This window comes from uncultured Thalassolituus sp. (genome assembly GCF_950066645.1).
In the GTDB taxonomy this organism is placed as follows: domain Bacteria; phylum Pseudomonadota; class Gammaproteobacteria; order Pseudomonadales; family Oceanobacteraceae; genus Thalassolituus.
In genome coordinates this window covers 171,093-228,763 of the sequence record NZ_CATMFB010000003.1, presented here as the reverse complement: position 1 = coordinate 228,763, position 57,671 = coordinate 171,093, and the positions used below count along the sequence as shown (strand labels likewise).

Genomic DNA, 57,671 nt, shown 5'->3' with positions numbered 1-57,671 from the left:
TTTCCTGCTGGGCATTCCTGACTTTGCTGATGATGTCGCCGGCGTCGTTGATCTTGCCCTGCACTTCCTGCTGCAGTTGCCCGAACTGATCAAACGGCCGCTCGATTTTTGTGATGGCGGTGCTCAATTGAGCCTGTGCATTATCCAACTGATCGTAGACGCTTTGTGGAACAGGATCGTTTGCAGGCAGCGCATAGATATCGTTGATCATGTCCTGCAGTGGCTGACGCAGCCGTTGTTCAAGCTGGTCGACGCCTTCTGTGGCAGGTGCGAACAGACGTTCATCCAGCAGATTGGTGATCTCGCCGGGTATCGAACGCAGGCGGGCGAGGCCTCCTGCCAGGGTATCAAACGGATCTTCGTTCGTTGGCAGGGCAGAGCCTACGGCCGCTCCGGTCTGTTCTAACGCTTCCAGCAGGGCTTGTTCGATCAGCTCATCAATGCCGCGTCCGGCAAACCGGTTTACCCGCTCAACCTGAGTGTTCACGATATTAAACGTGGGTTCGATCACCGGGTCGTCGATGATGCGCGCAGTGATCAGCAGGTCATCAACTTTCGCAAGCCCGTCACCTTTGCCCAGTTCGATCTGAAAGCGGACTTCACGCAGCTTTTCAAAATCGGCGCTGGCGCCAAAGCTCAGGCTGGTGCGCACGGGTTCGATAAAGTTAATGCCGGCATTTACCTCCATGACATACAGGTCTTTGCTTAAAGTCCGTCCGATAAAGGTCGCCTGTTCGCTGGTGTTTGTGTCGGCGTAATAGACGGGCAGGCTGAAGCCCATGCCGGTGTTGCCCCAGTCATAGCGGCCATCCAGATCAAACCTGGCTTCGCTGTTAATGTGGCTGAGCAGATCCATATTCAGTGCCTGCGGTTTTTCACTGAGCAGCAGGCTCATCTGGTTTTCGTTGACCAGGACGCTCGGCTCCGGGGAGGGCAGCCCGAAACTCAGTGTGTTGGCCAGGCGTCCTTCGGTGTCGAGTGCATTCCAGAACGGCAGGGCGACCCGGCCCTTCATACCTAAGGTGCCGTACCGTACGGTTTCTGTTCCGGTATTCACGTCCAGAACCGGGAGCAGGTTGGCGGCACTCATCTGTAGCGGAAAGCCTTCCGTTCCGTCGCGCTGATCGAGCCGGTACTGATCCAGCGCATGGGCGTGTGAGTCGATCAGAGTGCCATCCGGGTTCCAGCGGGTGCTCAGCATCACGGGTTTATCGAGTGCGAGGAAATGGCTTTCCATGCCCAGCTCCATGGCCTGGCTGGTGGCACTGCATGAGGCCAGCGGGCTGAAACTCATATCGAGCAACTCACTGTCAGCGCGCCAGCTGGCGAGCTGGCAGGTCTTACCACCGCATTGTTCTTCTGACAGAACCGAGCGGCCTAATGCACCGTCACAGGCGATGACCTGATTGGTGAAATTAATTTCCCAGCCATCGTTGCCACCGGCGTCACCGTTAAGAACCAGGCCTCCATCAACCCAGTTGTACTCGTCGACTTCGTTCATCCGTGTACGAATTGCAAAGCGGTCGAAGGTAAAGTCGTAGCCCTGCAGGGTTGCAGAGACCGGCAGGCTGTCCGGCTGGGCGTTGTATACCCCAGTGACCCCGTCGCTGCGTACCACCCACTTGGTGGCGGGGCTGCTGTCGAGAGACACACTGCCGGATGTGGTTGTCAGCGTCAGGTCGGTTCCCGTGAGAAGACTGCCAGAACCCGCTTCGGGTTGGCCCTCCGAAGCGTTGGCGTAAGTCTCAGGGCCGAATGTCAGTCCCGGAGGGAACTGGTTGCCACGGATAAAGTCATCCGAGCCCGGCGCCGCGATCGTGTTTGCTGTCCGGTGGGCCTGCAGCAGATCAGCCGCCGAGTCTATGCTGGCGGGTGCATTTCCGGGCAGGTTCAGACTGACGGAGGCTCCGGCGAGTGTGGCATCTGCCGATGACCAGGCGTTGCCCGCAATGTTGGCGCCCCAGCTTAAGGTGGCATCACTGGCCAGTGTACCGCCGGTGGCCATGATGCCATGCGCTGAAATCTGTGCCGCTGCGGCACTCAATTCATAACGGTTACTGCCGTTCGCGGTACAGCTGAGATCGGCACAGCCGGTACTTTGCTGGGCCAGTGTGTATTCAATATAAGCATCAGAGGGAGCCAGCTCGCCCTGGTTGACCTGGGCTGTGAATCCACCCCACTCAATCATTCCCAGCGGGTAGGCGGATACCGCGCCCCGGGCATTGAAGTTTGTGTTGGCGCTGATGCCATCGACGGTCAGTAACAGGCTGCCGGACTGGCCACTGAGATAGGGGCTGAGGTTAGAGAACCCTGCGTTGGCGCGGGGGTCGTTGCTGGCGAAGCCGGTTTGCGTGCGCAGCCGTGTGCCGCTGTATGCCAGTTCGAGTCCTCGCTCGGTCAGGCGGGCGTCGCTGATGGCGTACAGAAACGGCAGGTGCTCTGCGCCAACGTAGGTGGTGACTGTGATGCCGGGCACCAGGGTGTTGTAATCCCAGATAAACAGAGGCGAGGCGCTGCTGGCGAGCTGGTCGCCGGAGGGGGCGCCATCCAAGACCTCGAGCTGCATAAAATGCCACTCCGGCAGTTCTGAGACCCAGGTGCCGATATCGATATCTGCCTGGGCTACCGACGCCGGTGTTGCCGCATTGAGAGAAGTGATATCAATACAGGCACTGCCCGGAATACCGACGGTTGCGTCGGGGGCGGCATCGCTCAACAGGTAGCCGTAGGTATCGGATATGCCGAGACTCCCCTCCGGGCAGGACAGAGCACTGTCGATCACCGGGTTTTCGAAGTGCAGCGTACGATCACCGAATTCTGCCTGAGAAGGCAGAGGAATGAGCAGGGGGCTGGAAGAAGACACCTCCAGGGCAGAGTCAGTGGCTGATGCCGCAATGAATTCAACCGGATCACCAGCCGCGGCGGCACCCTGCAGCAGTTGCAGTGCTGCGGCGTCATTCAACGCGACGACCGGCAGTTCAGTGATGCCATCGCTCGGGGATATGGAGTTGGCGGGAAAGCGGTACTGGCCCAGAGTCACTGATGATGGCGAGTCGCCACCCCGGGCGAGCGAGAGATTGATCAGCTGATCGCTACAGCCACTGCTGCAGCTGTCCTGCAGGCCGACACCCAGACGCAGCAGGGGTAACTCGTCCGTGAGTAATACCTGCGGGTCGGTCGGGTTCTGACAATGGTCTGTCAGAGGTGCTGAAAAACTGCTGTCGGCGGCGAGTTCGTCACCCTGACCACTGCTGATCAGGCAAAGCCGGGTGGGAGCAACCGCGCTGCCCGCCAGAACAGGCGCACCGTCTTTGATGGTGATTGTTGCGCTGCTCTGACCGAGCGTGACGTCGTTGCCGCCAGCGTCTGTGGCGGTATTGATACTGACCGTGATGGTTTCATCCACTTCTGCCTGTGTATCGATGATTAACTCAAGAGGGATATCCAGCGTGCGGTCGCTACCCGCGAAGGTCAGGGTGGTGGCCGGCGTCAGATAATCTTCGCCAGGGATGGCACTTGCAGAGGCAATGTTCAGCGTCACATCCAGATCGCCGAGGTCTGTGCCGGTGCGGCTCAGAGTGACAGTGGCGACACCGTCTGATTCGTAGATGGTCGTCCCGCTCAGGCTGATGCTCGGTGTCTCTGGGTCGAACCAGTGACATAGTGGATCGCACACGAACACGGGCATCTCACCCAGGTTCAGCGGCGGTAAATCGCTCAGGACACCGGCATTAATAACCGCATCCAGCAGCCATTGCGGGTCCATGCCGGCAAAGAAGTCCATGGGTGGTTGGCCGCCATCCGGCACGGGGCCAAAGGTTTCTCTGAAGGTGTCAAAAGCGGCACCCAGCCCTCCAGCGGGAAGATCGCCCTGCTCAGAAAGCACGAAGGCAGAGAACAGCAGCAGTTGCACCGACGGGTCGCTCAGGCCGGCGCCTTCCCTGATAGCAGCGAAGCCCAGCTGCCCGGGGTCTGTTTCTGGTGGCAGGCCGAGGAGGCGCATCGTTTCCTGTTCCCCCTGTTTTATCAGGCCTGCATCTGGCGTGTCAGACTGAGTCATCGCCCATCGTGCAGCGAGATCGGTGAACAGGTTGATGTTCTGAGGCTGACCATCGGCGGGGGTGATGGCGCGCAGAGGTTGGTCGAGCGGTTGCAGTTCGCCACTGAATTCGTTGGTAAAGGTGCCCGACGCTTCAAGGAAGACAATCTCTCCTTCCTGCGCAGACACAGCATATTGATTGCCGTTCACCTCTGCTGGTAGCGGTGAGCGCTGACCGTTACCGTCCATTGTCCAGGCATTCATCTGCATCTGTTGAAATGGCCCTTTTTCAACAACACCGGAGATAACGACCTCCGTATTGCCGGGTGCCGGGGTGACGGGCGGGGTGACCGGGTCTTCCTGCCCGGAACTTCCTGAGTCACAGCCGCTGACGAGCGCTGCTGTCATCAGGATAAAAACGACATGGCGAGTGGTCTTGTCCATCAGAAACGTCCCTGAACTCATGGTGATTACCAGAGTGTGCAATTTTCCGCTGATTTCAGGGGGCTTAATAGAGTACATTAGGGCCGATACTTTCGTATGGCCCTGTCGCGAGACGACAGTGCTGCCAATAAGGCCTGTGATGGCCTTTAGGGAGAATGGATGCACTACCTGATCATTGATGACCACCTATTATTCGCAGGGGGACTGGCAGGGCTGCTGGAGCAGTCACTGGCCCCCTGCACGACCACACAGGTCCGCAGCGCGGAAGAAGCAGAACGCTTTCTGGCGCAGATGAGCGAGCAGCCGGACCTGATTCTGATGGACCTTAACCTGCCGGGCGTCAGCGGCCTCACCCTGATCCGGCGTCTGCAGCAGTTATCGGTCTGGAGCCCCGTGATGATGATTTCCGCATCCGAGTCACTGGCGGATGCCCGCCAGGCGCTTGATCACGGTGCGCTGGGGTTCCTGCCCAAGTCGTCCGACCCTGCCGTTCTGATTAAAGCGATCCGGCGGGTACTGGCGGGCAATATTTATCTGCCGGATGGATGGCAGGAGCTGATTAACAGCCAGAAACAGGAGCACCCGCAGGTGCGGCTGACTCCCCGACAGCACGAAATCCTTCATCTGCTGGCTCAGGGGCTCTCGAATAAAGTGATCGCCAGCGAACTGGATGTGTCAGAAAACACAATCAAAGGTCACCTGCGGGATGTGTTCCGGTTGTTCCGGGTAACGAACCGCACCGCCTGCCTGAACGAGGTCCGCCGTCTCGGACTGCTGACTGAATAGCGAGCGCTGACTCATGAATTCTGACGAGCTGGTACTGACCGACGGAGAAATTCTCGATTTCCGTCGTCAGCGCGCGACGCAGGACCTGTACGACCGGATCATTATCATCATCGTCGGGACCTTTATTCTGACCACAGTGCTGATTCTTAATCAGAGCCCACCTGCTGGCGCGGTATATGGCTATCTCTGGTATGCCGCTGCGCTGGCAATTCAGACCTTCGGTGCAGGACTGCTCTGGGCATACCGACGTTTCTATGCCCGCTTCAGTCTTAATTTCTGGCGTGGCATGTATCTGTCCGGCGTCAGTTCACTGGCCCTGCTCTGGGGCGTGGCAGGGATATTGTTTTTTAATGCCGGCGAGTTTTCCCAGCAGATGCTGCTGTTTACTCTGATCGTCGGCGTGACGATTTCGTCTGTCAGCACGAACGCTGTCTGGTTGCAGAGTCATACGCTTTTTCTGGTGATCACGACCTCTCCCATGATCTATATGTGTCTGAATCAGGCTGACCCTCAGTATCAGGGTATGGGGTATGCGTTTCTGGCCTATGTCCTCGTGTCGTACTTCGTTGCCCGTTCCGCGAGCAGCACCTTCAACGACATGATGGCACTGACCCTGAAAAACATCCGGCTTGCTGAAACGCTGGGCGAGCAATACCGGCTGACAGAGGCGGCGAGCCGTGCCAAGACCCAGTTTCTCGCCGCAGCCAGTCACGATCTGCGTCAGCCGGTTCATTCGCTTTCGCTGCTGGCGGAGAGTCTTAAGCAGGAAACAGGTACGCCCCGGGGGCAACAGCTGATTTCTAATATCACCTCCGCTGTGACGTCGATTGATGATCTGCTTGGCAAGCTTCTCGATATTTCGCGTCTGGATGCGGGGGATGTAAAAGCGGATATCAGTACGTTTGCCCTGGATTCTCTGATTGGCTCAATCGTGCGCGAAGCCACGCCGGTTGCGGAAGAAAAATCACTGACACTGGTCGCCATTCCCTGTGAGTGCATTGTCCGCAGTGATCCTGTTCTGCTGGGGAATATTCTGCGCAACCTGATCGCCAACGCGATCAAATACACAGAAAGTGGCACCATTACGGTGGGAACAGAACCCTCGCAGACGGAAGATGGAAAGTTCATTACGCGCCTGTATGTCCGTGACACAGGGATGGGGATTCCACAGGATCAGCAGGATCATATTTTTCAGGAATTTGTTCAGCTGAATAATCCGGAGCGGGACCGCCAGAAAGGGCTGGGCCTCGGGCTTTCCGTCTGCCGCCGCCTCAGTGATCTGCTTGGCCATTCTCTACGGCTGGTGTCTTCGCCGGGCCTTGGCTCTGAGTTCTCACTCGATATTGAACTGGTCAGTGAAAACATTGCTCCTGCCGTTGCAGAAAGCTATGCGTCGGGAAATCCGGTGGGAGATTTCACCGGTACTCCGGTACTGCTGGTGGAGGATGATGCCATGGTAAGACAGAGTACTTCAGAGTTGCTGGCTGGCTGGGGCTGTGATGTCCGCGCCTTCGCCGATGCCACTACCTGTATCCAGGCCGTTGGCGAATCGCCCGGTTGGGGCGATATTCTGATCACAGATTTCCGTTTGCCCGGTGAGATGGACGGACAGGAACTGACCGGGAAAGTGAGGCAGCTGACAGGCCGGCACCTGCCTGTGCTGATGGTCACCGGAGATACCGCGCCTGAGCGGATTAAAGCACTCTCATCGAGTGGTATGGCCGTGTTACATAAGCCGGTTAAACCGGCATTTCTGCGTAATGCTATGCGCCAGATTCTGACGCAATAATCACTCGGCTGCTTCAAGCTGTTCGGTGAGATCCATCCACTCCATTTCGATCTCATCGAGTTCGCTTTTTAGTTTTCCCTGCTGCTGAATTAATGTATTTAATTCGTCTTTCCGGCTGGCTTCGTACAGACCCGGGTCACCCATCTTTTCTTCAATGGTAGCCAGCTCAGTCTGAAGCTTTTCCATTTTTTTCTCGGCGGCCTGTTGCTGCTTACGCAGAGGCGCCAGGCGTTGACGCTTTTCCGCTTCCAGTCGTTTCTGCTCTTTCCGGTCCACCTGTGGCCTGGGTTCGGACGTCGGATTCTGTTCATCCGGAGAGGCTGCAGGTGCCATCGCTTCGCGGGTGTTCAGGTAGTCATGGTAGTCGTCGAGGTCGCCGTCGAAACTCTGGACGCGGCCGTGATCAACCAACCAGTATTCATCCACCGTAGATTTCAGCAGATGGCGGTCGTGACTGACGATCAGAATGGCGCCGTCGAAATTCTGCAGCGCCAGAGCGAGCGCTTCGCGCATCTCAATATCCAGGTGGTTAGTTGGCTCGTCGAGAATCAGCAGGTTTGGTTTCATCCAGGCGACACAGGCGAGAGCCAGACGCGCTTTTTCACCACCGGAAAATGGTTCGATAATTTCCAGTGCCTTGTCTCCATGAAAACCAAAACCGCCCAGAAAATTACGGATTTCCTGATCGCTGGCCTTGGGCTTCAGACGTTGAAGAATTAATGCACCGGAGGCTTTAACATCGAGTGACTCCAGTTGGTGTTGTGCGAAATAACCGATCCGGCAATGCTCTCCGGTACTGCGCTCGCCAGTTAATAACGGAATTTCTTCGCACAGTGTTTTCAGTAGTGTCGATTTACCGGCGCCATTCGGGCCCAGCAGGCCAATGCGGTGACCCGGTACGATGGATATTTTTACTTTTGGCAGAATGGTTTTGCCACTGTAGCCAAGGTCGGCCTGATCAATCGCGAGTAACGGCGACGACATTTTTTCATAACATGGAAACTGAAAACGGAAAGGCGAATCCACATGCGCCGGGGCAATCAGCTCCATGCGTTGCAGTTCTTTCAGGCGGCTCTGCGCCTGTTTCGCTTTACTGGCTTTAGCACGGAAACGCGCTACAAATTTCTCAATTTCAGCAACACGTTCCTGCTGCTTTTCATACACCGTCTGCTGTTGTGCGAGCTTTTCTGCACGGATGCGTTCGTAGGCACTGTAATTGCCCGGGTAGACAGTGAGATTCCGGTTATGCAGATGCACGATATGATCCGCGACCGAATCAATAAAATCCCGGTCGTGAGAGATAAACAGCAGTGTGCCGGGATACTTCTTCAGCCAGCCCTCAAGCCAGAGGGTGGCCTCAAGATCTAAGTGGTTGGTCGGTTCGTCGAGAAGCAGAAGGTCGGAGGGCATCATCAGCGCCTGCGCCAGATTCAGGCGGATACGCCACCCCCCCGAGAAATCTTTGACCGGGCGCTGCAGATCAGACTGTGAAAAGCCCAGCCCGTGCAGCAGTTGTTCAGCTTTCACCGGAACCTGATAACCCTGATGCTCGTCCATCGCATCCATCCAGCGGGTCAGCTCTGTATCATTTTGTGACGACGCCATGCCCTGCTCGATATCGCGATAGCGGCGGTCACCGTCAATCGCATAATCCAGCGCAGAGCGGCTGCTGGCCTCGACTTCCTGCTTCATATGAGCAATGCGCCACTTGGATGGCATGGCCAGATCACCGCCGTCCGGAGTGAGCTCACCATTCAATAAGGCAAACAGGCTCGATTTTCCGGCGCCATTTGGCCCGATAAGTGCCAATTTCTGGCCGTCGTGAATGCGCAGGTTTGCTTTCTCTAACAGAAAGTTGGTTCCACGCTGCAGGGAAACCTGAGTAAACTCAATCATAGATACACACAGAAAACGGGATGCCGGGGATGAAGCCAATGGTCGCGAAGTTTGCCATAGATGGAAGCCATGAACCATCGGATACACCGCTTTGGCATTATGCGCTGGACGTCTATGCCAGACCGGGTGTCGCTGACGAATTACTGCGCCTGCAGGATCATCATCACGCCGATGTTCTGTGGCTGCTTACAGCGCTCTGGCTCGCGGAACGCGGTGCGCCTCTTGAGATCGAGCAGCGATATCAGCCGGAATACGAGGCCTGGCGTAAGACCATGATTCTGCCCGTACGTGAGCAGCGCCGCCTGTGCGATAAAGATAAAACGCCCGGGCTGTATGAACTGCTGAAGCGCGCAGAGCTTGAGGCTGAGAAAGAAGGACTCAGGATTCTCTACGAAGTATTTGCCGATCAGGCATCGGGTGAAGCAGACACCCTCAGTTGCCTGATGCACTGTCTGCCAGATGAATGCCAGTGCAGCAGGCTACTCGATGTGGTGTATCCGCAGGATCGCGCTACTCAGTCACGATAAGTGTCTGATGAATCAGGCCCGTGTTTTATCACGGTGTCTGTTCTGAATCCGCGGTGACAGTACCACTACCGAAGGTCCGCCGGTAGAGCCAGGTCATACCAAGGAGCGCGATTCCCAGCCCAAGAAACGAGGCTGCGCGCCATAGTCCATCAAGCCCGGACATATCCGACAGGAATATTTTCACCGTTGCCAGTCCCATCAGGATGCTGCCATATCGATAAAGGCTGGCCTGCCCCCGCCATAGCGACACTGTAATTACGATGACGGCTGCCAGGATGGCTGCGGCAGAGTAGCTGTACCACTCACCGGTAGCAATGCCCTGGCCGAGATCGAGATAACCGTCCTGCCAGAAATGGCGTACGCTCAGCAGCACCAGAACCGCGCCCATTGCGACGCTCAGCCAGCGACTGAAATTACGCTCCTGATCTGTCGTTGTTCTGCTGAAAATCAGTGCGATCAACAATGGCCCTGCAAACACCAGAGTCAGCAGGTTGAAGAGAGGAGTTGTGCTGAAGTGGTCGCCACTCCACAGAGGGTTATTCCACAACAACTGGGTGCTGTAGCTGATTAATGCAAGCCCGATGAGGACATAGGCCATGGCGTTGTACCACCCGGCCAGACTGCTGCTGACTCGTGCGCGTACCCGGTATGTCAGGGCCAGTGCTCCCCAGAGCATACTGTTCAGGCCTGCTTCGGTCAGTCCGTATTCGTGCGTGAAGACCTGGCCGTCGTAGAGGTAATAACGCAGCTCGGCGCCAGCAAACAGCACAAACAGGTGCAGACCTGCTGCCTCCAGCCAGCGTCGCACTGGGTTGCTTTCAGGAGTCAGACGGGCGGCAATCAGAGCAGACAGGAAGGCGCCGCCGTAGGTCCAGAGTGACCAGTGGACGCTGTTATCGTATGTCAGCAACCAGGAGTTCAGGGTCAGGCGTAGCACTACAACCGCCAGTACTGCCTTAAGCAACAGACCCAGTGATGGCACGCTGTAGCGGCGCATAAGTAGTGTCAGACTAATCAGTTGTACGGACAGAGCTGCGGTCAGAGAGGCTTCTTCAAGCCAGATGGCGGCGGCCAGTGAGTAAGAAGCATGCAGGCCGAGAATCGCCCAGAGTGACAGGCGTTGGTATGAGGGACTGCGCAGCATCAGAAATGACAGAACCCCATAAACACCGGTCATGACCAGCGTCCAGCCGGCCCAGCTATTTTCGGTCTCAGGAGCGCCAAAGGTAAGCCAGCCACAGGCGAGCCATAAAAGAGGAGACAGAATTGCCAGAGAACTGTGCAGATACGAGTCGCGTTGCCGGGTCCATAGCCAGGCGCCGGCAAAGACAGCACAGACGGTCATAGCGACCTGGAACTGCGCCATTTCAGCTGTGGCGGCCAGGGCCTGGTTCTCGATATAGCGGTAAGCCTGAGTGGCGACTGCCAGAGCAAGACTGATCAGCCATGGCATTAATTTCAGCCCCTCGTAACGTCTTGCTGCGATTGCAGCGACGATCAGTACGCTGATCCAGCTCAGCCAATCAGGGGGCATACTGCCCTGTAGGACGACAGACGCGAAGGTTATTGAACTGAAGATCGCAGTCAACTGGAGCAGGTGGCGGCGGTAGCGTGTTTCAGCAGCGGTGGCTGTCACAGGTATCAGCGTATAGGCAAGCAATGTCAGGCTGATGTACCAGGGTAGAAAGGTATTAGTATCGGTCCGGGTCAGAGCAACCCACCACCAGAACAGCGCACCGGCACCAATGCCCTGCCATAGCCATGGCCGGTAGATATGACGCAACAACCACAGACTGCTGCTCGTGATAATCAGAATGTAGCCGAGCGCAAAATGGAATTTCCCCCCGGAGTCGCCGACCATGACTGGCACAAGATAGGCACCCAGCATGCCGATGATTGCCATCAGTGGACCATAACGCAGCGCCAGGACCATAGTACCCATAGCTATGATGGCTAACAGAACGAAAGTGAACCCTGCGGACAGCACCTCAAAGTAATAGAGCCCGGCGAGCATACTGGCAAACAGGGTGATACTGCCACCAGCGGCGAGACCTCCGAAAATCTGATAATTCTCTGGGTCTCGCCGGCGCAGATATTCAGCTCCGCCATGCAGAACAATCCCGCAGAGAGTTGCCAGCGCAAACTGAAGATTGGGTCCAAGCAGACCGGAAGAGATAGCGTATGACACGATAAAAATACCAGCCAGAGCGACACTGATCGCACCTGTCCAGAGCATCCAGTCTTCGCGCAGCTTTCCGATCATTGTGCTGAGCCAGCCAGGAGCAGCAGGCTCTGGGGTGGGGGCCGGTCTGTTGACGGACAGTTGTGGCTTTGCCCGTGGTGGAGTGAACGCCGTTTTCGCTGTTACGCTCCTGACCGGGCGTGATGCCTCTTTTGCTGCCTGCTGTGTGCTGGTACCTGCCTCTCGGGACTCTGCTTTTGGCGACTCTGTTTCTGGTGAGCTGGTATTTTGCTGGGGTCTGCTGATAGCAGCAAACTGGCTTTTGAGCGTCTCAATTTCAGCCTGCTGATGCTTTACGCGTACAACCAGCCAGATGCCGAGCACTGTCAGTGCAAAAATAAATACTTCCATACCGTAGCGGTCCATGCCGTGATGATGCTCTCAGCATAGTAGCCCGCGTAGTAGCGCTTGGCGATACCCGGCCTTCGCCGGGCATGCTTTCCTCAATCCCAGGTAACGGTTCCGTTAAGTGTCAGCACCGTTCCGCTGTCGGCATTCACTACCGTTGCGTTGGTCAGAGTGGCGGTGCCTGACGGAATATCCAGTGAAACGGCTTCCAGCCCTCCACAGTCTGCTGGCGGCTCAGACGGCGCAATGCAGGTATACTTAAATTCAGCTCCGTCTTTCAGGATGGTCATGGAGATAAATTCCAGGTCGGTGATCGCTGTACTCGCATCCGAAAATACCAGGATGAAACCGTTGATGGTTTCTTCCACCCCCTCGAATTCAATGCTCATTGAGTCAGTGACGCTCTTCCCTTCATCGACAATGATGATGTAGTCCGGTTGTCCTGTTGCGGAGTTGGCTAGCGAGGCCCCCACAGCTCCGGCATCCAGGCGCGTACCGTAGACCGAGGTGTCATCGCCGCTCAGGTCAAACCCACCTCCAGCATTGTTTGTGCCGCCGCCTACAAAGCTCTCTGCGTTTTCAGTGCCATCAACACTGTCTACAACATTGTTGGAATCATCATTGCCATCAGTGTTGCCATCACTGCTGCCACCCCCTCCGCCACCGCAGGCATACAGAGTTGCGATCAGGCCGGTTAAAAGAATGTAACCCGAAATATTCATAAGTCCCCTCCCGGAACCAGTTAATACGCCCGTGGGCGAAGGGCTATAACTATGCAGGGTACGAGGGAGCGATTAACGCTTTCTCTGACGTCTGTGGATGTTATGGTTTGCCAAAGAGGCCACAGCAAAGCTTTCAGCCTGAAGTGTCGCCGGAGGTCTAGAGGGCTAAGAAATTCTTCTTAGCCTGAAACAAGCGCCAGACTCTGTAGCATGGAGTCTTCGGGGAGGGTGATATCCGGCAGCGATAGCGTGAGTAATCGGGTAATTTCTTTTTCGTCTACGCCTAATGCCCGGAAGCAATGCGCAATCATCTGTTCGGAGTAGTGTGCATCGGTCTGTCGGTTTGAATAGGCGAACATGGTGGCCAGCATAATGCCGACTATGACTTCCAGCGCGGAGGGGATATCCGCCGCTTTGATGGATCTGTTTTCCAGTGCGCGGCCGATATGAACGGGCAGGTATTGGTAGATCAGGTGACCTGTCGCGTTGATGTTGAATCCGGCACGCCAGAAAAAACGCGCAAGGGTCGGACGTTCATGGGTTGTTTTCAGAAACAGCCGCAAGCCGGTGGCGAGTATCTCTGAAGGGTTGTCCATGCCTTCAACATGTTCCTCAATCAGGTGTACCAATTCATTAGAGAGCAATTCTCCGATGGCTGTCACCAGATCGCTGGGTGTTTTGAAATAGTTATAAAAGGTGCCACGAGAGACGCCAGCGGCAGAAATAAAATCGTCGATAACCGTGCCATCGATGCCTTTCTCTGCAAATACTCCCAGCGCGCTTTCCAGTAGCCGGCGGCGCATTTTTTCGCGGCGCTCCTGGCCTACCCGGGTGCGGTGGTTCACTGTCTGTTCGGTCATAACACCTCTGAATATTACCGCGCGGTACAGCGCTCACTGTAATCCCATAACTCCTGAGCTAACTGTCGGTTCCGGGCCAGTGTGGATGTCTGACTGCGCTTGCAGTCTTCGTAATACAGGCCAGATTCCTGGGCACAGTCCGCGCTGGTGGCACACCAGAGGCTTGTGGCTGCCCCTTGTTCAGGAGTCATCATGAAAGGTTTGATAATACCACGGAGTAACGCCGGTGCAGACCGCCAGACGTCTGACGCTACGATTCCCGGATGGAGCGCATAAACGTTGACGCCTGAGCCTTCAAGTTGATGGCTGAGCTCAGATACAAACAAGAGGTTAGCGAGTTTGGCGTGAGCATATTCCCGGATGCCGCCAGTACTGCTGGTGGGTTGTCTTACCTGCTCAAGGCTGAAGTCTTTTACATGCCGGTGTGCCTTACTGGAAACGACAACCACCCGCGCAGGGGCTGAGGCGCGCAGGGTGTCCATCAGCAACCTGGTAAACAGAAAGTGGCCGATGTGGCAGGTGCCGAAGGCCAGTTCGAATCCTGATCTGGTGATTCCTTTCTGACCCGCGAGGCCAGCATTGCAGATCAGCATGTGTAGCGGCAGGCCTCTGTTAATAAACTGCTGAGCTGCCAACCTGACTGATTCGAGGTCGCCCAGGTCGAGCGGGAGAACCTCTAGTCTGCCCTGGCCGCCGATGACCTCCTGAATCTCCTGTCTCGCTTTCTCGGCCTTGCCGTGTGAGCGACAAGCCATAAAAACATGGGCTCCGCGCAGTGCCAATGCGGTGCTTGTCTCTTTTCCTATGCCGGTATTAGCGCCAGTCACGATCGCAACGCGCCCTCGCAGATCCTGAATCATGAGTCTCTCCTGGTGATGCTGTTTCTGTATCAGGTGCTCCCTTTTGTCATTATTTGACTCTATCGTCAAGTTGACGATATCGTCATTTAGATAATATGATGATCTCCAGTCAGGCAAAAACACACAGGAGCGCGGTATGGCCAAGACGAAAAATCTCCATAGCTACGACGTTAAGGTCGGTCGCAGAACGATACATCTCACCGAGTTGGGAGAAGGCTACCCTGTCATCCTCCTGCACGGTGGCGGCCCCGGGGCCTCTGGCATGTCGAACTATTCGAAAAACGCTGAGGCTCTTGCTGAACACTTCCGCGTGTTAATCCCGGATATGCCTGGTTATGGCAAGTCAACGAAGGGCATCGACAGGGCAGACCCTTTTGGCGATCTGGCGGAAGGTATTCTGGGGTTGATGCACGCACTGAATATCCCAAAAGCGCATGTTGTTGGAAATTCCCTGGGCGGTGCCTGTGCTCTCCGTATGGCCTTAGAACAATCGCGAAAAGTGTCTGCGCTTGTTCTGATGGGTCCAGGGGGCATTGGTACAACACGGGGGCTGCCTACGAAAGGGCTTAACAAACTGTTGAATTATTACGGTGGCGAAGGTCCGACGACAGAGAAACTCTCGGATTTTATCCGTAATTATCTGGTGTTTGATGGCAGTCAGGTCAGCGACGCCGTGATTCAGGAGCGCTTCCGTTCAAGTATCGACCCGGAAGTGGTTGCTCAACCGCCCTTACGTCGTCCGAACAGTCTCGGCGGAGCGCTGCGCATGGACTTCACCCGTGACGCACGTCTGGCGGAATGCACAACGCCAACGCTTGTGATCTGGGGGGCTGACGACAAAGTGAACCGTCCTTCAGGTGGCCCGCGTCTGCAAAGAACAATGCGTAACTGCGATCTCTATGTGATGAGTAATACCGGCCACTGGGCGCAGTGGGAACGCGCTGAAGAGTTCAATGAGCTGGTGACTCTCTATCTTAAGCAACGCACTCCCTTAAATGCTGAACAGCGCATCAGTGCCTGAGGGGGAAAGATGGATTTATTTAATCACATTCAGATCGGTTATCTCGTCATCCAGTCACAGAAACTGGATGAGTGGCAACGCTTCTTCCATGACGGTATTGGTCTGCACGAAGCTGAGCGGACTGGTGAGCGTCTCGCTTACAGGTTTGATCGCCATGAACGCCGGATCATGGTCGAAAAAGGCAAGGCGGAAGATATCTCTGCACTGGGTATTCATGTGCAATCAGATGAAGCAATGAAGGAAGTCCTTCAGCGCCTGTCAGCGAAGGCGATTCCGGTCACGGCCACCTCTGGTAAGTCTGCAGTAATACGAGGTGTTCATTCGTATTACAGCTTCAAAGGCCCAAAGGGGCTGACGCTCGAACTGTACCGCTCACCAATACTTTCTGAAGAACCCCTGAATATGAAGGTCAGCGGGATTGTTACGGGTGACAGTGGCATGGGACACCTGGCGATTACATCACGCACACCAGAAATAATGCTGGGTTTCTGGCACGAAATATTTGACGCAAGAATCAGTGATTATATCGATGAGAAAATCGCGGGCGTCGAATTGGACATCACCTTTCTTCGTTTTAACGAGCGTCATCACTCTATTGCAGTCGCAAGCACCAAAGGCGTACGCCTTGACCCGATCCGGACCCAGGCTCAGCACGTGAACCTTGTTGCTGACACTATGGATGATCTGGTCGGTGCATTCCGCAGACTGAAACAGCTTGGTTTCGAAATGGCTCATGAAATTGGCCAGCACCCGAATGACAAAGAGCTTTCATTTTATGTCATTACACCATCTGGATTTGAATGGGAACTGGGCTTTGATGCGCTGAAGGTAAATGAAAATGACTGGGCAGTTGAGCGGTTTAAAGGCATCAGCCTCTGGGGGCATAAACCACAGAAATCTGGACTAGTGAATTTCCTGAAAGTCAATGCGATCAATTTTATCAACGGTATTAAATCGTTGGCAGGAAAAGAATACAGCCCGTTCTGAAGCGGTAGGAGAGATCAATATGAAAACTGAAAATATCCGGAAATACGATACCGAAGTCGTGATAGCTGGCCTGGGACCGACAGGGCTGACGCTCGCGCATATGTTAGGCATGCGCGGTCATAAAGTGACGGTTCTGGAGAAAGAACCAAGCTTCTATGGTAACGCACGTGCCGTGTATACCGATGATGAGTGCATGCGTATTTTTCAACATATCGGCTGCGCTGAAGAAATTGGTAAAGATATGCTTCCTGATGTGCCTGTGCAGTTCGTTCGTACCGACTGTACCGTCATGGCGCAGTATCTGCCGAAGAAGAAAACGTATGGCTGGCCCGTCGTAAACTTTTTCTACCAGCCATATCTTGAAACCACAATGACCGAAGAGCTGGCCCGTTATCCTACCGTGACAGTACTTCGTGGACGTGAGCTGGTTGAGTTTCAGCACGACAGCGAGGGGGTAACGGTAGTTCATCAGGCGACGCAGGAGTTTCGCTTTAATGATGGTGATGATCAGAAAGCTCAGGGCGACGGAAAGTTAGACCCTCAGACGGTTCGCGCTGCGTATCTGGTTGGGTGTGATGGTGGACGTAGCTTTGTGCGCGAATCACTCGGAATAAAAATGACGGGGAAAAGCTTTCCTGAGCCTTGGCTGGTTGTCGACCTTGAGCAGAAAGAAGGTGTCGATGAGCTTCGTCACACGCCCTACTTCAACTTCGTTGTCGATCCTGGCCAGCCGGTTGTCAGCTGTATCCAGCCCGATAAATTTCATCGCTTTGAATTTATGCTCAAGCCAGGCCAGACAAAAGAATATATGGAGCATCCGGATACCATCCGTCAGTTGATCTCGCGTTATGTTGACCCGGATAAATTCATCGTCAAACGAAAACTCGTATATACCTTCAATGCACTTATTGTTGAAAAGTGGCGTGAAGGTCGGGTGATTCTTGCAGGCGATGCCGCCCATATGACGCCCCAATTTATGGGGCAGGGTGCGAGCGCCGGATTCCGTGATGGCTTTAATCTTGGCTGGAAACTGAGCGCAGTGCTTAAAGGTACAGCAGGAGACTTTCTGCTGGACTCTTACGGTTCTGAACGTCACGACCACGCTAAATCCATGATCGATATCTCTGTTTTTCTGAAAGACGTTGTGTCGATGACCAACCCTGTTCTGACGGGAGTAAGGGATGCTTTTCTGAAAGTAGGTCTGGCTGTTAAGCCGGTACGCGAATATTTTCAGGAGGGCGAGTTCAAACCAAAGCCATCTTACTCGGAAAACTCTTATCTTGGGCTTCCCAGAAAGCGTCGTAAGAGCCCGGAAGGGAAAATGAGCCCACAACCCGAAGTACGGCTGATCGATGGTTCCAAGGTGCTTCTGGATGAAATTACCGGGCGTGACTTTGCTTTGATCGGCCTGGGTGCAGACCCTCGTACCACTCTTTCAGCATCGCACCAGGAATGGCTGGAAAGTCTCGGCACCCGTTTTGTATCTATGGTCGATTTCGGTCAGCGCCCACAGGGGTTGCACGTTTCTCACATGACAGTTGAAGGCTTGACGGAAGTTGAAGATATGACGGGGGATATGATCCGTTGGTTCGCCAGGTCAGGGTATTGCAAAGATGCGGTGGCCATTCTCCGGCCGGATAAATTCACTTTTGCGGTGGTTTCTGTAAAAGATCTGAATCAGGCCGTCAGTCAGCTGAAAAACCAGTTGGGGGATAGCGCCGTTTCGTACGCTGACATGTTGATTACCTCCACCCCTGATGCAGTTGCGGTTTAAGCAGGAAAATAACTATGAACGTAGAAATATCAGCCGCAGCGAAAGCACTGCGCGAGGCTCGTGAGTTCAGGAAGCCTATCAATAAAATATCCGAAGATTATGGCGTGGTTACGCTGAATGACGCTTACGCTGTCGCAGATATAAACACCCGCAACCGACTGTCACAGGGCGGCAGAATCTCGGGAAAGAAGGTCGGCCTGACGTCTGCATCCGTGCAGCAACAGCTGGGCGTAGCGCAACCAGACTTTGGTGTTCTCTTTCAGGATATGGAATATCTGGATGGTGAAGCAGTGCCGACCGATACGCTTCTGCAGCCGAAAATTGAAGCTGAGGTTGCCTTTGTTGTCGGCAAAGACCTGCAATCAGAAACGCCTTCTTATGCTGAGTTTCTGGCGTGTCTTGCATATGCGCTTCCGGCGCTTGAAATCGTCGATAGCGCCATCGCCGACTGGAAAATTTCGCTGGCGGACACAGTTGCAGATAACGCGTCCTGCGGTCTGTATGTACTGGGTAATCAACCTGTCGCTATCGGTGATCTTGATTTACATGAGATAGGGATGCAGCTCGATCTGAACGGATCTGTCGCGTCGGTTGGTACGGGAGCTGCCTGTCTTGGTCATCCATTACGCGCAGCGTATTGGCTGGCCTGCACTATGGCGGCTCGGGGTGAAGGTCTTAAAGCGGGAGAGGTTATTCTCTCCGGAGCACTTGGCCCCATGGTGAATATTCAATCCGGTGACATTATTCAGGCCCGCATGGGAGCACTGGGTTCTGTTTCCTGTCGTCTGGTGTGAGGTAATTCGATGAATAAAAAACTTAAAGCCGCCATTATTGGCAGCGGTAATATCGGTACGGATCTGATGATCAAAATATTACGCCACGGCAAAAATATTGAGATTGCAGCTATGGTCGGTATCGACCCGGAATCTGATGGTCTGGCACGTGCCCGTCGCATGGATGTTGCGACCACCCATGAGGGTGTTGAAGGCCTGGTTCGTATGCCGGTATTTAACGATATAGATATTGTGTTTGATGCAACTTCTGCCAGCGCGCATATCAATAACGATGCTTACCTGCGCCGTTATAAGCCGGGCATACGTTGTATTGATCTGACGCCGGCAGCCATTGGCCCATATTGTGTTCCCGTGGTTAACGGAGACGCGCATGTTGAGAAAGACAACGTCAATATGGTGACCTGCGGTGGGCAGGCGACCATCCCTGTTGTCGCTGCCGTGTCGAAAGTGGCGCATGTGCATTATGCCGAAATTGTAGCGTCGATCAGCAGTCGCTCAGCAGGCCCAGGCACGCGTGCAAATATCGACGAGTTTACCGAAACAACGTCGGAAGCAATCCGCGTGGTGGGAGGCGCAGACAAAGGGAAGGCGATTATTGTACTTAACCCCGCCGAGCCACCACTGATAATGCGCGATACCGTGTATGTGCTTTCGGCAGCTGCCGATCAGGAGTCTGTCCGGCAATCGGTTGAAGAAATGATTCAGTCGGTCAGAAGCTATGTTCCCGGATATCGTCTGAAGCAGGATATTCAGTTTGAAGTGATTCCCGAAGAAAGCCCGTTGACCATTCCTGGGCATGGTCGGTTTTCTGGTCTGAAAACTTCCGTGTTTCTCGAAGTTGAGGGAGCGGCTCACTATCTGCCTGCCTATGCAGGCAACCTCGACATCATGACCTCTGCGGCATTAGCGACAGCAGAGCGCATGGCCGAATCTATGCTCCAGCGCTGAGGGAAAAATGATGACGAATATCGCTGAGAAAAAACTTTATATTTCAGATGTAACCCTACGTGATGGCAGTCATGCGGTACGCCATCAGTATTCACTGGAGGATGTTCAGCGTATCGCTGTAGCACTCGATCACGCCCGGGTAGACAGTATCGAAGTCGCCCATGGTGATGGTCTGCAAGGCTCCAGTTTTAACTATGGCTTTGGCGCTTATACCGATCTTGAGTGGATCGAAGCGGTGGCCGATGTCGTTTCGCATGCACAGGTCGCGACTCTGCTGCTTCCGGGTATCGGAACCTGTCACGATCTGAAAAATGCTTATGATGCGGGGGCGCGGGTCGTACGGGTCGCAACCCATTGCACCGAGGCGGATATCTCCCGCCAGCACATTGATTATGCGCGGGCACTGGGTATGGATACGGTGGGCTTTCTGATGATGGGTCATATGACCACGCCTCAGAATCTGGCCACACAGGCAAAGCTGATGGAAGAATACGGCGCGACCTGTATTTACATCGTGGATTCTGGCGGCGCAATGAGCATGAAGGATATCCGGGATCGCTTCCGGGCGGTAAAAGATGTGTTGGATCCGGCAACACAAACGGGGATGCACGCACACCACAACCTTTCGCTCGGGGTGGCTAACTCAATTGTTGCGGTTGAGGAAGGTTGTGACCGTATTGACGCCTCTCTCGCTGGCATGGGGGCCGGTGCCGGTAACGCACCGCTCGAAGTCTTTATTGCGGCTGCTGAGCGTCTTGGCTGGAATCATGGTACCGATCTTTATACCTTGATGGATGCCGCTGACGACATTGTCAGGCCCTTACAGGACCGGCCTGTACGCGTTGACCGTGAAACTCTGGCGCTTGGATACGCCGGCGTGTATTCCAGCTTTCTGCGGCATTCGGAAGTCGCTGCGAAGAAGTACGGGTTGAAGACAGTCGATATTCTGGTGGAGCTGGGTAAGCGCGGTATGGTTGGCGGTCAGGAAGACATGATCGTCGACGTTGCTCTGGATCTGCTGGGTAGGCAGTAACTGTTCAGGTTCTCGCTGAGGTTGGCCCTCAGCGAGGACTGTTTGTCTCCTTCTCTGTGCTGCTCTGCAGTTGTCCGACGGTCTGCGTCAGCCATTTCATCAGTGGTAACCACTCTTCGATTTCTTTGTCATGCTGGCGGTCAAAATCTACGACGCCAAAGCCGTGCTCACCTGCACGTACGTAAAACTGGGTATCGCGCAGCGAGGCGATGAAAGGAATATGCAGTTCATCGAGAAAAGCCTGCAGTGCGCCGAAGCTGAGAGTGTTGCGCTTCACGCGGTTGGCAATAACTGCCACCGGTTTGGGCTTCTGACGAAACGCCTGGGTTTTCATCAGTTCCTGAATGAATTCAGTGACGGCGCGCATATCAATGGCGGATGGGATCACCGGAATCAGAACAATATCGGCCTGCGCCACCAGATCGGAGAGTTCATTGCCGTGCAACCCTGCGGGTGTATCAATGACGACTCTTTCGGTGGAGGGATGTATCCGCATCCGCCAGCTCAGTGTCGAACCGCCTCCGTGGCGTTCTTTCACGGCTGACAGTCCGTTGATGATTGGCAGACGGGCGCTGCGTTGTGCCAGCCAGTCAGAGGCCGAGCCCTGAGGGTCGTGATCGATCAGCACGGTCGTTTCGCCTGCGCGGGCGAACTGACAGGCAAGGTTGGTTGCCAGGGTCGTTTTGCCACAGCCGCCCTTGGCGTTAGCAACAAGAATACGCACCGGCGGTTTATAACTGACGGTACGTATTGAATTACTGTGCTGACCTGACATCATCTGGTTCATCGCGCCTGCGTACAATAAAAGGCTATGGTATAAGCATACGCGAAAATGGAAATTTTGGGATGACAGGGAGTACCTAATGAAGTTTGGTCTTATTTTGATGATGATTTCTGCCGTAGCAATTATGGCAGCAACTCCATATCTGATGGATAAGATGCGAGGAGGCTCTTCAGGGCTGAGCAGGTACATGCCGCCAGAGGATGTGCTGTCCAGTTCTTCTACCCGGCAGACCTTCTACAAATGGCAGGACGCCGCAGGGAACTGGCACTTTGGAGATGAGGTGCCCGATGGCGCACATGCTGTGCCTGTCAACGTCGACACCGCAGCAAATATCCTGGCACCTGTGGATGCCCCTAAGGCCGTGGCTGGTGAATCCGGGGGGATAACTTCTCTGAACTCTGAGTTACCGGCCATCCCGGTAGTCACACCGCAGCGTGCCGAAGAAGCTTTTCGTCAGGCCGAGCAGGTTAAGGCACTGATGGAGCAGCGGACTCAGTACCTCGAGTCTCAGAGGTAGGTCTCAGAAGCTCATGTAGTAAATCCGGCCGTTCGCGCCAGCCGCTACGGCGCCACTGTTGGAAAAGGCGACATCTTCAACGGACACTGTATTACCTATCCAGTTTTCGCCAGACGTCGCCTGCCATCGTTTGCTTTCGGAGCCATCGTTCAGGTTCCAGAGCTGTATCATGCCGCTGGTATTGCCCGTCAACAGATACTGCTCACCAGCATTAAAACGCGCCGCGCCGAAATGTCCGCGAGACCCTGGCAGTTCGTACAATAATTGCCCGCTGCGTGCGTCCCAGATCCGGCCGGGCTCGCTCATGGCGGAAGTGAATAACAGGCGGCCACTGGGTGATAGCTCGGCGGTACGGACCTGATTCGAGTGTTTGAAGGTCTGAATTCTGGTGCCGTCGTTCAGATTCCATACGGCGGCTGTCAGGTCGTCACTGGCGGTCGCCGCTACCAGCCCTTCCTGATTGATACTCACATCATAAACCACGCCTTCGTGCGCGAGGCGATGCCGTATGCCCCCGTTGCGGATATCAAACAGTGTGGCTGTGTAATCGTCCATGCCCAGCAGAGCAAGTTCGCCCCGGTTTGTCAGCGCTATGTCTTTGATATCGCCGGGGGCATTCCAGTACCAGATGGCGGCGCCGGTCGCGACGCTCCAGAGAACGATGGTTTTGCTGTCACTGGTGGCGACGAAGTCGTCCGCAGGCGAGAAGCTGGCGCTGGTCAGGTTGCTGACCGTTTCCGCTTTATGGTTCCAGTCAAAGTGTCGCTCTGGGGGGATCAGTGTCCAGTAACTGCCGCCGTGGAACAGGCTGCCGACAAACGCAGCGTTGCCTTCGTGGTTCAGGCGCAGGCTGTAGGTGCCCTGAACAGCAACATCATAAAACTCGGAGGGTTTTTCACCGCTGTCACAGCCCGCGAGAAGCAGGGAAGACAGGGCAACAGAAAGCAGGAAAGGGAAACGCATGACAACAGTTCCGTGTTAGTGAAACACGGCGCGCGGAACTCGCGCGCCTGCTGTCAGTTTAGACCAGAATCTGAGGTTCAGCTGGCCACTGCTTCGCGGTGTACGTTGTGCATTTTTTCAATGAGCTGATCTTCGATCTGGAAACGCTCTTCCATGACCTCACCCAGCGATGACAGATCTTCTGGCAGTTTCGCCAGCTGATCCAGCGTACAGTGCTTGTCGTAGGTATCGTTGAAATCAACGCATTTGCCGGTCAGTTCTTCCAGTCGCGGCATCAGTTCGTCGGCCAGCGAGATGCTGCCGTCATCAAACTCACGCGCTTCGGCCATCAGCTGTTCATAAATTTCGAAGTGTCCGGCCGAACAGTAATCGATCAGTGATTCACACATGGCCTGGATGCTCTGGCCGAGTGGTGTTTCGTCGGAAAGTGGACGAGATGCGCTCAGATTGCAGAAGCGGACAATCAGGGCCTGACGGTCATTCAGCCACTTATCGATCATCTGGTGTACACCGCCCCAGCGTTCCTGCGCGTCTTTGCATTGTTCTAACATGAAAAAATCCCCGGTAACTCTGTGGTTATAGCCACGTTCTGTGTCTCTTAATGACCCACAATATAGGCGCGTAAAAAAGTCAGAGGCAAGAAACTTTTTTCAGTTTTTTTTCTTGCAATGCCCGGTATCTGTGCATTAACGGGACCAGACCCGCACCACCGCCACCACACTGACGACCAGAAAACCAAGGAATACCACCAGCATCCACTGTGGCATTGTCAGCCCCAGGAACAGCCAGGAGACATCTGCACAACTTCCGTCGCCTTTGAGAATCGTGGTGATCAGTTCACTCGGGGGCAGGGTCTCAATCATGTATTCCAGTCCGGGTCCACAGACCGGGACTTCATCGGCCGGAAGGTTCTGGATGGTGACGTGATGGTTCGCAACCCAGGCCCCAAACACGGATGAAGCGCTGGTAAACAACAGGCCGAGCCGTAGCGGCCACTGGGTGTTTCTGCCGAGAAATGCCCAAAGGCATCCGATGCCGACCATCAGGGTCGCGATGCGCTGCACAATACACAGTGGGCAGGGCTCGAGATACAGCGCGTATTCAAAGTAATACGCTGCACCCAGCAGAGCGATACAGGTGAGAAATCCGGCGAAGTAACCTGCGCTGAGCGCACCGTCGGGTATACGTTTTAACAGCGACATGGTTTTCCCTATCAGTGAGTCATAACTGGCCTGAGTTTATCACGCTGCCCGGGCGCTTTCTGTGTCAGCTGCTACTCTGTTAAGCAATGTTTGGTAAAGGTAACGGACTCAGAAAGGAGGAATTATGTTCAGACGCTGGATGCTGGTCGTGGGGCTGGTTTTTTCGGGCCTGGTGTGGGCGGAAGACGGTGCGCCTGCGGGCCCGCAGGTGCAATACATCTACTTTGAACCTGCCTTTGTCGTGAACTACGGCAGCACGGGGCGCATGAAATATCTGCGCACTGACGTTGCCCTGAAGGTGTCGAGTGTTGAAGCGGCTGAGAAGGTCAGTTATCACAAGCCGTATCTGCGCAATAATCTGGTGATGCTGCTGAGTGCGCAGGAGCCGGAAATCATGAACTCCTCACAGGGGCGTGAGGAGTTGCGGGGCACCGCCCTTGAAGAGGTGAAAGCTCTGATGACCGAGCTTGAAGGGATGCCCTACATTGATGATGTCTATTTCAACAACTTTGTTGTTCAGAACTGATCAGCGTTTCAGATAATTCTGCAGGTACTCGTCAAACGACAGAGTGTCTGCTGCTTCCATGTCGGCCTGCTCCTGCAGGCTGTCTGACGCGGCTTTCTTCCATTGCTCCAGTACCGTCGGAGACAGGGGCTCAGAGAGCGTCTTGCGATGTTCCAGCGCCTGCTGGAGTGTCAGGGTAGCAAACTCAATACCGTCTTCTTCGATAATCCTCAGAATCTTCGCTGAAGGGGTCAGTGCGGAGTCGGCCAGCTTCAGGCGCTGTTGATTCAGCGTATCCAGGTGGAAACACTGCCCATGCGCTGTATCCATGGTACGCGCCAGCTCCGACATGGCATCCAACAGATCCATACCAAGACGCTGCAGGCTGACCTCACCACTGCTGGTCTGCAGGGTCAGTCCCGGGCGGCGCCCCTCGTATACTGTGCGGCTGAAATTGGTCTGGATTCTCTCGTATTCATCATCGGAGATTTCCGGGCTGTCTGTCAGTGCGCACCAGGTCAGAAATACGTCCAGGAACTGCATCTGAGGGACATCGATCCCGAGTGGCAGGAAGGGGTTTACGTCAGTGCTGCGGACTTCAATGTACTGAATGCCCGCACGGTCGAGGGCCTGCAGGGGCTTCTCGCCAGGCAAACCGACCCGCTTAGGACGGATATTGCTGTAGTACTCGTTCTCTATCTGCAGCATGTTGGTATTGAGCTGACGGTATTCGCCGTCGTCGCCACGTACGCCAATGGCTTCGTATTCTGCTACGGGAATGGTCAGGGCTTCGCTCAGCGTATTGATGTAGCTGTCCAGCGTGTTGTGACACACCTTCAGCCCGGATTGAGCGTTATTCTGGTAGCCAAGGTCACTCATGCGTAACGAGGTTGCGTAAGGCGCATACAGGGTGTGCTGATGGAGTGTATCCAGCTTATGATCGCGGCCAGCGAGGAACGTTTTACAGACGGCCGGTGATGCACCAAACAGGTACATCAGCAGCCAGCCATGGCGACGGAAGTTACGGATAAGGCGCAGGTAGCGCTCGGAGACAAAGTCTTTGTCGGCGGTTCGTCCCTCTTCTGCGGCCAGCAATTCCAGTAGCCCGTCAGGCAGAGAAAAGTTGTAATGAATTCCTGAGATTGCCTGCATCGTCCGGCCGTAGCGATGCCACAATCCATGGCGGTAGACGTGTTTCAGTTTACCCAGATTGGAATCACCGTAATCCGCAATGGGAATACTCATCTCGCCGTTCAGGATGCAGGGCATGGACGCCGGCCAGATCAGCTCACCATTCATCTGCTGATAAGCAAATCGATGGGCGATTTCGAGAAAGGCTGATGCCTCGTGCGCCGAGGTAAATACCGGCGTGATGAATTCCAGCAGAGCCTCGGAATAATCCGTAGTAATAGCAGGGTGTGTCAGCGCCGAACCCAGACCTTTAGGGTGAGGCGTCTGAGCGATATGCCCTTGTGGGTCGCAACGCAGACCTTCTTTTTCGAGGCCACGCTGAAGGCTGCGGAGCAGCGGCAGGTGACGGTCGTCGGACAGCAGTGTCAGCAGATGGTCGTAAGTCGCCAAGAGCACCTCGGAACAATTGGATGTGGCGGGATTATAGGGTGAAACCTCAGCCTCGCCTAATTCTAAAGGTCAGAATTCGAGGCTGAATCCGGCCTGCCAGCGCAAAACACTGTTGTAGGCCAGAGTGCCGGGCAGGTGTGGGTCAGAAGAGAAGTCCCGTTGGGCTTTTACATACCCTTCGCCAGGCAACCCTGATAACTCAAATGGGCGACGCACATAAAGATCCAGGCGCTTCATGTCAGTCGGATCGGCGTTGTCGTCCTTGCTGCCGTAGTCATAGCCGAGAATCAGGGTGGCAGTGGTATGGATGCGTCCGGGCCACTGTTGAATCCAGCTGGTTGTCGTAGTGACGGGCGCGTACAGCGCAAAGATCCGTTCTTCGGTGAGGCCTTCTTCCAGTTCATAGGTCAGCTCAGTGTACGCGCCGTTAAAGCGCAGTTGCGTGCCACGTCTGGGATACCAGCTGGCCTGCCCTTCGATGCCCGTATACCAGATTTCATTGTCGGTGTACGTCACTGGCGAGCGTGTCGACGGCCAGCGATAGATCACATCGTACTGATATTCACGGAAGGCGCGGAGGTCGGTATCGAAACTGCCGCTCTGGGTGCGGCCGTAGTAGCCCAGCTCGTAGGAGCGGATACGTTGCTGATCCAGATCGCCGGGGCCGATATAAGATTCGAAATAGGTGGTCCCGTTCAGCTCAGCCTCTGTTTCAATGTTCTTCAGCTGGAATGTCCAGTACGCATGTTCTTCAAAGAAATCCGGTGTTCGCGCCGATTCGTTAAATACAACGCGGATGGAGTTCAGTGGCGTCAGCAGATAATTCAGGGCACTGCGGAACGACAGAGCCTCTTCGTGTTGCCCTTCTTTCTCGTACATCAGACCAGCATGGGCAACCCAGGCGTCGGCTGGTTTCCAGTTTACGTGCGCGAAAGCACGGAATTTATGGTCGTCTATCCGGCCACCGTAAAAATGCTCAGAATCGGCGACTTCATAGCGATAACCCAATCCTGATACAAAAGTCAGATCGGGTGACAGGGCCCAGGTATCCTGAATTTCCATATCAACTCTGTCTTCGGTCAGATAGGCGCGGACATCACCCGACACAGGAATCATGGCGTCTGTTATATCGGCATACCGTGTCGCGAGCGCCTGGACCAGGGCTGTCTGTTGCTGATCCGTCAGATCGAGAGCGCTATAGGCGGCCAGAAGTTCTCCCTGAGCCAGCAACATGGCTGCCTCGGGGTTGATCAGAAACAGGGCTCGCAGATCATCATCCAGAGCCCCTGCACCTATTCCTTCAATACGCGTATCGTTGAGCCGTTCGTTATGAAGGTAACTCGCAGTGAGTCGTACCTGATGATGTTCAGTCGCTGTGTGTTCAAGTGTCAGACCAGCAAGTACTGAGCGGTCAGTAATATCGTTTTCAGTGACCGCCTGCTGGTAAAACGGCACCTGTTTCCTGGCATCGGCAACATACAGGCTGGTGCGCAGACTGGTCTGATGGCTGAGTTCGACATCGCCGCGCAGAGATAACGCATTGGCCCGGCGATTATCTGAACAGGGGCTGCAGGGCGGCACGTCGGAATAGAGGTCTTCTAGGTTGTCCGTGGCGCGATGGAGTGCTGAAACGGCCCAGTAATTTCCTTCATAGCCCCACCCTGCCTGAGCGAACCCATAGCGGTAGCGGTTGTTGCCTCCTTCGGTGACGATTCTGCCACCCTGGGAGTCCGCTGTGTGGCGGGTGATGATATTAATCACCGCCTGATAGGCGTTGGTGCCGTAGGTGGGTGCATTCGGCCCCCGCACTACTTCAATACGCTGGATCTGCTCAACGGCTACGGGTAACTGATACCAGTTCACCGAGTTGAGTGCCGAACCGAAAATCGTATGACCATCCAGCAGGATCTGCATACCCTTCGGGAAGTGCGCAGGGCCACCGTGATACTGAACACTGTCGTTGTTGTCGTAAATTTCCGGGGCCACCATCATGCCGGGGACGAATCGCATCAGCTCTGTAATGGTCGTGGCGCCTGTGGCTGCGATGAAATCTGCATCGAGTACAGTGACACTGGCTGGCACTTCTGCTGCGGGTTGGCGCAATCTCACGGCGGTCAGCACATGAGGTACATCCGCAGCCATCGGGTCGAGGAACAGCGTCTCGTCAACGGACTCTGCCCAAGCGCTGGCAGCGATGGAAAGCGTCAGGAAAATACAGCCTGGAAATTTCACTGGTGTCTCCGGATTTCAGGAGGCGCGATTATAAAGGGATTTCAGGGCTTCTTCTAACTTCTGGCCGGTTTGGATGTGCTGGCCTGAAAGAATAATAAGCATTCTCAGAACTGCAGTCTGATCCCTGCCTGATAGCGGGTATCTGAGTCGTAGCGGCTACCGCGTGGGGTGTAGGTATCATCCGAAAAATCGTGTTGAACCCGGATGTTCCATTGACCGGGAAGAGAGCCCAATGAGACCGGTTGATACAGGTGAAGATCGAGGCGCTGAACGTCTCGGGTGTCGTCCCCGCTGACGCCGCCGGCGTCGGAGATCAGGAACAGGCTGGCGGTGCTGTGCACGCTTGCTGGCCATTGTTGCAGCCACGCAAGTGTCTGGGTGAAAGGTGAATATAATTCGACCAGTTCATCGTCACTGACGCGCGGGTCTGATGGGGCAGCGCTGGCATTGATCAGCGCGCCGGAGAGCCGCAGTGTAGTGGCACTGGATGGAGACAGGCTAAGCTGCCATTCTGCTCCGGAGAAATTGATCCGGTTGCCACAGTATGCCTGCTCTGCCCAAACGGAGGGATAGAGGTAAACAACCTCGGTCAGCTCTTCGTAGAACAGACGTAAATCCCACTCAGCGAGCGTACGTTGTTGACCACTGCGTCCGTAGTAACCTATCTCGTATGACTCAATCCTTTGCGGCTCAAGGTCTCCGGGCCCCTGTAATGATGCGTAGAATTCGTCGCTGGCGTAAGGCGATTCGGTTTCGTAGGTCCGGAAGCGGTATGTCCAGTCGGCATTTTCTTCAAGAAAATCGGGTGTGCGTGCGGCCTGGCTGTAGACCAGGCGGAGTGACTCGAGGGGGCTGATCAGATAGTTCAGCGCTGCCCGGGCAGACAGGGTGTAGTCGTCACCGTCTTCTTTCTCGAGCATCAGACCTGAGTGCGCAACCCAGCGCTGATTTATGTGCCAGTTCAGGTTTCCGAACAGACGCAGCTTGTGGTCGTCGATCATGCCGTTGTAGTAATTCTCAGATTCGACTCTGTCGTATCGATATCCGAATCCGGCGATCATCGTCAGATCAGGTCGGAGAGCCAGCGTATCCTGAATTTCCAGATCAGCCCGGTATTCGGTCGATCCGGATGTCAGTTCACCACGGATGGGCACAATAAAATCAGCAGGATCGGCATAGCGGCTTACCAGTGTTCCGATCAGGCTGGCCTGCTGAGGGTCTGACATATCTGCCGCCGCAGGGACTTCGCCCCGGGCGAACTGTCGCGCGGCTTCCGGGTTGAGGCGATAGAGCGCGCCCAGATCCGGATCGAAATAGCCGGCATAAACGCTGTCGACACTCTGAGGCTGGTAACGCTCGTACATCAACGCATAGGCCGAGACTTTCAGCTCATGGTTACTGTTCAGCTGGCGGTAATAACGGGTGCCGGTCTCCATGTGCAGGTCTGACACCCGGTTTTCACTGAATTCGTATAGGGGGACGTCACGTTCTGCGGTCATGATGACAAACGCGGAGTCCATCTCATCGTTGGCGCCAAGATCATGATGGCCGCGTAAGGTTATAAATGCGGATTCCCGGGTGTCCGGACACCCGTCACTACACCCCAGGCGCGGATCGGTGCTGTCCTGCATATTATCGCTGTGGCGATAATTCGCGTTCAGCCGCCACTGATGTTTATCCGTGGTGAAAATCTTCTGTGCGTACACATAGCCTTCACTGTTATTACCCCCTTCAACGGTGAGGCTGTCACCGCCCGAGTCCGCCGGATGGTGGGTAATAATGTTAACGACCGCCTGGTAAGCATTGGTGCCATAACTGGTTGAGTTCGGCCCGCGTACCACTTCGATACGCTGAATTTCTTCGACGGCCACAGGTAACTTTTCCCAGCCGACGGCGGCAAGCCCTGAGCGGTAGACGGAGCGACCATCGATCAGTACCTGCATGCTCTTAGGGAAAATTGACGGGCCACCATGGTAGGCAACAGATTCGCTGTTGTCGTAGAGTTCGGGAGCGACCTGCATACCGGGCACGTAGCGCAGCAGATCAGAGATATTTTTAGCCCCGGTGGCGCGAATAAAATCGCTGTCGAGCACGGTAACACTGGCGGGTACTTCAGCCGTAGGCTGATGCAGCCTGACCGCGCTCAGAACATGAGGAACATCAGACAGCAGCGGGTCTGCCAGAGACAGATCATCCGGCAGATCAGAGACTGCCCATGTCTGGGCAGTCACACTGGCTACAGCGCTGAGCAGGCCTGCTCTCAGACCTGCGGATAGTTTTAACTTCAATCCTGTCCCTGCTTTTTCATTATTTTTTCGCTTTTGCGAACGCCGCCGCAAAGGCGCCTGCCATGGCCCCGCCAGCGGGTGGCTGTGAGGTCTGGTTGCGGACACGTGCCGGGCGCTGTTCTTTACGGGAACGGTTGGAATCACCCACCGGGATATCATCGCCGAGGCGCATAGATAAGCCAATGCGCTTACGCGACACGTCGACTTCCATCACTTTTACCTTCACGATATCGCCGGCTTTAACAACGTCGCGCGGATCTTTCACGAAGGTGTCTGACAGCGCTGAAATATGCACCAGTCCGTCCTGATGAACACCAATATCGACGAACGCCCCAAAGGCCGCAACGTTGGTAATAACCCCTTCGAGAATCATGCCTGGCTTGAGGTCTTTGATTTCTTCCACGCCTTCTTTGAATTCTGCGAAGCGGAACTCAGGGCGTGGATCGCGCCCGGGTTTTTCCAGTTCATTGAGAATATCGCGGACAGTAATTTCCCCTGCCTGGGCATCAGCGAACTGCGCAGCGTTGACCGATTTCAGAAAGGCACCATCGCCAATCAGGCTGCTCACATCGCGGGAAAACTGGTGCGCAATGCGCTCTACAACCGGGTAAGATTCAGGGTGAACTCCCGAGGCATCCAGCGGGTTTTTACCCTTCATTACCCGAAGAAAACCAGCGGCCTGCTCAAAGGTTTTATCGCCCAGTCGCGGCACCTTCAGCAGATCTTTCCGGGAGTTAAATGCTCCGTTCACATCGCGGAATGCGACGATGTTTCCGGCCAGCGTCGCGTTAAGGCCCGCAATCCGGCTGAGTAATGGCGCGGAAGCCGTATTCAGGTCGACCCCGACTGAGTTCACACAGTCTTCAACCACTGCATCAAGAGAGCGCGCCAGCTGACTCTGGTTTACGTCGTGCTGATACTGACCTACGCCGATGGATTTAGGTTCGATTTTTACCAGCTCGGCCAGTGGATCCTGCAGGCGGCGGGCGATCGATACCGCGCCCCGGATGGTGACATCAAGATCCGGAAACTCCTTCGCCGCCAGTTCAGATGCCGAATACACAGACGCTCCGGCCTCGTTGACCATAATTTTCTGCACCTTTTTCAGCGCAGGATTGGCTTTGATCATGTCGCCGACAAATTTATCGGTTTCACGTGACCCTGTGCCGTTACCAATCGAAATCAGTTCAACATTATGCTTCGCAATCAGGGCCGTCAGTACCGCCGCCGATTCGGCCAGACGGTTCTGTGGTGGCGTCGGATAAATGGTCGCGTGGTCGACGACCTTACCTGTGTTGTCGACCACAGCAACTTTCACACCGGTGCGCAGACCCGGATCGAGGCCGATCGTGACTTTACGTCCGGCCGGGGCTGCCAGCAGCAGATCCTTCAGGTTGGACGCAAAGACACGGATGGCGTCTTCTTCGGCCCGGTCCCTCAGCTGGCCCACCAGTTCGGTTTCAATACTGGTCAGCAGCTTGATACGCCACGTCCACTTGACGACTTCTGCCAGCCAGCGGTCTGCCGGGCGGCCGGTATTCTCGATGCCGAAGTGTTCGGCGATCATGGCTTCACACGGACTGCTGGTGGCTGTGTCTCCCGGCTCACCAGTGACCAGAGAGAAGCTCAGTATGCCTTCGTTCCGGCCGCGAAGAATCGCCAGAGCCCGGTGGCTCGGGACTTTATTCAGGGGCTCGTCGTGTTCAAAGTAATCGGCGAATTTTTCGCCTTCGCTCTCTTTGCCTGAAACAACGCGGACAGAGAGTGTCGCTTCCTGCTGCATGAAGCGCCGGACACGGGCGAGCAGATCAGCGTCTTCGGCAAAACGTTCCATCAGGATGTAACGGGCACCGTCGAGGGCAGCCTTAGTGTCGGCAACGCCCTGTTCTTCATTCAGGTACTCTGCTGCGAGGTCTTCAGGGGTGAGTCCGGGGTTACCGAACAAAGCATCGGCAAGGGGTTCGAGACCTGCTTCAATGGCGATCTGGCCCTTGGTACGGCGTTTGGGTTTGTAAGGCAGATAGAGATCTTCGAGACGGGTCTTTGTGTCTGCCGTGAGTAATTCGCGTTTGAGTTCGTCGGTCAGCTTGCCCTGTTCTTCAATGCTCTTAATGATGGTACTACGACGGTCTTCCATGTCGCGCAGGTAGCGCAGGCGCTCTTCCAGGGTACGCAGCTGACTGTCATCGAGAGCTCCGGTGACTTCCTTCCGGTAACGGGCAATAAAAGGGACGGTCGCACCGTCATCCAACAAAGTAATGGTCGCCTGAACCTGCTGGTCGCGGATATTCAGTTCGGTGGCAATTCGGGAAACAATAGAAACGCTCATATCACACTCGTGTACAGTAAACGCCACGAGTATAACGGAGTTACTGGCCTTTAACAGGTACCTCCTGAAGGTCATTCAGGCCAGTCGAAAGGAGTATTCTGCCGTCTTCTGTGACGACCATCGCTTCGCAGCCAGACAGCTCTTCAATCATCTGCATGCCCGCTTCAGGCCCAAGCACGAAGACGGCGGTGGCCAGTGCGTCCGCCAGGTAGGTCCGAGGGGCCAGTACCGTGACACTCATACTTCCCTCTGCTGGCATACCCGTGTGCGGGTTGATGATATGGTGATAACGACGCCCGTCCCTGATGAAGAAGCGCTCGTAGTCGCCAGACGTGGCGACGGCTGCATTCGCGACGGGCAGAAGGGCCAGCAGAGCAGAATCGTCCCGTGGATTCCGGACCCCGACGCGCCACAGTTTCTGGTTGCCCTGGCTGACCGCATAGAGATCTCCGCCTGCATTGACTGCGAATTCTTCAAAGCCGGACTGTCGGATGATCTGAACCGCCCGGTCGACGGCATAGCCTTTAGCAATACCTCCGAGGCCAATCTGAGTGCCTTCCTTAAGCAACTGAATCGAACGGTCGTTAGATTTCATTGCCACCTGACGATAATCAATGGTCGCGACCGCCTTAGCCAGAGCCTCGTCTGAGGGGATCGTCTGTGCCCGGAAATCCCAGAGTTTGCCCGCACTTTTAAAGGTTATATCGAATGCGCCATCAGAGGCTTCCGATATTTTCCGGGCTTCATCTAACAGTCGATAGGTTTCATTGCTTACGGTTTGTGGTGAGGTCGCTGCTGAGCGGTTGAGTCGCGATATTTCGCTGTCAGGCTGCCACTCGGACAGTAAGGCTTCAATTCTTCTTATTTCAGCGATCGCCTGCTGAACCGCCTGCTTCGCCCGCACGTCGTCGGTGGTGATGATGGTAAACGTGACATCGGTGGTCATCAGTACTTCGGAGTGTTGATAGCGGGCATTGTCGGGGCTGACATGCTGCAATCTCTCTGCCGTGTGGCCAGGCATCGCCAGCAGACACAGGGCGATGGACAGCCACCACTTCATTGACTGGCGTCTTGTAATGCCTGATGAAAGGCGGTGTTGGTGCGGCGCCCACGGAAGAGCGTTTCTCCATCGCTGGCCAGCACGATCAGTCCGGGGGTTCCGCGGATGCCGAAGCGGTCGGTCAGCGTCAGATCCGGATCGGCAATCGAGGGCCAGGTGATCCCGCGTTCAGTGACGGTGCGGTTACCATCTTCTGCGACCTTGTTAACGTTAACTCCCAGCCACCTGAGGCCCGGATAGCGCGCCTGAGCTTCTTTGAGGTGTGGGATTTCTTTCATGCAGTAGCCACACCAAGACGCCCAGAAGATAAGTACCGTAGGCTGGCCAGGGTGCTCAGGAGCAAACGCCAGCGACCCGCCATTCAGCAGAGTAAATTCTTCAGCCTGCGTATGGGGAGTCAACAGGATCAGGCACAGCAGAATCAGGCGTTTCATAGCGGAACGTACCACCCCAGTGTCAGCCAGTAGAAATTGAGATCGTCGCTGCGGCGGTAATAGTTTACGCCGATGTCGTAGCGGGTCAGTGATTGAGTAAACCAGCCTGCCTGCCAGGCTGACAGAAGCAGACCGGCACTGTGGCCATCGAAGTTGCCGAGGTCGGGATCACTGCTGCGGAAGCGTTCAGGGGCATCCAGCGCTGCCGTATAAAAATACGCTCCATCCTGGTGATAATAGCGGTAACTCGGCTCGAGTATCAGACGGCCATTGTCCAGATGATAGAAGTACCGGACTTCGGCGACAGCTGCTCTGATGTCCCAGTTGTCTTCGTAGTAACTCAGGCCCAGCTGAACTGAATTCTGTTGTAATGCCTGTTTGAGTCTGACGGATATCGTATCCCGTACACGGACGTCCGGCGTTGTCTCGAACACCCGTTCAGTTCCACTGACAACTGAGTTGAATGATGTTGCCAGCATGCCGTTCTGTTCTGAGTGAGACCAGGACATACTCATCACAGACAACGGTGTGAGGGTCTGAGTCCAGCTGAGCGTGCCGCTGTACGTGCGGCGGGGCTCATCCGGCTCCTTACTACCATCGAAGCGGATCATCCGGACCGTGTCGTCAAACACCTGAAACTGCGCTGCGATATAGGTCGATTCTTCAGCGAACGACTGCGAGAGGCTCAGGCCATAGCCTGTTGAACGGTAGGCATACTCCTGGCCATAGCTGGCGTGCAGGCCGAAGCCAAACTGGTCATAGGAACGGTATTTCCAGCCCAGTTCGAAATTAAAGCGTCCCGGGTTGTAGCCTGTTGCCTGCGAGACTGTTTCCGCTTTTTCACGGGCATCGTCATAGGAGGCCGCAGTGACCAGGTCACCGGTGAATCGCAGAGTCGCGGCCTGAGAGTCATTGAGCCGGTGTTGATACAGCCAGATACCCTCATAGATGGTCGCATCTTCTTCCAGATCTGGGTTGCCACCCTTTCCTCCGGCACCGTCTTCCTGCTGATATATCACCCCACGGAAAGCGAATATGCTGTCCAGTTCGTCGGCCGAGGGAATCTGGCCTTCTGCCAGCGCCATCGCGGAGATCAGCCAGAATATCAGCGCCCTGATCAGTAGCATCCGCAACCTCCGCCACCGCCGCCAGAAAACACTCCCGTGGCGCCTTCTCTGGCTGAATAGACATCGCTTTCCAGTTCACCCTGTAACGGTGAAGAATCAAACGTCATATCCGGCTGCGACAGACGCTCGCGCTCGTTAAAGCGCACTGGCGTACAGGCGGTAATGGTGATGACAGTCAAGATGACAAGCAGGCGCATAGTTGGTTACAAAAAGGCAAAACGGATAGCCCGAAGATACCACAGCCGATACGTATAATTCATTACAGATGCCCCCTTACTCCGGATCGTGGTAAGGGGGCACGTCATTAAAATTTCACGGCGGCGGTCACCCGGACTGTTCGTGGTTCCAGGACATGGTAGTGGATATCCTCAACTGGCTCGGTTTCGCCTGTCAGCTGCGATTCATATAGATAATCGATATCGTGATCATCGCTATCAAGTAGGTTAAGCACTTCCCCCCGGACCGACCAGTTTGCGTGGCTGTATCCTGCCTGCAGATTAACAACCGTCGAAGGGTCAGATTTGACCGAGCCATCTTCGATCAGTGGTCGTTCACCGAAGTAACGGAGGCGGACAGCGCCTGCCCAGCCATTCCCGAATTCTGCGCTGATACCTGTTTGCAGAACCTCTTCGATAGCGCCGGGAATACTGTCGCCAGAGTTGGTGAACTCGGCTTCTGTGTGTGCGTATTCGGCGTCAAAATTCCAGATGTCACTAATACGGTAGTAGGCCGTCAGTTCGACACCCCGGCGGCGGCTCGAATCGCTGGCTTCGGTATTGCCAGCATCGCCGACGAACAGCAGCTCACTATCGAGGTCGAGTTGCCAGAGCGAAATCGAGGTGTTCAGACGTTGATTGATAACGCCACGCAGACCAACTTCAAAACCCAGTGAGTCGACCAGCGGATCAACTTGAGTGGCGTCGCTACCATCTGCAGGGTCAACTCTGATTGTTGTGCCCCGGGCATCGTTTGAGTGAAAACCCTGACCGGCCGCGATGTAGGTTTCCCATTCGAGACTCAGTTGGTAAATAAGACTGGCCTTGAGGGAAGAATTTCCAGCTGAAGCGGTTCCGCCGTTAGCGCTCAGGTCGACGCCATTTTTGTTGATGTCGGTGCGGTTATCGACATCGAAGCTGTAGTAGTCGTAGCGAAGCCCCAGCACTGAGCGCAGACGGCTATTCCAGTACAGCGTGTTCTCTGCAAAGACGCCTGTGCTGAACTCGCCGACCTCATCACTGCGAACAACGCCGATACGATCACGAGCCTGAGACTGGTAGAGGCCGACTTCACTGATGTCGTCGTAGCGGAATTCAGTTCCAACCCGGTTAACTATGGTGCGGCCGGCGAGTTTACTTTGCCATTGATAAGCCACTTTACCGCCGTAGATATTGCGATGATCAACCTGCTCGAACTGATCGCCATTGACCGGATCATCGAGGAAGTAGGTGAAATTCGACCATAGGTTCATGTTGTAGCGTATCGCGTAAGCTGATGCTTCCCATGCTCCGTTGCTCCATTCAGTATTGATGCTGTAGCGGGAAGACTCACCGCCGACTGTATCATCAATCGAACCGAATTCATCGATCTGCCCAGAAGTGACGGCGCGCTCGGGAATCTGATCTGCGCTGTTCCAGCTGTTGTTATATCCCATCAGGCTGAGGCGCCATTCTCCGTCTGCCAGAGGCTGCGAGTAACTCAGCAGCAGGTTGGTCTTATCAAGGTCTTCTTCAATATCTGTCCATGGGCCGTCGTAGGTATTACGTTCAATCGCGTATAGCCAGTCGCCATTGCCCTTCTCTACACTGCTCATCAACAAAGCACGCTGATATGCGTTCTGGCCGAGCGTCAGCTCCGCTTCGTTATGATCAAGCTGACGGCTGGTGTGAAGCGAGGCGCTGCCTGCACCACTGAAGTCACCGGTTTCTGCGTAGTAGCTGCCTTTCTGGTAGCGCAGTGATTCGATGGTTTCTGGAATAATAAAGTTAAGATCTGTGTACCCCTGACCGTGGCCATGCGTCCTCATATTGACGGGCATACCGTCGACAGAGGTCGAGAAGTCGGTGCCGTGGTCGAGGTTAAACCCGCGCAGGAAATACTGATTGGCCTTACCCGTACCACTGTGCTGGGTGACGACCATGCCTGGTACGAGTTCAAGTACTTCGCCTGTGCGCAGCATTGGACGTATTTCAATAGCTTCCTGGGTAATGTAGCCTTCGGAGGCCGAGCTGGCTTCCCCTAACAGTGGGGCGCGACCGATCACGACCTGATCATCGAGCCTGATATCATCTGAACGAATGCTTTCAGACGTTGAATCTGATTGCGCTTTTACATCCAGACTGCTCTCTGCGGCGTATGTCAGAGTAGGTAAAGTGAGCAGTGTTAGTCCGACTGCTTTGTAGAACGTCATAGATGGTCTCCGGTGCTTGCTTTACTGCTTGCGGGCAGTAGTGCTGATATTGATCTCAGTCTACCGCTCACCACTTGGGCCGATGATATGTCGGTGTTAGCAGCGGAGCAGGGTCGTGAACACAGAACTAACAACATCACATTTGTCGTTGAAAGGAACAGAAGGTAGTCACTCAGTGATCAGAGGCTGGTTGCATCAACTAAGACGCTCGCGAACGCCGTCACTTGGTCAGCGAGAGTTAAAAACGCTGGATATTCTGTGGGCGAAGGGACAGTGCTCGGCTCAGGATGTGCTTGACGAACTGGCAGATGAGGTAAGTCTCAGTACAGTGCAAAGTACTCTGGAACGACTGCACCGGAAGGATTTTCTGTGCCGGATTAAACCGGGGCGGGCGTTTCTTTATCAGGCTCAGGTCACCCGGACGGAGCTAATCAGTAGCCTGATTCATGATATCAGTGATGACTTCAGTGAAGACGATGGGACCGCCCTGTTAGTTGGGTTTATCGATTTTCTTGCAAGCACTGACCCCGAGCTTCACCGCCGTTTGAGACATGTTTTAAACGAAGACAGCGATTCTCCACTGCCTGGTCGCCACGTTGAATAACCTGGGCGAAGTCTTTCTGGTGGCCATGCTAAGTCTGTGTGTTTGCTCAGTACTCAGTGCCCTTCTTTATCCCCTATGGTCCAGGTCGCTCTCGGTTATTTCTCCCGAGCTATCCTCTCAGTTGGTGTTTTTGTACGGCATCCTTCCTGCTTTTGGGATGGTATTTGTGGTTGCTTTAATGCTGAATCCAGATGCCATCGGGATACTTTTCTACGATCATTGTCACGGTACGTTATGTGGACCACACGTCCCTGACGTGGAAGAAACGCATTCGGGTCTCGCGCTGGTTACCTTCTCGGTGATTCTTCTCACATTTCTGGTGGGATTTATCTGGCTCCAGTTCCGACGTAACAGGTTAAAGGAGGCGATGCTCTCTCAACTCGCTACGCCGGTCGATTCCCGTATCTGGTCTCGGATAGCAGGTTCCTCGCCCACGGCCTTTACGGCGGGGCTGCTGACACCGCATATTTATGTCTCGGATGGCATGGTCGAAACGCTCAGTGAGACAGAGCTGTCTCAGGTGCTGGCCCATGAGCAGTCACATGTGTGGCACCGCGATCCTTTGCGACGATTTGTTCTGAAGTGGATGACCTTGCTTTGGCCGCGCCCTTTTCGACGTAAATTGTTGAGTCAGCATGGGTTACTCTGCGAATTACGAGCCGATCAAGGGGCGCTCCGGTTGAACGGCAATCGCCCCCAGGAGTTTGTCAGGACATTGGACAAACTGATTGCATTGCGGGGGTTGTCTGCTCAGTGCGATTACGTACAGGAACGTCGGGATCGCCTTGTTAATCCCCAATCACGAAATATGTTTTATGCAGTGTTGACGCTGTCTGGTTTGCTGACCATCGCGTGTGCGCAAATCGCGGCCATCACGTACATATCGCATCCCCTTCTGGACCTTATATCGCACTAGTTAGTGCGGTATCCCTCGTAAAACAAGTCGTTTCCCTTTGTCTCATAGATCTTGATGGAATTGTGATGTTTTCGTGAGGTTTTCACGGCTACCTCGGGCGCATAGTGGGATGGCTGAGTCAGACAGTTGGCTCTAACCACTACTCATCCGAACTCATAAGGGTTAGCCCATGAAAACACTCCATAAAACACTTGTCGCCGCACTGCTCTCTGGCACTGCCAGTATGTCGCAGGCCGCTGAATTTGATGTTGCGATTACCAACGTCACCGCCGGTGTCTTTTTTACACCGCTTCTGGTGTCGGCTCACAGCGATGCGCAATCCATGTTTATGGCCGGTGCCGCGGCCAGTGCCGAGCTTCAGGCCATGGCCGAAGGCGGTGATATCTCTGGTCTGGCCACAGCGCTCTCTGGTGCGGGTGCCGTCAATGCGGAGAACCCAGCTGGTGGCTTGCTGGCACCGGGGACAACGACGGAAGTCACCCTGAATACCGACAACGCCAGCAATAACATGTATCTCTCGATCGTTGCCATGATGCTGCCGACGAACGATGGTTTTGTCGCGCTCAACCAATGGAAAATTCCATCAGAACCCGGCGTTTATCAGGTGGCATTGAATGCGTACGACGCGGGTACCGAAGCTAACGATGAGGTGCTGGGCAGCGGTGCTCCCGGCGAAGCGGGTTTTCCTGCACCGCCACCAGTGGCTGCGACGACCGGGACAAACGGGACGGGCATCGACGCCAGTGTTGAAGGCTATGTGCACATTCACCGCGGTGTGACTGGAGACGCCGACGCCGAGGGCGGACACAGTGACATCGACCTCTCTCATCGCTGGCTCAACCCAGTGGCGAAGGTTGTAGTAACGGTGAAATAAGGAGAGTCCGATGACCATTCAACAGACATCTTTAATTCTTTGTGCCGCTGCGGTTCTCTCCGCTTGTGGTGGCAAAGACAGTGATCCAGAAATGGCAACCTTCGAGGTAGCGGTTACCAACTTGACGGCGGCCCAGCCGCTCTCGCCGATGACACTTGCGGTTGCCTCACCCGACTGGTCTCTGTTCGAGCTCGCCGAGCCCGCCAGTGTTGCGTTGGAGCAGATTGCAGAGAGCGGCGACAACAGTGCGTTGCTGGCTGAGCTAGAGGGCAACGCACAGGTGATGGAGAGCATCTCTGGCACGGGCATTGTGATGCCGGGTATGACAGCGACGTTTGAAATCTCAGTACCGGAGTCTGATCTGGATCAGGCGAGCCTGTCGGCGGTCACCATGTTGGTGAACACCAATGATGCTCTAACGGCCGTTCGAGGTGTGGCTCTGGATGCCATCGAGCTGGGAGGCTCAGTTCATCAATCCATGGCGGCATACGATGCTGGCACCGAATCCAACAATGAACTTGCCGCGACCATTCCTGGGCCCGCCGCGGGTGGCGAAGGGTTCAATGCCGAGCGCGATGACAGTGATCGGATTCTGGTTCATCCGGGTGTTGTTGGTGTCTTGGGTGGTCGAGCGGACTCCGTACTGGATGAAGAGCACCGCTTCGATAATCCGGTTGCAGGCATCGTCATTACCCGTATTGAGTGACGTTGATCGGTGATACGGATTAATCGAACAGGAGTGCGTAATAAAACGCGGCGATAGTGCGACAAATAAGTCACCGGAGCGGGAGTCGCTTCGGAGACTATTTGTAGGAGAAGACGATGAGCCACGCACTGAATTCGCCGCACACGCCACCCCTGAACCCACTTTCTGGGCGAGCGCCAGGATCTAAAACGGATTCCGCATTAACCAGCGCTGTACCGCGCGCTCGTATTCTGGTGATCGAAGACGACTCCGCGATTGCTGAGGTTATTTTCGGGCATTTAAATGCCGATTATGACTTGGTGATTGAGGCTGACGGCCTGAGAGGATTTCAGCGAGCCAATGATGAAGCGTGGTCGTTAATTGTTCTGGATGTGCGCTTACCCAATAAAGATGGGCTCGAGATCTGTCGGGATTTACGTGCCCACAGTAACGATACGCCGGTGCTTATGTTGACCAGTCGCTCTGGTGAACTGGACCGTGTGTTGGGGTTAGAGATGGGCGCTGATGACTACATGGTAAAGCCCTTCTCTATGCTGGAATTAGGCGCGCGTATCAAGGCGTTACTGCGCCGTGCAGCAAAGTCTGCGGCACCTGCCCCTGAGGTGAGTCGTTTGTCTGTTGCCAATATGCAGCTGGATCTGAGAACACACGAATGCTGGCGTGGCAGGCAAGCATTAACACTCACGTCGACAGAGTTCGACCTGTTGGCGCTGTTTATGTCCCATCCGGGCACAGTATTTACCCGGGCAGAATTACTCGAACGTGTATGGGGATATGGCCACAGTGGTTACGAACATACCGTGAATTCTCATATTAATCGTTTGCGGGCCAAGCTGGAGGATAACCCTTCAAGCCCGTCCATTATCGTCACAGTGTGGGGCGTAGGGTATAAATTTAATGGCGCCTGAGTATTCCGTGAGCACCGGGCCACTGACATCACTATCAGCGCGGATGGCTCTGATTTTTCTTGGATTAGTAGTAGGGCTGGGCGGCAGCCTGATCTGGCTGGCTCAGATAACGGCTCTGCAGGGTGAGCTGGCAGCGCTGCAAGGGATTAACCGATCGACCGCCATGTACATCGCGGAACAGGCCCCCGTGATTGATGAGCAGGGCGTCAATGAAGACCGCCTCAGTGAGCTCGCTGCGCGAGCCATGATCATTAACCCTGCTCTGGAAATTTACGTCCTCAACCCTGAGGGCGTGGTGCTTGCGCATCGGCTGCCTGCGGAATCGGTGGTACTGAGCGAAGTGGATACGGCCAGCATTGCGAGCTTTCTGGCGGGGGATGGCTTACCAATTATGGGGGATGACCCTCGTCGCCCGGATGAACTGACTGCCTTCTCGGTGGCCCCCGTCATGATTGAAGGGGTGCTGTACGGTTATGTCTACGTTGTTGTCGGTGGTGAGGTGTACCACCAGATGAAAGCAGCGGCCGAGAACACCTATTACCAGAACCTGTTTACGTCACTGGCGATGATTGCCGTGCTCAGTACCGTACTGGTGGGCGGATGGCTGACTCTCACCGTGACCCGTCCACTGCGGCAACTGCGTCAGGCGATGACTGAGTATCAGGTAGGTGATCGGAGTCTGTCGCCGGTGAGCGGGGATTCTCACAATGAAGTGACCCAGTTGCAGCACTGCTTTGCCACTCTGCAAGACACCATCGCCACGCAGCTTGAGTCTATTGAACAGCTCGACCGAACACGCCGTGAGCTGATCGCCAACGTCTCCCATGATTTACGAACCCCTCTGGCGGCTTTGCAAGGCGCGCTGGAATTGGCCGTGCTCAAATCGGACGAGCTGAGCAAGGCTGAGCAGCATCAAGTTCTGCAATCAGCGCATAAACAGAGTGTCAGGCTGGGGCGGCTTGTGAATGATTTATTCGAACTGGCGTCGCTGGAAACGGACGGGCAGGAGCTAGAGACAGAGTCTTTTTCTATTTGTGAGCTGTTACAAGATTGCCGTCAGGATCTGATGCAACTGGCAGAACGGCGCGGCGTCACATTGGCATTGACTATGCCGCCAGAAGGCGATGCCTGGGTGCGCGCAGATATTCGTTTAATGCAACGCGTACTTGATAATCTGGTCGCCAATGCGATCCGGCACACGCCTCGAGGCGGGCGCGTGATGCTGAGTGTTGAAGTGCTAGAGCATGGTAGCCGTATTGCGGTTGCCGATACCGGGGTGGGCATCGACAGCCATGAACTGCCGCATATCTTTGATCGTTTCTATCAATCCAAAGAGACAGAGCACTCAAGCCAGATTGGTACAGGACTCGGACTGGCGATCGTGAAGCGTATTCTGGCGATTCACGAGACGGATATTCAGGTGGTCAGCCGGGTGAATCAGGGAACGCGATTTGAGTTCGATTTGGCGCACGCTGGTTAATACAGGCATACCTCTATTCAGCAGGAACAAAAAAGGGCGCCGTAGCGCCCTTTTTATCGTGAAGAGGTTAGCTTACAGCTTAGGACCTGCGTTCACGATAGCGTCAGATACGTCGTACTTCTTGAAGTTTTCAACGAACTGAGCTGCCAGGTTTTTCGCACCACCTTCCTACTCAGAGGCGTTTGCCCATGCCTGAGTTGGGTTACTCAGATTAATTTCTGTTCATATGGGCCTTGGCATACTGCTCCTGCAGAGATAACGTCAATATTGGACGAATTCATTGGATGACCTCGATCCTATGCGATATGAAGAATTGTTAGATTGCCTGTATGACTCTGCCACTGATAGCGAAAAATGGCAGGAAATGCTCGAGTACCTTAATGCCTACTTGTCTTCGACTCATATATTTATCGCCGAACGAAATTCATTGTTCGAAAGCCCGATTACCTTTGTTGAAAAAGGCTTTGAAAATCAACACTTTGAACGATATCAAGAGCATTTCTATCAAGTGGATGTGTGGAGTCAGGGATTGCTCGAAAAGGCTCTCAACACGTTCCACCCGAGTCATACCGTGTATGATGACAAGCAGTTTCTACGCAGCGAAATATATAACGACTTTGCCAGGCCCGTAGATATCCGGCACTCGATGGGTTGCCTTATTCAAGATCCATCGACAGGGTTGCATACTGAAATCGGCATTATGCGTAATGACCACTTTGGTCAATATTCGACCACTACTGTCAGAGCTGCGAATAGAGTCGTACCTCATATTGTCAGAGCTCTCACTTTTGCTCGTGAAATCAGTTCTGTTCGATCGACAAATCTGAATCTGACTAATCTGATAGAGCACACTGAAACATCGCAGGCAATTATCAGTCGTCGCGGTGAGATACTGCATTCCAACGCTCACTGGGATGAAATGCTGTCAGCAGTATCGGTCATCCGTCAAAATGGAAGACATCTTCGTATAAGTGACCCAGCGTTGCGAGATACAATTTTTTGCCAGCTGAACCAGCCAGAAAGTCATTCTCAACCGTATCCTTCTGATTATTATCATCCTTATAACGGGTCGTTACTCAGGATCAATGTTAAGCCAACCCGTTATCAGTTTACATCAGCCATAGGACAGCACTCGGTACCGGCTTACCTACTCACTGTTCAATACCCAAGGTCTGAGGCTGAAGTCGATCAAGCCGCCTTGATCCGGATGTATTCACTGACACCGGCTGAAGCCTGTGTAGTGAAAGAACTGTGTCGTGGCCTGACAACACATCAGATTGCTGAAAAGCGTCAGACCAGCGTAGATACTGCCCGAAAGCAGATTAAATCCTGTTTAAGTAAAACCGGGACCAGCCATCAGGCGGCACTGGTCGCAAAAGTTCTGACAATTTTTCGACTATGAAAGGCCCCCTTACGTCGGGAGCCATTATTACCATCATCGAAGTTGCGCTTAGAGTTCGTTTGTCGCCGGGATTCTCATGCTGGAGAACGCGCCGAATGGATCAATAAGGTCTTCAAAATCTGTCTCTGCAAACACATCGCCTTCTACAAGGTTTCCGCTACCGTCTTTTGTCAGGTGGGTGATTCTGAGATTGTCGAGAGTCTGGTGTTCGGAACCATTACTCGCAAGCCACAAATCGGCAATGCCATCAATAGTTGGAGCATCGTCGCTGTATAGCAAGGATTCATAACTATTCGAATCAATGTTAAACACATAAAAGTTCATAGTTGAGTCGAAAATATCAATCCGTATCTGCTTCACTCCTTCTGCTAGTAAGGTTGATGTAGATTGGTCACTGTATCCTGAGCTGTAAATGGAGCCCTGCATACGCGAGCAACCCCAACTGAATCCCTTTACTTCACTTTCACTACTCCAGTAGTATGAAAAATATGAGTCAGTCGCGGTGATATCGGCATCCCTTAAACCAAGCCCATAGTCACCGCTGTGGCAATCGATAGTCAATTCAATGCGATAGTTTGCTCGTGCGAGTGGGCGGTCGTCAGCATCTAACGATTCAGTCAACTGTATTACTTTATATGCTCTGGAAGCGTAAAAAGAGCCAGGACTAAGATTCCAATATGCTCTGTAATTGTTTGAATCACTATACGGGTCGACTAAGGACCCCGCACTTTTGCGCAATTTTGCAGCGTGACTATTAAGCTCCGTAGAGTATGCAGCGTAAAATGCCGAACGAGGGGCAAAGGTCAGAGCGTGGTTACTGTTGGGGCTGGTGTTGGTCGACATTAAGCGCCCGCTAACATCCATCGCGGTGTTAATATCGAAGACTACATCATAGTTTTTCCCTGCCTGGTAGGCTTTATAGTCGTTGCTATCGACAGTGCCATCACTGTTGTTGTCTTCCAGGCCGTCGGTATCTGCTAGTAGATACAGCTTCTTATAGCCCCAGAATGGAATATACTCTACGTCGATCTGGCTTTCTTGTAACGAGAGGCTATCAATAACGGAAGCTTTGTCCATGAATTCAGAGAACTCGAAACCTATATGGCTGTGTTCCGTATCATTAAAATAAACTTCACTGATTTTAGGAGCCGATGCCGTCGAGGTTGGCTCGATTATAGGTAAGGGGGTAATTTTTCTCACCGTGTTGCTGGCGGCTGTAGAGGAATTGACGTCAGTTAAAGTCATGTATTCATCAGGAGTTAACCCTCGGGAGAGCTTTTGAATGTCGATTTCCCCAAGTATCGTGCCCACGGGAGAGGTAGTTCGGTCTGCGGAAAAAATCACCTTATTCGCGCCATAGGCAATGTTGGTGATGTTGTAACGATCTGCGTTCGTGTAGTCTTCCTCTTCGAATATGTTATAAATTAAACCATCAGACAGGCGTGTAATCTCAATAATTTCAGTTGTTCCCAAATTTCCGATACCGATTTCCATTTCTCTGACATGGTGTCCCTGAGAAATTATGCCTATGTCACATGAGTAATCTTCCGATGGAATTGAGACATGATCATCAAATGGAAGAACGCGAACATAGCCTTTATCTCTCAGGCAACCAAAAAGGAAGCCTTCGTCATCTAAATAGAACTCATTAAGAGAACGACCGTCCCAGGAAAGAGGGGTTCGGGCGAATCCGCCATCGTCCCGGGGTTCTACTAAATAACCATCGATAATGAGAGTCGAGCCGGTATCTGATTTGAAAGTGTATGAATCATCTACCTTAATAATATCTCCATCTTGAATGAGAAAAATGCCGTTATTACTTCCGCTCAGATTTGCAGCGATATCGCCATTTGCCATTGCAAGAAAGCTATCAACATCTATTGAATCAAGGCTGATAACTTGTTCTAAGCTATGTGTCGGAGTGATTTTTGTGAGCTCTTCTCTATAACTAACGTTGTTACTATCATAGTGTCTGGTTACCGAATACAAATTTCCTGCATCGTCGAATTGCAGGGGTTTTAGGCCTGAGCGTATTTCCTCATATGCGTCAAGTTCGCTTTCATAAGTATCTCTTGGCTTGAATTTCGCTGTTCTGAGTTGAATAGGGAAGCTTTGATACAAAAAGTTCAGTTCTGCATCGATTACTTCAGAACCTCCTACGCAGTCAATATCTCCATTGAGTCGGTCAATCGCTACAAGAGAACAACTGACGTAATCGTTCAGAATAGTAGCCTGAAGGCTTTCTAGTATGGGCTTGAGATTGTATTGGTGACGAGTTTCTGAATCGACCCATATGTCTAGTGTTTCTAGGCAGGTCTGATCTGTGGTTAATACTCCAGCACATGTACTATCGTCATTCCCATAACCAAATAACCAACTCCCATTGGGGTACATTGCTTCAAACTCAGATGGAGTTAGAGGAATTGTGCTGGTTAGTGTTGGGCCTATAAGTGGTGACCTTAAGTCGTAGCCATTGATGTATATTGAACTGGCAATAGATGAGTTATCGTATGAATCGGAGTTGATAGCGATATACAGTCTATTATTATCCGGGCTGAGAATTGTATAATCTACAAGTAGGGGTTCAATATTAGATACGGGAAAAACTGTGTTTCCGTCCTCATCAATCCCTAGCAAGTTACTGTTCCCGATAATCGATAAAGTACTTTTTGATTTAAGCGAAGCTGTCTGACTTCCCAGTGTGAAGGAGGAGTTGGTTACTTCTTTCTGATCAACCACCTGATCATATTCCATCAGCGTAACCACACCAGATAAATTAAATACTGGTGTGGATGAAGGGGCTAGAACAGCATTTTCTGCTAAGTCGGAAGGGGCGGGTTGGGTTCTTTCATCATCTTTTTCTTCTCCTCCTTTACCTCCGCAAGCAGTGATAGCTAGGCTGGACAGAATTAAAACCAGTGGTTTTAGTATTTTTGAATTTTTCATAATATACTCCCGATAACGAATCAGTCAGAAAGACCAGTAAAATGTCACTGAAGGCTGCATAATGGTTAGTGAATTTTCAGGAAGTGAGCGTTTTATAACACCGTTGCTTTTCTGATTTTTCTGTTCAATTTCTTTCTGATCTTCATATGCATTTTTTAATGAAAGGCCTAGCAGGAAATTCCTGGAAAGGTGATAACCGACCGAGCCCGTCAGCTCGAAGTGGTATCCATCGAATCCGCCATTTATCGTATCGGCGCCATAGCTCGTGTTCAGGGTCTGGCTATATATGGGAATTCCAGCAAGTAGTTGAATCTGCCAGTTCCAACCGCATTTTTCCTCGAGGTAAAACTCTCCAATCTCATAGCCTGCATAGGCAAATAGTTTAAATATGTCTTCTGAGACTGATCCTTCAGATATTGCTACCTGAAACTCATCCTGATTGGTAAGAACCCAGTCGAAGCGGCTGAAGCTCAGGTCTTGTAACGAGCCGCCGAACAGAAATGCATGAGATGTAGATACCTGTTTTGAAACAAGTATCCGAAGTTCGTTACGCTTCAGCGTAAATGAGTTTTGCTGAACTGTTGTGCCATTAATCTTCCACGTCTCTTTACTTGCTTCGTTGCCTATCGTGGCCTCGGTCTGGATGTAAAAGCCCCAACCCGAGTTGTGTGCAACGTACCCACCGCTTCGCTGAAAGAGCTGCGTAGTGGAAGCTGCTGTTTGGAGCCCCAGTCCAGTATCCAGTAGATTTTCGTCCTCTTCCCTATAATCAACCTGCTCCGAGCCGAAACCAATGTAGGAGTAACCTAGCCGCTGCCCTGTGCGCGTTTCTACCTCCGCTTTAGCATCCATAACTGAGAAACAAATTATCAGGCTCGCAAAAGTTCCACGGTAGTTTGCGACGCTGAACAACATTGGCTGATGCTCCCTGCTTATCATTGACAGGCATGAGTTTAATGCTGGCATGACGGTACAACATCCCCCATATGGGGTATGTATAGCGATGCTGAGAGATTGTCAGAGTAGTTAGGTTCGAATATGACAGACACAAAAAAGGGCGCCGAAGCGCCCTTTTTATCGCGAAGAGGTCAGCTTACAGCTTAGGACCTGCGTTCACGATGGCGTCAGATACGTCGTACTTCTTGAAGTTTTCGACGAACTGACCTGCCAGGTTTTTCGCAGCACCTTCCCAGTCAGAGGCGTTTGCCCATGCCTGAGTCGGGTTCAGCAGTTTGGTCTCAACGCCTGGCAGTTCTGTTGGAACTTCCAGACCGAAGATAGGCAGAGTTTCGGTCGCCACGTCACGCAGAGCGCCAGACTGGATGGCTGCAATAACGGCACGGGTCGTCGGGATGCTGAAACGCTCACCGCCGCCACCGTTAGGACCGCCGGTCCAACCCGTGTTCACCAGGTATACCTGAGAACCGAATTCAGTCACACGCTTCATCAGCAGTTCAGCGTAAACGCCAGCTGGACGTGGGAAGAAAGGTGCACCGAAGCAGGTAGAGAACGTAGACTTCAGGCCTTTAGAACCACCCATTTCGGTAGAGCCTACCAGAGCGGTGTAACCAGACAGGAAGTGATAAGCAGCCTGTTCTTTCGTCAGTACAGAAACAGGTGGCAGAACACCGGTCATGTCGCAGGTCAGGAAGATTACTGCTTTTGGCTCGCCAGCCATGTTTTCTTCAACACGCTTCTCAACGTGAGTCAGCGGGTAAGCACAGCGACCGTTTTCAGTCAGGCTGACGTCGGTGTAATCCGCAGTACGGGTGTTTTCGTCGATAACAACGTTCTCAACGATGGCGCCGAACTTGATCGCGTTCCAGATGATTGGCTCATTCTTCTGAGACAGATCGATGGTTTTCGCGTAGCAGCCGCCTTCGATGTTGAAGACAGTACCTTTGCCCCAGCCGTGCTCGTCGTCACCGATCAGGAAACGCTCTGGGTCAGCAGACAGTGTGGTCTTACCAGTACCAGACAGACCGAAGAACAGGCAGGTATCGCCGTCTTCGCCAACGTTAGCCGAGCAGTGCATTGGCAGAACGTCTTTTTCTGGCAGCAGGAAGTTCTGTACAGAGAACATCGCTTTCTTCATTTCGCCAGCGTAGCGCATGCCTGCCAGCAGAACTTTGCGCTGTGCAAAGTTGATGATCACACAACCATCAGAGTTGGTGCCGTCACGCTCAGGCACACACTCGAAGCCAGCAGCGTTCAGAATCTGCCATTCTTCTTTGTTGGATGGGTTGTAGTTATCCGGACGGATGAAGAGGTTGCGGCCAAACAGGTTCTGCCATGCAGTCTGAGTGGTCATTTTAACCGGCAGGTAGTGCTGAGGATCGGAACCGACGTGCACCATAGATACGAAACTGTCCTGGCCAGAAACGTATTCTTCCACCCGCTCCCACAGAGCATCGAACTTCTCTGCATCGAACGGGCGGTTGATGTTGCCCCAGTCGATCGCGTCTTTGCTGCTTGGCTCTTCAACAATGAAACGGTCCATCGGAGAGCGGCCGGTACGCTTGCCAGTCTTAACAACCAGTGCGCCGTTGTCCTGCAGTTCACCTTCGCCGCGGGCGATGGCTTGTTCTACCAGGAAAGGAGTGGATAAATCGGTGTAAACAGTCATATCGGTGCCCCGTAGGGTCCTCGTAAATTACGTACGGCTTGTGGCCATACCCTGTATCTCAATAACCGCCCTGAAGGGTGCCCGGGCGAGCCCAAAAATTAAGGCCGGCAATTATGCCAGAAAAACCGGCTGACGCTAAGCCCCGTTGGTCGCTTTTTGACCTGACGGGCTAAGCCTTTGTTGTTACTGGAGTTTCTCTTCGGGAAACAGCTCGTCGACCTGAGCCTGATCGAAACTGTACGCCTGCTGGCAGAACTCACAACTGATGGTTACTTTACTCTGTTCGTCGAGGATACTCTGCAGTTCGGCTTTACCCAGCTGGTGCAGTGCATTGCCAATCCGGTCTTTTGAGCAGGTGCAGAAGAAACTCAGCGCGCTTGCCGGATAAATCCGTACCTGCTCTTCGTGATACAGGCGGTGCAGCAGAACATCATTATTCAGGTGCAGCAGCTCTTCGTCTTTCATCGTGCTGGCAAGATGTCCAAGGCGGTCCCAGGCATCGGGATCGTCGCCTTCTGCCGATGGCATCTGCTGCAGCATGAATCCGGCGGCATTCTCGCCATCACAGGTCAGCCAGAAACGACTGCCCAACTGCTCTGACTGCTGGAAGTAATCTTCCAGTGCGCCGGCCACATTGCCACCGCTGATCAGGGTAATGCCCTGGTAGCGCTGTCCTACTTCCGGCTCGATGGTGATAATCATCTGCCCGTCAGTCACTTTCAGCTCGCTCTGCTCGGCCAGGTCGTCATAGCGTGCGATTGCTCGCAGTTGCCCTTTTTCGTTGGTTTCGGCCTGAAGCAGGGTGATGTTGCCCGTCAGGCGGATCTGCAGGGTCAGTCGGCCGGCGAATTTGAGACTGCCACTCAGCAGTGCCGTAGCAGCCATCAGTTCACCGACTGCCCGCGCCACTACAGGCGGGTAGTTGTGACGTTTAAGGACATCGCGGTAGCTGGTGTTGAGGTGGGTTAATTCACCCCGGATTGCGGTGTGATCAAAGCTGAACCGTTGCAGAGAGTCGGCGCTGTTGCTCATTAGTAGTCCTGGTGTTGTTCAAAGCGGCGCATGTCGCGACGCTCTTTTTTGTTGGGTTTGTGATCGGGGGCGGCCTGAGACGCACGGATGATCCGCCGGTGTTCAGCCTGATCCATGCGTGCTTTGATGCTTTCGGCGGTTTCGTCGTAGAGCAGGCGTGCCTCGGGGGCTCCCTTACGTTGTTCAGAGAGTGCCTTAATGACGATGATCTTTTCATCAAAGCCCTGTCGGATCGTCAGCTTCGCGCCCACATCGACGGTTTTGCTCACTTTGCAGCGCTGACCTTCGTAATGCACCTTGCCGCCTTCGATTGCGCCTTTGGCTAGAGCACGAGTCTTAAAAAATCGTGCGGCCCAGAGCCATTTGTCGAGTCGGATTTTCTGTGTCTGTTCGCTCATGCGCCCTGCCAATGCAGAATTCGTTTCAGAACTTAATTTCATCAAAGTGATGGATACCCGGAAAGCGACTGTCTGTGTTCGGTGCTTTCTGACTGTCCGGATGGTAAATCGTAAGCAGCCAGTGGATACCCCATTTCTCTGCCGATTCTAACACAGCCTGACTGTCGTCAATCAGTAGTGTGCGCGCCGGATTGAAGCTTTCTTCCCGGTGCAGGTGGTCCCAGAACGCCTGACTTTCTTTTGGTTCCTGATAATCGTGCGAGCTGATGACGCGGTCGACGAGTTGGTCGAGTCCGGTGCGTTCCATCTTCAGGTCCACGCTGTCACGGTGTGCATTGGTCACGATGACGGTGCGTTTTCCCATGTCTTTCAGGCGGGCCAGAAAATCCTTCGTGTGAGGGCGGAAGCCAATACGTTCCTGAACATCTTTTTTCAGTTCAGCGACAGGTAAGCCCGTCAGCTCAGTCCAGTAGTCCAGGCAGTACCAGTTGAGGGTGCCGCGCAGCCCGACAAAGCTTTTGTTCAGTTCTGCGAGGGCTTCTTCTTCACTCAGCCCATGATGCTCGGCGTACTTACCCGGCAGGTGCTCCAGCCAGAAAAAGTTATCGAAGTGGAGGTCCAGCAGGGTGCCGTCCATATCCAGCAACACGGTATCAATTTCTTGCCAATCAGGCAGGCTCATAAGGGTATACTCTTTGGTCACAGCGATTTACCACTATTAAAACAGGGCTGACATGGATAAAAAACCTCATAAAAAACCTGAGATTCTGCAGCGCCACATTGTTGCTGAAAGTCGCCTGTTCCGGGTTGAGTCGATTGATCTGCGCTTCAGTAATGGCGTAGAGCGGACCTACGAGCGTCTGGTGCCTGGTGGCAGTGGTGCTGTGATGATGGTTGCCCTGCTCGACGATGAAACCGTTGCTCTGATCCGGGAATACGGTGGTGGTGTTGAAGACTACACGCTGACGCTTCCCAAGGGGGCAATCGATCTCGGTGAATCCATGCGCGATGCCTGCAACCGGGAATTACAGGAAGAAATTGGTTTTGCTGCGCGGGAGTTTGTCTATCTCAAGAAAATGAGCCTGTCACCCAGCTACATGCGGGGCGGCATCGACGTGGTGTTGGTGAGGGATCTGTATCCATCGAAGCTCGAAGGTGATGAGCCAGAGCCGCTGGAACTCGTCCCGTGGAAGCTGGCTGACTTACCTGCGCTGTATGCGTCTGACGAGTGTAACGAAGGCCGCGCGATCGCGGCCCTTGCACTGGCAACGGAGTATCTGGCCGGACGGTTTGAAGGACAGGCGTTAGACTGAGCGGCGGCGGAATAGCAGGGCGCTGGCTAATAGTGCCCAAACCATGCTGCCGCCGGATGAATCATCTTCGTCGTCAGCGGCGTTGTTCGTCGGGTTGTCAGGGTTCTCAGGCGATGGACTGGGTGTGTCGGGTGTGACGTCTGTCGTCAGGTCGTAGGTGACGCTCTCGAGAAAGAAATGGACATCGCTGTCGTCAATATTGAGTACGTCGCTTGAGAGCGTCAGCCGATCAATTGAGTTGAAACCCGATAACACAACCTCCAGTCCGCTCATCGTAACATCCTGCCAGAGCGGCCCCGCGCTCTGGCTTGAAATCAGTTCGCCATCGCGGAACCCCGCAATCATGATGGTTTCCATGTCCATGCCAAACAGGTCGGTCAGGCCGACGCGTTGCACACTGAAGACAGCGCCGCTGTCAGGGGTGATCATCAGGACAGTGGCTGGACGGGTTGGATCGTATCCGGGTTGGAGTGCAAATGGCTCTCGCACACCTTTCAGGCTGGCTCCGACTGGGACTTCGATCCTCAGATCGCCAGCGACCACATTGTTGCCGAGATCTTCGTGATGCAACCAGGTGGCTGAAGTAAAATCTTCGGTCACAGCAACAGCGTTGCTTGCGAACAGAGCCAGAGAGACAACCAGTACAGATTTCATAGGTGCGCCCTCAACTACGGGAAGGGAAGATGCCGCTGGTGATCACACAGGCCCGGATGACCGCCGATGGTTGTGATACAGACACGGGATAATTACCGCCAGACGTCCCTGTCGAACCGGAGAGCGTAATACTGGATGAATCCATGGCCTTCATATTGTCGGTATCAGCAGGTGCTGGACTGTAAACCGCCGCACGTTGACCATTGGCCAGTACGGCATTTTCCGGAGCCGGAGTGTTGCTGCTCAGTTCATCAGTGGAAGCGTTGGCTTTGAGAGTGGCGGATGCTGAGCCAATGGTGTGGGAGTGAACCGGCATCTGGTTAGTTGTCAGTGTCACGCTCTCTGCACCGTATTCCTGTCCCTCTCTCCTTTGCGTCAGCCCTGGCCCATTGCCCGTATGAATGGCTGCTCTGCCGCGTAAGTCGGGGAGCGCGAAAGTAGTCCGGCCATCGCCGCCATACAGTGTCCCGTAGAGAGAAAACAAAGCGGTATTGCTCGAAATCGCCAATAGCTGACCATCGGCAGGAGAGCTACCGCGAGGGCAGAAGTTGAATCCTACCCAGATAATTTCACCGAGATAGTACTCGGCATGGCTGGTGGCTGGCAGTGCTACGCCTGAGAGTATGGCGCCAGAAAGAATGAGAGAGGAGAAAAAGTGTTTCATGACGGCTCCTTTTCGAAGGGGATCCGATCCCTTTGGACGGTCTCCGGAGTTTCTTTTGTCGCGTAAGAGCAGTCAATGGCAGAGACCTTGTTATTGCAGATACTGTCCCGAATGCTTACTTCCACATAAAACCATTGGTCTTTTAACGTCACCTGGCATCCTTGTAGGTCATTGTTTACGGCCGTGGAACCGTGTGTCTGATACGCTCGCTGCAACTATATGAACCGCTTTGTGCTAGTGTGCCATTCCTGTTTCTTATTTCCGGTTAGTTATGAGTGTAGAAGGAGCGGCATTGACCCGAGGGTCTGTCGGACGCCACCTGTTTCAACAGACGATGCCTATGGTGGTCGGCATTCTTGCGATCATGTCGGTCGGGCTGGTCGATGCCTACTTTATCGGTCAGCTGGGTGATGACCCGCTCACGGCCGTCAGCTTTATTTTTCCTGTCATCATTGCGCTGTCTTCGCTGGGGGTTGGTGTTATTGCTGCGATTGCTTCGGTTGTCGCCCGTGCGTTAGGTGCCGGGGCGACCGAGCGGGCGCGAAGCCTGGTGGCGCTGGGTGTGGTCGCTGCGACTGTGTTTGGTGTGGTCATTACACTTCTGTTGCTGTTGTTCCGGCGCCCGTTGTTCGAGCTGATGAATGCGTCGCCGGATCTGTTGCCGCTGATTGATTCTTACATGCTGCCGTTTGCGTTCGGGTTTCCTATGTTGCTGATCAACATGGCGGGGAATGGCGCACTGCGGGCACAGGGGATGGCAGGCAAAGCCTCGGTACTCCTGATTGTGATGGCGCTGGCGAACCTTATCCTTGACCCGCTGTTGATTACTGGTGCCGGGCTGTTTGAAGGTTTCGGTATGCAGGGTGCCGCATATGCAACCATTCTGGGCTGGACTCTGGCCGCGATGCTGGCCCTGATTTTTACGTCACGAAGTCGTGTCGGATTATCGCTGACGGCACTGAAGAATGCGCATCCGAAGCACGATCTTGGGGCACTTGTGCGGGTTGGTGCTCCGGCGGCGATATCAAATTCAGTGAATCCGGTGGGCCTGTCTGTTCTGACCGCTATGGTGGCCCAGTACGGTGATGCCGCCGTTGCAGCATTCGGAGCGGGCGGGCGACTTCAGAGCCTGGCGACGGTTCCTCTGCTGGCGTTATCCAGCTCCATTGGCGGTATTGTCGGGCAGAACTGGGGAGCCGGGTATGGCGATAGGGCACGGCGGGCGCTCTGGTTGTCGCTCGCTTTCTGTCTGGTATACGGACTGGTAGCAGGCACACTGATGGTCTGCTGGCGGGAATCGCTGGCCGGAATTTTTACAGACGACAGAATCATTATCGATTCAATGTCGACCTACCTCATTATCTCCGTCTGGGGGTATGCAGGCTTTGGTGCACTGATTGTCGTAAACGGTGCCCTGAATGCGACCGACCGGGCAAACTATGCCTTGCTGCAGTCCGTTGCCCGGGTGGTACTCTTTATGGTGCCGGTTGCCTGGGGGCTGGGTTATCTGCTGGAAGAGCGTTCCGTTTTTGCTGCAGAGCTTGCGGCGAATCTGCTGGGCGGTATCGTTGCCGTCATTGTCGGTCGAACACTGTTAGATGATCGCTGGTTAAATCGCTGAACCTGTTAGCACGGACAACTGTAAAAGGAGTTTTTTTATGATGACACTTATTTATTCCACCACCTCTCCCTTTGCGCGTAAGGTACTGATTACCGCGATGGAGCTGGGATTGCGTGATCAGATTACGCTGGAAATAGCGCACCCTCTGCGCAACGCAGAACAGGTGAGTGACGCTAACCCTCTGGGTAAGGTCCCTTGTTTACTGACCGATGCAGGGCAGATGGTGGTTAACAGTCCGGTCATCTGTCAGTTTCTGCAGCGTATGGCTCCTGCCGGACCTGAATTGCACGACCCGTCGTATATGGATATTGATACCGTTGAACGGGTACAGGCGCTGGCGGATGGTCTGATGGATGCGGCGGTCGCGCTGGTGATGGAGAGTCTGCGCCCTGAAGAGCAGCGCTCGGACCTCTGGCAGGAGCGTTGGTACGGTGCACTGAACCGTACCCTGGCGTTTATTGAGCGCTATGAAGTTTCCCGCCTGCGCACTGCGTTTGGCAGTATGGCTGAAATATCACTGGCCTGTGCGCTTGATTATCTGGATTTCCGTCACCCGGATTATGACTGGCGGGAGTCAGCGCCAGAGCTGGAACTCTGGTTATCAGAAATCTCCCGTGCGGAATCTTTCGCGGCGACCGTACCCGTCGGTTGACGTCCTGCCGCAGAGCGGTGGCTCAGCGGCTTTTCCACATATTGGCGACGGCCTTGTCACTGCCAAGGCAGCCAACGATCAGGCAGACAGAACCAATCACGCCAAATACCACTGCAGGGAAGGCGCCCCCGGGCTGTGCTGCAGCAATGGCAATAAACACCCCTGCACCCGCGAGAACGAGAAAAAGCGTGCCGACCACAATCAGGATGGTGCGATGAGACGGCTTGTAAGCATATTCATCTTTGCTGTTTTCAAAGATATTGAGAATCGGTGAGAAGATTTTGCGCAGAGCGTTTTTCATATCCATCCTATACCAGCCAGGGCAGCGCCAGGGCGTGTAGTGTCGCAGTAAGTGTCATAGCCATGGCCGAGTATG

50 protein-coding genes (2 of these 50 cut by a window edge) are annotated in these 57,671 nt (G+C 54.0%); 21 read left to right on the top strand and 29 right to left on the bottom strand.

Annotation, left to right across the window (positions count from 1 at the left end; genetic code table 11):
• A protein-coding gene (locus Q1L85_RS04480; protein WP_300432410.1) for a Calx-beta domain-containing protein crosses the window boundary here: on the bottom strand, positions 1-4,483 show its 5' portion. 1,928 nt of this gene lie to the left of the window's left edge; only the first 4,483 of its 6,411 coding nucleotides appear in the window; the start codon lies at positions 4,481-4,483; the stop codon falls past the left edge of the window.
• A 159-nt stretch (positions 4,484-4,642) separates the two neighbouring features.
• Between Q1L85_RS04480 and Q1L85_RS04475 the strand changes: the two genes are divergently transcribed.
• A complete protein-coding gene (locus Q1L85_RS04475) occupies positions 4,643-5,269 on the top strand; it encodes a response regulator transcription factor (RefSeq protein WP_300425690.1) in 627 nt (208 codons plus the stop codon).
• A gap of 13 nt (positions 5,270-5,282) precedes the next feature.
• The gene (locus tag Q1L85_RS04470) at positions 5,283-7,058 is read left to right on the top strand and encodes a hybrid sensor histidine kinase/response regulator (protein ID WP_300432407.1); all 1,776 of its coding nucleotides are present in this window, start codon (positions 5,283-5,285) and stop codon (positions 7,056-7,058) included.
• On the opposite strand, the gene Q1L85_RS04465 is transcribed toward Q1L85_RS04470, so the two are convergent.
• A complete protein-coding gene (locus Q1L85_RS04465) occupies positions 7,059-8,954 on the bottom strand; it encodes an ATP-binding cassette domain-containing protein (RefSeq protein ID WP_300428457.1) in 1,896 nt (631 codons plus the stop codon). It lies immediately after the preceding gene.
• Positions 8,955-8,983: 29 nt separating this feature from the next.
• Here Q1L85_RS04465 and Q1L85_RS04460 point away from each other — a divergent pair, with 29 nt between their 5' ends.
• Positions 8,984-9,481 (top strand): TIGR02444 family protein, encoded by a 498-nt coding sequence (locus Q1L85_RS04460; RefSeq protein WP_300428455.1) that lies wholly within the window; start codon positions 8,984-8,986, stop codon positions 9,479-9,481.
• A gap of 28 nt (positions 9,482-9,509) precedes the next feature.
• On the opposite strand, the gene Q1L85_RS04455 is transcribed toward Q1L85_RS04460, so the two are convergent.
• The 4 genes from Q1L85_RS04455 to Q1L85_RS04440 all read right to left on the bottom strand — a co-directional run bounded on the left by Q1L85_RS04455 (position 9,510) and on the right by Q1L85_RS04440 (position 14,513).
• Positions 9,510-12,089: a DUF2339 domain-containing protein gene (locus Q1L85_RS04455; protein ID WP_300432405.1), complete on the bottom strand. Its 2,580-nt coding sequence runs from the start codon at positions 12,087-12,089 to the stop codon at positions 9,510-9,512.
• Between the two features lie 77 nt (positions 12,090-12,166).
• Positions 12,167-12,793, bottom strand: a complete 627-nt coding sequence (locus Q1L85_RS04450; protein WP_300427613.1) for a hypothetical protein — start codon at positions 12,791-12,793, stop codon at positions 12,167-12,169.
• A gap of 179 nt (positions 12,794-12,972) precedes the next feature.
• Positions 12,973-13,653, bottom strand: a complete 681-nt coding sequence (locus tag Q1L85_RS04445; protein ID WP_300427612.1) for a TetR/AcrR family transcriptional regulator — start codon at positions 13,651-13,653, stop codon at positions 12,973-12,975.
• Between the two features lie 14 nt (positions 13,654-13,667).
• Positions 13,668-14,513, bottom strand: a complete 846-nt coding sequence (locus tag Q1L85_RS04440) for an SDR family oxidoreductase (RefSeq protein WP_300427611.1) — start codon at positions 14,511-14,513, stop codon at positions 13,668-13,670.
• A gap of 136 nt (positions 14,514-14,649) precedes the next feature.
• Here Q1L85_RS04440 and Q1L85_RS04435 point away from each other — a divergent pair, with 136 nt between their 5' ends.
• From Q1L85_RS04435 to dmpG, 6 genes are read left to right on the top strand one after another with little or no spacing between them, the layout of a single operon-like run.
• Positions 14,650-15,534 carry an alpha/beta fold hydrolase gene (locus tag Q1L85_RS04435; protein ID WP_300427610.1) on the top strand — a complete coding sequence of 295 codons (885 nt, stop codon included), beginning with the start codon at positions 14,650-14,652 and terminating at the stop codon, positions 15,532-15,534.
• 9 nt (positions 15,535-15,543) lie between these two features.
• The gene (locus Q1L85_RS04430) at positions 15,544-16,521 is read left to right on the top strand and encodes a VOC family protein (protein ID WP_300427608.1); all 978 of its coding nucleotides are present in this window, start codon (positions 15,544-15,546) and stop codon (positions 16,519-16,521) included.
• Positions 16,522-16,540: 19 nt separating this feature from the next.
• The gene (locus Q1L85_RS04425) at positions 16,541-18,295 is read left to right on the top strand and encodes a bifunctional 3-(3-hydroxy-phenyl)propionate/3-hydroxycinnamic acid hydroxylase (protein WP_300427607.1); all 1,755 of its coding nucleotides are present in this window, start codon (positions 16,541-16,543) and stop codon (positions 18,293-18,295) included.
• 14 nt (positions 18,296-18,309) lie between these two features.
• Entirely contained in the window at positions 18,310-19,089 is a 780-nt protein-coding gene (locus tag Q1L85_RS04420; protein WP_300427604.1) for a 2-keto-4-pentenoate hydratase, read from the top strand.
• 9 nt (positions 19,090-19,098) lie between these two features.
• Positions 19,099-20,037, top strand: coding sequence for an acetaldehyde dehydrogenase (acetylating) (locus tag Q1L85_RS04415; RefSeq protein ID WP_300427602.1), 939 nt, complete (start codon positions 19,099-19,101; stop codon positions 20,035-20,037).
• A gap of 19 nt (positions 20,038-20,056) precedes the next feature.
• Positions 20,057-21,070, top strand: coding sequence for a 4-hydroxy-2-oxovalerate aldolase (gene dmpG / locus Q1L85_RS04410; RefSeq protein ID WP_373914516.1), 1,014 nt, complete (start codon positions 20,057-20,059; stop codon positions 21,068-21,070).
• Positions 21,071-21,098: 28 nt separating this feature from the next.
• Here the strand turns inward: dmpG and Q1L85_RS04405 are convergent, their stop codons facing one another.
• Positions 21,099-21,857: a ParA family protein gene (locus Q1L85_RS04405; protein WP_300427599.1), complete on the bottom strand. Its 759-nt coding sequence runs from the start codon at positions 21,855-21,857 to the stop codon at positions 21,099-21,101.
• 76 nt (positions 21,858-21,933) lie between these two features.
• On the opposite strand from Q1L85_RS04405, the gene Q1L85_RS04400 reads away from it, so the two are divergent.
• Positions 21,934-22,371, top strand: coding sequence for a DUF4124 domain-containing protein (locus Q1L85_RS04400; protein ID WP_300427598.1), 438 nt, complete (start codon positions 21,934-21,936; stop codon positions 22,369-22,371).
• A 3-nt stretch (positions 22,372-22,374) separates the two neighbouring features.
• Here the strand turns inward: Q1L85_RS04400 and Q1L85_RS04395 are convergent, their stop codons facing one another.
• The 3 genes from Q1L85_RS04395 to Q1L85_RS04385 form a co-directional block, all read right to left on the bottom strand.
• A complete protein-coding gene (locus Q1L85_RS04395) occupies positions 22,375-23,334 on the bottom strand; it encodes a hypothetical protein (protein WP_300427597.1) in 960 nt (319 codons plus the stop codon).
• A 77-nt stretch (positions 23,335-23,411) separates the two neighbouring features.
• Positions 23,412-23,885: a sigma D regulator gene (rsd, locus tag Q1L85_RS04390; RefSeq protein WP_300427596.1), complete on the bottom strand. Its 474-nt coding sequence runs from the start codon at positions 23,883-23,885 to the stop codon at positions 23,412-23,414.
• 135 nt (positions 23,886-24,020) lie between these two features.
• Positions 24,021-24,536, bottom strand: a complete 516-nt coding sequence (locus Q1L85_RS04385) for a disulfide bond formation protein B (RefSeq protein ID WP_300427595.1) — start codon at positions 24,534-24,536, stop codon at positions 24,021-24,023.
• A 124-nt stretch (positions 24,537-24,660) separates the two neighbouring features.
• Between Q1L85_RS04385 and Q1L85_RS04380 the strand changes: the two genes are divergently transcribed.
• Positions 24,661-25,062 (top strand): flagellar basal body-associated FliL family protein, encoded by a 402-nt coding sequence (locus Q1L85_RS04380; protein WP_300427593.1) that lies wholly within the window; start codon positions 24,661-24,663, stop codon positions 25,060-25,062.
• Here Q1L85_RS04380 and gshA read toward each other — a convergent pair whose 3' ends face one another.
• From gshA to Q1L85_RS04335, 9 genes are all read right to left on the bottom strand, one after another.
• The gene (gshA, locus tag Q1L85_RS04375) at positions 25,063-26,628 is read right to left on the bottom strand and encodes a glutamate--cysteine ligase (protein ID WP_300427592.1); all 1,566 of its coding nucleotides are present in this window, start codon (positions 26,626-26,628) and stop codon (positions 25,063-25,065) included.
• Between the two features lie 63 nt (positions 26,629-26,691).
• Positions 26,692-28,854 carry a TonB-dependent siderophore receptor gene (locus tag Q1L85_RS04370; protein ID WP_300432397.1) on the bottom strand — a complete coding sequence of 721 codons (2,163 nt, stop codon included), beginning with the start codon at positions 28,852-28,854 and terminating at the stop codon, positions 26,692-26,694.
• Positions 28,855-28,958: 104 nt separating this feature from the next.
• Positions 28,959-31,142, bottom strand: coding sequence for a TonB-dependent siderophore receptor (locus Q1L85_RS04365; RefSeq protein WP_300427654.1), 2,184 nt, complete (start codon positions 31,140-31,142; stop codon positions 28,959-28,961).
• A 19-nt stretch (positions 31,143-31,161) separates the two neighbouring features.
• Positions 31,162-33,471, bottom strand: a complete 2,310-nt coding sequence (locus tag Q1L85_RS04360) for a Tex family protein (RefSeq protein WP_300427653.1) — start codon at positions 33,469-33,471, stop codon at positions 31,162-31,164.
• Positions 33,472-33,511: 40 nt separating this feature from the next.
• Positions 33,512-34,531: an FAD:protein FMN transferase gene (locus tag Q1L85_RS04355; RefSeq protein ID WP_300427652.1), complete on the bottom strand. Its 1,020-nt coding sequence runs from the start codon at positions 34,529-34,531 to the stop codon at positions 33,512-33,514.
• Complete coding sequence (locus tag Q1L85_RS04350; RefSeq protein WP_300427650.1) at positions 34,528-34,965, bottom strand: TlpA disulfide reductase family protein; 438 nt, start codon at positions 34,963-34,965, stop codon at positions 34,528-34,530. The genes Q1L85_RS04355 and Q1L85_RS04350 overlap by 4 nt, the downstream gene beginning before the upstream one ends.
• Positions 34,962-36,092 carry a DUF3570 domain-containing protein gene (locus Q1L85_RS04345; protein ID WP_300427648.1) on the bottom strand — a complete coding sequence of 377 codons (1,131 nt, stop codon included), beginning with the start codon at positions 36,090-36,092 and terminating at the stop codon, positions 34,962-34,964. The genes Q1L85_RS04350 and Q1L85_RS04345 overlap by 4 nt, the downstream gene beginning before the upstream one ends.
• Positions 36,083-36,271, bottom strand: coding sequence for a DUF4266 domain-containing protein (locus Q1L85_RS04340; protein ID WP_300427647.1), 189 nt, complete (start codon positions 36,269-36,271; stop codon positions 36,083-36,085). Before Q1L85_RS04340 ends, Q1L85_RS04345 begins: the two co-directional genes overlap by 10 nt.
• A gap of 125 nt (positions 36,272-36,396) precedes the next feature.
• Entirely contained in the window at positions 36,397-38,499 is a 2,103-nt protein-coding gene (locus tag Q1L85_RS04335) for a TonB-dependent receptor (RefSeq protein WP_300427646.1), read from the bottom strand.
• A 115-nt stretch (positions 38,500-38,614) separates the two neighbouring features.
• Here Q1L85_RS04335 and Q1L85_RS04330 point away from each other — a divergent pair, with 115 nt between their 5' ends.
• From Q1L85_RS04330 to Q1L85_RS04300, 7 genes are all read left to right on the top strand, one after another.
• Positions 38,615-39,103, top strand: coding sequence for a BlaI/MecI/CopY family transcriptional regulator (locus Q1L85_RS04330; RefSeq protein ID WP_300427643.1), 489 nt, complete (start codon positions 38,615-38,617; stop codon positions 39,101-39,103).
• On the top strand, positions 39,096-40,019 hold the full coding sequence (locus tag Q1L85_RS04325; RefSeq protein ID WP_300427642.1) for a M56 family metallopeptidase: 924 nt from the start codon (positions 39,096-39,098) through the stop codon (positions 40,017-40,019). The genes Q1L85_RS04330 and Q1L85_RS04325 overlap by 8 nt, the downstream gene beginning before the upstream one ends.
• A 169-nt stretch (positions 40,020-40,188) precedes the next feature.
• Complete coding sequence (locus Q1L85_RS04320) at positions 40,189-40,893, top strand: spondin domain-containing protein (RefSeq protein ID WP_300427641.1); 705 nt, start codon at positions 40,189-40,191, stop codon at positions 40,891-40,893.
• A gap of 10 nt (positions 40,894-40,903) precedes the next feature.
• On the top strand, positions 40,904-41,599 hold the full coding sequence (locus tag Q1L85_RS04315) for a spondin domain-containing protein (RefSeq protein WP_300427640.1): 696 nt from the start codon (positions 40,904-40,906) through the stop codon (positions 41,597-41,599).
• A 116-nt stretch (positions 41,600-41,715) separates the two neighbouring features.
• Positions 41,716-42,507, top strand: a complete 792-nt coding sequence (locus tag Q1L85_RS04310) for a response regulator transcription factor (RefSeq protein WP_300427638.1) — start codon at positions 41,716-41,718, stop codon at positions 42,505-42,507.
• Between the two features lie 7 nt (positions 42,508-42,514).
• On the top strand, positions 42,515-43,987 hold the full coding sequence (locus tag Q1L85_RS04305; protein ID WP_300432392.1) for an ATP-binding protein: 1,473 nt from the start codon (positions 42,515-42,517) through the stop codon (positions 43,985-43,987).
• A 280-nt stretch (positions 43,988-44,267) separates the two neighbouring features.
• A complete protein-coding gene (locus Q1L85_RS04300) occupies positions 44,268-45,389 on the top strand; it encodes a hypothetical protein (RefSeq protein ID WP_300426993.1) in 1,122 nt (373 codons plus the stop codon).
• 48 nt (positions 45,390-45,437) lie between these two features.
• On the opposite strand, the gene Q1L85_RS04295 is transcribed toward Q1L85_RS04300, so the two are convergent.
• The 6 genes from Q1L85_RS04295 to yrfG all read right to left on the bottom strand — a co-directional run bounded on the left by Q1L85_RS04295 (position 45,438) and on the right by yrfG (position 53,073).
• Positions 45,438-48,335: a hypothetical protein gene (locus Q1L85_RS04295; RefSeq protein WP_300426991.1), complete on the bottom strand. Its 2,898-nt coding sequence runs from the start codon at positions 48,333-48,335 to the stop codon at positions 45,438-45,440.
• Between the two features lie 24 nt (positions 48,336-48,359).
• Entirely contained in the window at positions 48,360-49,250 is an 891-nt protein-coding gene (locus Q1L85_RS04290; RefSeq protein ID WP_300426990.1) for a hypothetical protein, read from the bottom strand.
• A gap of 178 nt (positions 49,251-49,428) precedes the next feature.
• On the bottom strand, positions 49,429-50,961 hold the full coding sequence (locus Q1L85_RS04285; RefSeq protein WP_300426989.1) for a phosphoenolpyruvate carboxykinase: 1,533 nt from the start codon (positions 50,959-50,961) through the stop codon (positions 49,429-49,431).
• A gap of 183 nt (positions 50,962-51,144) precedes the next feature.
• Positions 51,145-51,993, bottom strand: a complete 849-nt coding sequence (gene hslO, locus Q1L85_RS04280) for an Hsp33 family molecular chaperone HslO (protein ID WP_300426988.1) — start codon at positions 51,991-51,993, stop codon at positions 51,145-51,147.
• Positions 51,993-52,391, bottom strand: a complete 399-nt coding sequence (gene hslR / locus Q1L85_RS04275) for a ribosome-associated heat shock protein Hsp15 (RefSeq protein ID WP_300426987.1) — start codon at positions 52,389-52,391, stop codon at positions 51,993-51,995. The genes hslO and hslR overlap by 1 nt, the downstream gene beginning before the upstream one ends.
• A 25-nt stretch (positions 52,392-52,416) precedes the next feature.
• Complete coding sequence (gene yrfG, locus Q1L85_RS04270; protein ID WP_300426985.1) at positions 52,417-53,073, bottom strand: GMP/IMP nucleotidase; 657 nt, start codon at positions 53,071-53,073, stop codon at positions 52,417-52,419.
• A gap of 52 nt (positions 53,074-53,125) precedes the next feature.
• Between yrfG and nudE the strand changes: the two genes are divergently transcribed.
• The gene (gene nudE, locus Q1L85_RS04265) at positions 53,126-53,704 is read left to right on the top strand and encodes an ADP compounds hydrolase NudE (protein WP_300426983.1); all 579 of its coding nucleotides are present in this window, start codon (positions 53,126-53,128) and stop codon (positions 53,702-53,704) included.
• Here the strand turns inward: nudE and Q1L85_RS04260 are convergent.
• On the bottom strand, positions 53,696-54,358 hold the full coding sequence (locus Q1L85_RS04260; RefSeq protein ID WP_300426982.1) for an MYXO-CTERM sorting domain-containing protein: 663 nt from the start codon (positions 54,356-54,358) through the stop codon (positions 53,696-53,698). The genes nudE and Q1L85_RS04260 overlap by 9 nt on opposite strands.
• Before the next feature lie 10 nt (positions 54,359-54,368).
• Entirely contained in the window at positions 54,369-55,022 is a 654-nt protein-coding gene (locus Q1L85_RS04255; RefSeq protein WP_300426981.1) for a phage tail protein, read from the bottom strand.
• 292 nt (positions 55,023-55,314) lie between these two features.
• Between Q1L85_RS04255 and Q1L85_RS04250 the strand changes: the two genes are divergently transcribed.
• Positions 55,315-56,643, top strand: coding sequence for an MATE family efflux transporter (locus tag Q1L85_RS04250; protein ID WP_300432387.1), 1,329 nt, complete (start codon positions 55,315-55,317; stop codon positions 56,641-56,643).
• 37 nt (positions 56,644-56,680) lie between these two features.
• Positions 56,681-57,295, top strand: a complete 615-nt coding sequence (locus Q1L85_RS04245; protein ID WP_300426977.1) for a glutathione S-transferase N-terminal domain-containing protein — start codon at positions 56,681-56,683, stop codon at positions 57,293-57,295.
• A gap of 22 nt (positions 57,296-57,317) precedes the next feature.
• Here Q1L85_RS04245 and Q1L85_RS04240 read toward each other — a convergent pair whose 3' ends face one another.
• Positions 57,318-57,596, bottom strand: a complete 279-nt coding sequence (locus Q1L85_RS04240) for a hypothetical protein (protein WP_300426975.1) — start codon at positions 57,594-57,596, stop codon at positions 57,318-57,320.
• Between the two features lie 7 nt (positions 57,597-57,603).
• Positions 57,604-57,671: the 3' end of an LrgB family protein gene (locus Q1L85_RS04235; RefSeq protein ID WP_300426973.1), read on the bottom strand. 619 nt of this gene lie beyond the right edge of the window; only the last 68 of its 687 coding nucleotides appear in the window; the start codon falls outside the window, past its right edge — the gene reads right to left on this strand; the stop codon is at positions 57,604-57,606.

Excerpts from the sequence above, each read along its gene's own strand:
- Q1L85_RS04475 (WP_300425690.1), top strand. The coding sequence starts at position 4,643 with ATGCACTACCTGATCATTGATGACCACCTATTATTCGCAGGGGGACTG.
- Q1L85_RS04470 (WP_300432407.1), top strand. The coding sequence starts at position 5,283 with ATGAATTCTGACGAGCTGGTACTGACCGACGGAGAAATTCTCGATTTC.
- Q1L85_RS04465 (WP_300428457.1), bottom strand. The coding sequence starts at position 8,954 with ATGATTGAGTTTACTCAGGTTTCCCTGCAGCGTGGAACCAACTTTCTG.
- Q1L85_RS04460 (WP_300428455.1), top strand. The coding sequence starts at position 8,984 with ATGAAGCCAATGGTCGCGAAGTTTGCCATAGATGGAAGCCATGAACCA.
- Q1L85_RS04455 (WP_300432405.1), bottom strand. The coding sequence starts at position 12,089 with ATGGACCGCTACGGTATGGAAGTATTTATTTTTGCACTGACAGTGCTC.
- Q1L85_RS04450 (WP_300427613.1), bottom strand. The coding sequence starts at position 12,793 with ATGAATATTTCGGGTTACATTCTTTTAACCGGCCTGATCGCAACTCTG.
- Q1L85_RS04445 (WP_300427612.1), bottom strand. The coding sequence starts at position 13,653 with ATGACCGAACAGACAGTGAACCACCGCACCCGGGTAGGCCAGGAGCGC.
- Q1L85_RS04440 (WP_300427611.1), bottom strand. The coding sequence starts at position 14,513 with ATGATTCAGGATCTGCGAGGGCGCGTTGCGATCGTGACTGGCGCTAAT.
- Q1L85_RS04435 (WP_300427610.1), top strand. The coding sequence starts at position 14,650 with ATGGCCAAGACGAAAAATCTCCATAGCTACGACGTTAAGGTCGGTCGC.
- Q1L85_RS04430 (WP_300427608.1), top strand. The coding sequence starts at position 15,544 with ATGGATTTATTTAATCACATTCAGATCGGTTATCTCGTCATCCAGTCA.
- Q1L85_RS04425 (WP_300427607.1), top strand. The coding sequence starts at position 16,541 with ATGAAAACTGAAAATATCCGGAAATACGATACCGAAGTCGTGATAGCT.
- Q1L85_RS04420 (WP_300427604.1), top strand. The coding sequence starts at position 18,310 with ATGAACGTAGAAATATCAGCCGCAGCGAAAGCACTGCGCGAGGCTCGT.
- Q1L85_RS04415 (WP_300427602.1), top strand. The coding sequence starts at position 19,099 with ATGAATAAAAAACTTAAAGCCGCCATTATTGGCAGCGGTAATATCGGT.
- Q1L85_RS04405 (WP_300427599.1), bottom strand. The coding sequence starts at position 21,857 with ATGAACCAGATGATGTCAGGTCAGCACAGTAATTCAATACGTACCGTC.
- Q1L85_RS04400 (WP_300427598.1), top strand. The coding sequence starts at position 21,934 with ATGAAGTTTGGTCTTATTTTGATGATGATTTCTGCCGTAGCAATTATG.
- Q1L85_RS04395 (WP_300427597.1), bottom strand. The coding sequence starts at position 23,334 with ATGCGTTTCCCTTTCCTGCTTTCTGTTGCCCTGTCTTCCCTGCTTCTC.
- rsd (WP_300427596.1), bottom strand. The coding sequence starts at position 23,885 with ATGTTAGAACAATGCAAAGACGCGCAGGAACGCTGGGGCGGTGTACAC.
- Q1L85_RS04385 (WP_300427595.1), bottom strand. The coding sequence starts at position 24,536 with ATGTCGCTGTTAAAACGTATACCCGACGGTGCGCTCAGCGCAGGTTAC.
- Q1L85_RS04380 (WP_300427593.1), top strand. The coding sequence starts at position 24,661 with ATGTTCAGACGCTGGATGCTGGTCGTGGGGCTGGTTTTTTCGGGCCTG.
- Q1L85_RS04360 (WP_300427653.1), bottom strand. The coding sequence starts at position 33,471 with ATGAGCGTTTCTATTGTTTCCCGAATTGCCACCGAACTGAATATCCGC.
- Q1L85_RS04355 (WP_300427652.1), bottom strand. The coding sequence starts at position 34,531 with ATGAAGTGGTGGCTGTCCATCGCCCTGTGTCTGCTGGCGATGCCTGGC.
- Q1L85_RS04350 (WP_300427650.1), bottom strand. The coding sequence starts at position 34,965 with ATGAAACGCCTGATTCTGCTGTGCCTGATCCTGTTGACTCCCCATACG.
- Q1L85_RS04345 (WP_300427648.1), bottom strand. The coding sequence starts at position 36,092 with ATGCTACTGATCAGGGCGCTGATATTCTGGCTGATCTCCGCGATGGCG.
- Q1L85_RS04335 (WP_300427646.1), bottom strand. The coding sequence starts at position 38,499 with ATGACGTTCTACAAAGCAGTCGGACTAACACTGCTCACTTTACCTACT.
- Q1L85_RS04320 (WP_300427641.1), top strand. The coding sequence starts at position 40,189 with ATGAAAACACTCCATAAAACACTTGTCGCCGCACTGCTCTCTGGCACT.
- Q1L85_RS04315 (WP_300427640.1), top strand. The coding sequence starts at position 40,904 with ATGACCATTCAACAGACATCTTTAATTCTTTGTGCCGCTGCGGTTCTC.
- Q1L85_RS04310 (WP_300427638.1), top strand. The coding sequence starts at position 41,716 with ATGAGCCACGCACTGAATTCGCCGCACACGCCACCCCTGAACCCACTT.
- Q1L85_RS04295 (WP_300426991.1), bottom strand. The coding sequence starts at position 48,335 with ATGAAAAATTCAAAAATACTAAAACCACTGGTTTTAATTCTGTCCAGC.
- Q1L85_RS04290 (WP_300426990.1), bottom strand. The coding sequence starts at position 49,250 with ATGTTGTTCAGCGTCGCAAACTACCGTGGAACTTTTGCGAGCCTGATA.
- Q1L85_RS04285 (WP_300426989.1), bottom strand. The coding sequence starts at position 50,961 with ATGACTGTTTACACCGATTTATCCACTCCTTTCCTGGTAGAACAAGCC.
- hslO (WP_300426988.1), bottom strand. The coding sequence starts at position 51,993 with ATGAGCAACAGCGCCGACTCTCTGCAACGGTTCAGCTTTGATCACACC.
- hslR (WP_300426987.1), bottom strand. The coding sequence starts at position 52,391 with ATGAGCGAACAGACACAGAAAATCCGACTCGACAAATGGCTCTGGGCC.
- yrfG (WP_300426985.1), bottom strand. The coding sequence starts at position 53,073 with ATGAGCCTGCCTGATTGGCAAGAAATTGATACCGTGTTGCTGGATATG.
- nudE (WP_300426983.1), top strand. The coding sequence starts at position 53,126 with ATGGATAAAAAACCTCATAAAAAACCTGAGATTCTGCAGCGCCACATT.
- Q1L85_RS04260 (WP_300426982.1), bottom strand. The coding sequence starts at position 54,358 with ATGAAATCTGTACTGGTTGTCTCTCTGGCTCTGTTCGCAAGCAACGCT.
- Q1L85_RS04255 (WP_300426981.1), bottom strand. The coding sequence starts at position 55,022 with ATGAAACACTTTTTCTCCTCTCTCATTCTTTCTGGCGCCATACTCTCA.
- Q1L85_RS04245 (WP_300426977.1), top strand. The coding sequence starts at position 56,681 with ATGATGACACTTATTTATTCCACCACCTCTCCCTTTGCGCGTAAGGTA.
- Q1L85_RS04240 (WP_300426975.1), bottom strand. The coding sequence starts at position 57,596 with ATGAAAAACGCTCTGCGCAAAATCTTCTCACCGATTCTCAATATCTTT.